This window comes from Mesorhizobium australafricanum, assembly GCF_033977265.1.
Lineage (GTDB): Bacteria > Pseudomonadota > Alphaproteobacteria > Rhizobiales > Rhizobiaceae > Mesorhizobium > Mesorhizobium australafricanum.
In genome coordinates, this window is sequence record NZ_JAVIIT010000020.1 from 1 (window position 1) to 55,775 (window position 55,775).

Genomic DNA, 55,775 nt, shown 5'->3' on the forward strand with positions numbered 1-55,775 from the left:
GGACGGAGACCTCGCAGACGAGGGCGTGGAGGACTGCATCTGCGTGGTGAGCCAATCCCAAGCCCCCTCGAACGGGGTAACTGGAGCTGAGGAAAACTCTTGAAACGAGCTGGCCTGCTGGGCGCCTGCGAAGGCCGAGGACGAGCTAGGCTGCGCAAGGTCTTTTTGAATGAGGTCTCGCAGCTGGTTCCAAGACGGGTCGGCTGGAGGCAGGGGGAAAGGCGACAAGGAAGCGGTTTGCGCCGCCGCTTTGTGTGCGCGGCCTTCATCCTGGCGCCAACCCGCCTGCCCGTTGGCGGCCAAGTGCAGGACCTCGTTTGCTGCGGACATCTGTCGAAATCTCTGAAAGAAGCTCCACGCGCTGCGGAACCCACGTGATTCGTTCTTCTTGTACTCTTCAACCGCACGGTTCAGCACCGCAGGTTCAATCCGGGCAACACCCTTACCAAAGTTCTCAGTGAGCCAATCATTGAAACGCAGCAAAACAGGTCGATAATTCCTAATCGTTCTCCCGTAATATCCTTTACTGGCGGCTTCGTTACAGGCAGCCTCAATCACTCTGGTGTCTTCGGTGACAGGACGATGGTCTTTGGTGACAGGACGATGGTCTTTAACTGTCACCCGCTGTTCGGCCTTGGTCTGCCGGAGCCTTCTCAACGCTGGTGTTATACGCCAGGCCTCGCGGCCCGCATAGGCTTTCGCCAGCGCGTCCAACTCCGGACTTTCAAGCCGGTCGGCGATTTGCGTCCGGTGGTTCTGCGCAAGCCATTTGCTGAACTTACGCAGCGCCACGATGTCGGTCTTCACCGTGTGTGAGTTTATTTTGTCGGCGGTAGCTTTTGCCTCGTAGGTGGCAAAGAGTTCCTCATCGTCCCTGCTACTAGGTTTCCGAGCGACGGTCATCCGCTCTCCGGCAGATGCTTGCCGGATTCTAATCAACGCAAGGTTGATGTGACGGAGTAGTATGGGATCGCTGCCCGCGAAGTCCCTAGCCAGGCTGTCCAATTGCCGATCCTGAATCCTGCCACTGATTTGGCTCTGGTGGTTCTTTGCAAGCCATGCGCTGAACTTACGCAGCGCCGCTAAGTCGGTCTTCACCGCGGTTACGTTGCCGGCTGTGGCCTTTGTGTGGTAGTCGGCGAAGACCTCGTCATCCTGCGTGACCGGTCGAGCGCCCCGAGCAACGGTCACCCGCTTTCCGGCAGATGCTTGCCGGAGTCTGGTCAACGCAAAGTTGATTTGACGCAGTAGTAGGGGATCGTTGCCCGCGTAGTCCCTAGCCAGGCTGTCCAATTGCTGATCCTGAATCCTGCCGCGGATTTGGCTCTGGTGGTTCTTTGCAAGCCATGCGCTGAACTTACGCAGCGTCGCCAAGTCGGTCTTCACCGTGGTTTCGCTCACTTTGTCGGTTGTGGCTTTTGTGTGGTAGTCAGCGAAGACCTCGTCATCCTCCGTGCTAGGTCGATTCCGGCCAACTATCACCTGCTCTTCGGCCTGGGCCTGTCGGAGCCTGCCCAATGCTGAGTTGATTTGACCAAGTAATTTGGTATCGCCGGCCGCGCAGAGCTTCACTAGGCTGTCCAGTTGCCGATCGTGAATCCGGCCGGCGATTTGGCTCTGGTGGTCCTTGGCAAGGCGCACACTGAACTTCCGCAACGCCGCTATGTCTTTCGAAATCCTGTTCTGGCTGATTCGATTTCCCTTGGCCGTAGCCAGCCTGCGGTAGGTGTTAAAAAGCAGCTCGTCTGGGTGGCGGCGTTCTCGCTTACGCAGCAGCGCAGTTCGCTGCAGGAGGACAGCTTGGTAGCGCGCCTCGGTCGGCTCTGTGGGAGGTTCGCTGATTGGACCGCCCGGTTGATTGGCCGGAGGCTGCCCTAAACCTGCCCGGGGAGCGCGAGGTAGGGGGCTGTGGGGAGCGCTTCTCAAAGGGACGCTTGGGAGGTTGACCGGCGGTGGCAGGGAAGCCAAATCTTGCAGGCAAGCACCTCCAATCGCTGGGTCGCCTGCAGACACCGACACAGCATGGCCGCCGGACTGCGGAAGCTCCTCCTGATCGACGTTTGGGGCAGGCGAGTTGGTCACGCCATCAATTCCCTGCCAAAACTTCGCCGAAGCGAAACTTTCAGCCGGTAAGCGGGCACCGCGATCGGCGGCTGCAAGAATCTCGTCGTGGTAGACACTTGGCGCAGGCGAGTGGAGCGGTGGACCCGAGGTTGGATTGACCTGCCGAGGCACGCTTCCTTGTAACTCGTTCAGGCGCTGCTCAAAACTCCTCTGCTCGACCTGGTGCTGTTGCAACCCTGGCTCATCTCTTCGGGCGGGATCTGAGGCGGGGGACGCACCGATATTGTCGAAGAGATCCATCCTACTTCCTTTGCAAGTTCCGAGCACTTCAAGCGGTTCTATCTCTACGGTGCTTGGCTTTCGACAATCTGACGGAGGCAGCAATGCAGTGGAAGCCATCGTCATTCGGGCGCACGAGTTTTGAGATGGACCGTGGCGGGACTTTTCATGAAACGAGAGGGAGGTGCGGACGAATTGTTGGACTAACAGGAGATAGTTCATGTATTCGTACGAAGACCGCATGAGAGCTGTGCAGCTCTATATCAAGCTCGGCAAGAGGGTGAATGTCACCATCCGTCAGTTGGGCTATCCGACGAAGAATGCGCTTAAGCATTGGTATCGCGAATTCGCACGTGGTCACGACTTGTCGGCAGGTTATGTACGCACCAAACGACGGTATTCGGATGAGCAAAAGAGGACTGCTGTCGACCACTATCTGGACCACGGCCGTTGCCTAGCATGGACTATTAAGGCGCTTGGCTACCCTTGCCGTGGAAAGCTTTCGGCTTGGATCGATGAGGATGAGCCCGGTGGCAGGCGACGAGTTCTCACCGGCAACTCAAACAGCACGAGATCGGAGCAGCAGAAGCGAACGGCCGTGATCGATTTGTGCTCTCGGCGTGAGAGTGCCCGCTCGGTGGCTCAGAAGGTAGGCGTGAGCCGGCAGACGTTGTACGACTGGAAGAACCAGCAACTTGGTCGTGAGGTTCCTGCATCCATGACACGCCATCGCGAATTACCACCGACTGCCAGCCGAGACGAACTTGAGCGTGAACTCGAGGCACTGCGCAGCGATGTGAAGCGCCTTCAACTCGAACACGACCTGCTTACGAAAGCTAACGAACTCATAAAAAAAGAGCTGGGCATCGATCTGCGGCTCCTGGGAAATCGGGAAAAGACACTGCTGGTTGATGCCCTGCGACAGACATATGCATTACCTGAACTCCTCACGCGGCTTGGGTTCGCCCGCAGCTCCTATTTTTATCATCGATCTCTGCTTTCTCTCGAGGACCGATACGCAGAGCTTCGGCAGAACATTGTGACGCTCTTCGAAACCAACCGTAACTGCTATGGCTACAGACGCATTCATGCGGCATTGGTCAGAGGCGGAGAACTGGTCTCCGAAAAGGTGGTCCGCCGCTTGATGAAACAGGAGCGGCTCATCGTGACCACTGCTAGGCGGCGTCGGTACACGTCTTACCAGGGCGAATTAGACCCTGCGCCGGAAAATTTGGTCAATCGCGATTTCCACGCTGCGAGGCCGAACGAGAAATGGCTTACCGATATCACCGAATTCCAACTGCCGGCTGGTAAAGTGTATCTGTCGCCCATAATCGATTGCTTCGACGGCCTTGTAGTCAGTTGGTCTGTGAGCACGCGTCCAGACGCAGAACTCGTGAACACGATGCTTGATGCCGCGATCGAAACGATCGCCGACAGTTCGGAGCGTCCTGTGGTGCACTCTGATCGGGGTGCCCATTATCGCTGGCCTGGCTGGTTGTCACGCATGCAAAGTGCTCAGCTGGCCCGCTCCATGTCGCGCAAAGGGTGCTCACCGGATAACTCAGCCTGCGAGGGCTTCTTTGGACGGCTGAAAAACGAGATGTACTATAATCGCACCTGGATCAATACGACCCTTCACGACTTCATGCAGCAGCTGAATTCCTATATCCGGTGGTACAATCAGCACCGTATAAAAATCTCACTGGGCGGCGTCAGCCCTACGGAATACCGCCGGAATCTCGGAATTGCAGCATAGGCAGTCCAACAATTCGTCCGCACCTCCGAGGAGTCAATTTCTCATTTCGCCCGACACCTCCGGTTCGATCGGAGACATTTGCGCATGTTGTTTTTTGAGACAATTGCAAGATGCGCCGGCTGTCGCTGGCCCACGGAGGTCGATCGGTCGATCATGGCGATCTGCCGACGGCAGCCACGCCAGGAACCAGCGCTGTGCAATTTGTACCGCAACTGTCTCGGCCTCTGCCCAGAGTACCGCGTTCCGCAATGGCTCGCCATCTCCGCATAGGTTCTGTTGAGACCGGGGTCGCAGCGATCGGGGTTGGTGACGGCGGCCTTGAGATTGTCGCACTTTCGTGTCCCGAACGGTTATGTGCCCTGGGAGGCATAATATAACCAGGGACCAGGAACTTCGGCACGCCACCCAGAAGAGGTTCGTGTGCACGCCGATCCGGTCAGGCTCTCGCTCGGGCAACGCTTCGGAAGACAGTGTAGTTTGAGGCGTCCATCGCTGCTACGAGCAGCGAGTGGCGGTGGCGCGGTGGATCTTGAGGTGACCGAGCATGCGCTCGATCCGGTTACACTGTTTGGCCGGATCGATTTTTTCCGCAGGTAGACAGGTGATCAGAAAGCAGCGAATGGCGCGTATCAACACACACGCAAGGCAAGTGGCACATGACTTGTGACGGCGGACCAAGCGCGCTGAGTAGTAGCGGGAGTCGCGATGGTAGCGAACATTGTGATAATTCTCCAAAACATGTGAGGTTGGCCGGCCACATAGACGATTCTGGCTTGCCTATGGTCCATAGCGGCGTCGCCTGCGCAATCACAGAGAACCGATTTTGTATACTCGTCTAGACTAACCCAGCGGCATGGAGTGCTCTCGCAACTGGCTCGAAATACTGCATAGGAACAGGTTTTCCTAACTTGGTCGTTTGGATGAGCTGACGCGTCAGGCCATCATCGTCGACAATACTTAGACGTAGCGCCTGCGCCGCTCCGAAGATAGGTGAAACGGCCTCGCCCTCGCCGCGGCAAACCAAGACCGGCACCCCAGTCTCGCCCCTCACGTAACGCAGACCGACCAATATCGCCCGCCCTCTCAAGATCAATGTGGCGTGATGCACGCCAAGCGGAGGTTCGCTAGCCATCTCTTGACGTAGGCGACGTTGTTCATGCTTCAACTCTGGCGTACCTTCTTGTTCCTTCCTTTCGCGCTTGACCTCGGTCTCAGTCATGCGCATGTCGCGCAAAAACAACCAGCGTTGGAGCAGGAGATCGATCAAGCCGCCGACCAGAAGTGCACCGGCACCAATCCCGACCAGCAGTTTCACCTCCGTAAAGACGAAGCCGAGGCACGAAACGCCGCAGACCGGCAGATAGACCATCGTTTTCCACATGCCCAGAATAGAAAAAAGAAAGATAGCGCCGAGGATTAATAGCTTCACCAGCGCCTTGCCAAGGTCGGTTAAGGAGCGCACCGTCACGATGCGCTTCAATCCCTGAAAAGGATTGATTTTTTCAAACTTGGGCGCCATCGGCTCGAACGAGAAGAGTAGTCCACCGTTAGAGATGAATGCGGCCGAGACCGCCGCGGCGGCTACAGTTCCAAGCAGCGGGCCGACTGTCGTCACGGTGAGTTCGGTCAAGAGAATTAGCGCTTGCCCGACAGCGATATTGAAAGGCAGATCCTGCAGCTTATCGGTCAATAATACCGCCTCGATGCATTTGTCTTCGATCGCGCTAGCTCTCAACCACAGATAGCCGAGACCGGCGCAGGTGCCGACGGCGCGGACGAAATCGGTGTTGCGCGCAATCTGCCCCTTCTTGCGTGCTTCGCTTAGCTTCTTGTGACTGCCCGGGTGTTTCTTCTCTTCGCTCGTGCTCATTTCAGCATCTTTTCGAACGCCTCGAGCCCGCCTTTGGCCTGTGCGATATCTGACGCCATGGCGTCGATGAGATACGCAGTGTAGGTGACCATAATGATCGGAAAGCCGATATTTTTGATTGTCGGGGAAAGACGGTTCGACTTGAGTTGCGGGGCAAAGCGGGTAAGGATCATTATCGAAATGTCAACTAGCAACAGAAAGGCCACGACAGGCCCGGAGACTAGTAAACTCGTCACCATAATCCGGTCGAGGAGGGCGATTAATTCCATTGCCCCTTGTGAGGTCAGCGTGGGGTAAAATTGATATACGGGCCAGATTGAGTAGCTGCCATAAAGGCTGCCGATCATGATCTCCAGACCTTCCGATGCGACGAAGATCGTGATCGCTGTGATTCCGAGAAAAAGTCCCATCGCGGATGCCTGAGTGTTCGTCGCGGGGTCTACCGGACCGACTTGGCTGGTGATGCCGCGCTGGGTGTCGACAAGCTCACCGGCCGCCTGGAGGCTCCATATCGGGATTCCGAGCGGAATCCCAAGTAGCAGCCCGACAAAAATCTCCTTCAAACCGAGCAGTGTCACTTGGATGAAACGGGTATCAGTATCGAGCAGCTGTAACCCGTCTCTGATGGGTGCCAAGCACGGTAGCCCGAACGCGACAGCAAGGCATGTTCTGATCAGCCCGCCAATTTGAGACCGCGTAAATACTGGCAGGACCAGCATAATGCCGACAGCGCGAGCCGCAGCAAGACCGGCGGCGATGATGAGTTCGATGGCCGCATGGATGAGCATTTGGGCGTCGGTGAGTGACGAACCAGACATCATGAAGGCTAGTAACTCGGTATAATCGCGGGAAACTGGGAGAACACGTAATCGGCTTGCTCGATGAGCGGAGCGCTTAGCACAGGAGCAAACAGAACAATGATCGCAACAACGACCAATAGTTTCACTGTCAGGTGCAAGGTTTCGTCCTGAATCTGTGTTGCCGCCTGGATAATGCCGATGCCCAGGCCGACAACCACAGCGGCAATGAGTGGCGGCAGAACCCAAATCATGAAAACGATTAAGGTTTGGCTCATTTGGGCTACAATGCTGGCCTCATCCATGCTCAACCTCCCGGTGTTGTATAACTCAACACAAGCCCGTGCATTAGTCGGGACCAGCCATCAATAGTAACAAATAGAAATAGTTTGAAAGGGACAGCTATCATTGTGGGTGATACCATTGACATGCCCATCGCCATCAAAATCGTGGTTACGATGAGATCGATGCAGATAAACGGAAGATAAAGAAGAAAGCCAATTTCGAAGGCACGCTTGAGTTCTGAAATTAGAAAGGATGGTACGAGAATGGCGAAATCATCAGGTGTCGTCCTGGCGCGCATTTCCTCTGGCCAGACTTGTTTGGTCGACGATAGGAAAAATCGACGCTGCTCTTCGCTTGTGAACTTCTTGAGATAGCCACGCAAAGGCTCTCGTCCCTCTTCAGCAGCGGTAACCCAGTCGTCGAAGGTCTGATAGTGGAGTTTCGGGTCCGTGACGCGCGCATAGGTCTGCTCGATAACAGGCGCGCTAACGAAAACGGTGAGAATTAATGCCGTCGCGTAAAGAACTATATTGGGGGGTATCGTCTGCGTCCCGAGCGCGTTGCGGACGAGGAAGAGAACCACAGATATCTTTATAAAGGCCGTGGTTGTGACGACTGTGAGCAGCAGCAGACCCAGCCCAGCCGTAACCGCAAGAAGCGCCAGAATCCCGGGTTGGACCTCACTCATTGCATGCCAACCCGCCACGTAGCCTGATGCCAAGCTCGTCGCCGATGCGCACGATGTCGCCACGGCCGATACGCCGGCCGTTGGCAACTATATCGATCGGACCGTCGACCGGCCGACCAAGTTCGAAGATATGCCCTTCGCCGGCACTCCTCAGTTCCCCTAGCGGCATCAGCCAGCGGCCGCATTCAAAAACCAGAGTGATTTCGATATCGTCGAGCTCGGCATCCGATGGCCCTTGCTGCAATTCCGGTTCTGTCATGATGTGCGCACTCTCCAAGGGGCATGGTTGCGGGCGGAAAGGCCCCCGCTGGATCAGGCGGTCGTCCGCAACATCTGCCACGGCCCAGAGCCGGCCCGCAGAGAGGATGATCTGATCGCGGTGGAACGGTAATACGTCTGGTATCAAAGCATCACCGGCAGATGTTTTGCGAATAAGCGCCGCCGGAACGCAAAGCGAGCCGATCTTTCCTGCAACCAGGACCGGGAGCTCTGCGGGTAATTCGCACGGTTGTCGCGGCAACTGTCGAAGCAGATCTCCCAGGGCGTGGAACGCGAACGGCACCGGGCCATCTAGAGGCGAGAATAGGCACAGACGAGCTTTGCCGTTGATCGGGCCGCAGGCGACGTCATATTCGAGATAGGGAGGTGGCATGGTGGTTTCGCGCAGCTGAGCCAGTTGCACGTCCTGCCGTGTCTGAGCCTCGAGTCGAGCGAGAAGCGGCTCAAGTGCGAGTTCGAGAACCATTGAACCGGTTGGCTCGGAAGGCAAGCCAATGCCGCTCTGCACGGTCGAGATGAGCCTCTCTATCAGTGCACGGGAGATCGACAAGACGATCGTCTCATCTCCGAGCCGCCAAATGCACTCGAGCATCGGAATGGGAAGCGATTCCGGCTGCCAGACAAGCCGTCCTATTCGCACCGATAGCGGCTCGTCGCCAAGTCGGCACTGAAAAGGCGTGCGGGGGTGTGCGCACTCGTTGAGCCACGAGACGACGTCGTGGGACAGACTTAGCTTTGGCTTCAGTGAATCGTGTGTGCTCAAAGTGTTTTCGGCTCTACAAGACGGCACCATTGCGACACGACAAGAATGCTAGCGGTCATCAGATTGACTTGCCCGCCACATCGGTGAGCGAGACACTCGCGTACCGAAGCAGGATCTCATCCTCGGCCTCCGTCTCGGCTGCGGTCTGAGAGTGGATATCGACGCCGCGCCGGACGTCGTCCTCAATTTGTTGCCACTTGTGCCTTGCCGCCGAACAGCTGATCCAGTGCGACCTTGCCTCAGACGCCGCTGTCTCGGTCTGTTCCTGAGCGATGCAGGCGTTATCAAGCGTCTTGCGCCTCGAGGCGACCTCAGCCTCAAGGCGCTCTATGTGGAGATGGCCTTGGTCGAGCGTCTGGATGGACAAGGCATCAAGCGATGCAAACCGTTGGTAAAGCTCCATTTCCGCCCTTGCGCAGTGTTGTTGTGCGATTGCAAGCTCGCGGGAAGCATGCTGTGCGGCCTCGGCCGCTAGGTGGGCCTTAGCTTCCTTTTTGGACAGCTCACGAAGGGCGCTACGCTCTCGCATATCCTTCAAAAGCCGCAAGCTCGTAGCGTGGAGACAATTCATGCGGTCAGCTGCAACATCCATGCGAAGGTTTCCTCAAAGTCGCTCGCCTCGTCTTCTCCCTGACGCAAAAATTCCTGCAGGTCGCCGATCGAGTCGATAGCCCTGTCAGTAAGCGGATCGTTGCCTTGCTTGTATTCGCCGACCTTGACCAAAAACTCGGACTCGGCATAGCGCGAGAGGAGATCACGGAACGTCGATGCCGCCTTGCGATGTGCCATAGACACGACCGCATCCATTACGCGGCTGCGACTTTGCAGCACATCGATCGCGGGGAAATGGGATCGCGCAGCGATCGTGCGTGAGAGGACGACATGGCCATCGAGAATGCCGCGCGATTCTTCTGCGATGGGATCCCCCACGCCGTCACCTTCGACAAGCACTGTATAGAAGGCCGTAATTGAGCCACGCTCGCCCATGCCCGCGCGCTCCAGCAGGCCTGGCAGCATGGCAAACACGGAAGGCGGAAAGCCTCGCCGGGTCGGCGGCTCGCCCGCAGCAAGTCCGATTTCGCGCATGGCCCGGCAAAAGCGCGTCAAGGAATCCATCATCAGAACGACGCGTTGTCCTTGTTCGCGAAAATGTTCGGCAAGTGCGCTTGCCATGTGAGCACATTGCGCCCGCTCCATTGCCGAGCGGTCGGATGTTTCGACCACAACGATCGTACGACGAAGAGCCGCTTCCCCAAGGTGTCGCTCAACGAATTCGCGCACTTCCCGCCCGCGCTCGCCAATGAGGGCAACTATGTTAACGTCGGCGGCCGCGCCCTTTATGATCTGCGATAGTAACGTTGACTTGCCGCAACCAGGCTCTCCATAGATCCCGATCCGCTGGCCTTCGCCGCATGTCAGGAGACCATCCAAGGCGCGGATGCCAAGTGGGAATGGTCGCTCGATCATGCGCCTTGTCATGGGGTTGGGCGCCTTGCCCCGAAGCGGGCGCGTTTGGCCGGCTTTGAGAGCGCCTTTGCCGTCGAGGGGACGGCCAAAGCTGTCGATCACGCGGCCAAGCAAATCGGGGCCGACTGGCACTTCATGCATTCGACCGCTAGCAACCACTTCTGCGCGACTGGACAGGCCCACCATGTCACCGATCGGGGTGAGCAGCACGCCATTTTGAAGGAAACCGATCACCTCGGCTTCGAGAGAGCGTCCGGTGCGCGGATCCTGCAACAGACAAAGTTCCCCAATTCGAGCATCCGGCAACACGGCATGGAGCACCGTACCGACGGCCCTAGTTAGGCGTCCGCGCACGACACGCGTGTCGATATGCTTTGCGGTCGATCTCAGAGACGAGAGCGCCGCATCCATTGTCCTGTCTACAGCCGGACTGCCGCGTTGTGGTAGCAGTTCGGTCATAGCTCGCCTTGTTCAGCATGCAATCCAAAGCCGAGGCGCAGCGCCCGCAATTGCGCATCAAGTCCAAGATCGACATTGCCATAGTCGCTCCACAGCACGCATTGCTGCGGCGACAGCGCCGGATCCGGATCAACTCGAACTTTCGGCCGGCCTTCCCGTCCATCGTACGCAGCGAACTCGCCTGCGACGGCATCGGCTTGCGTGGGACACACCTTAAGGCGGACTTCCGCGCCGCCTTTCCGTTCGATCGCGTGGCGAACGGCGCTCACCAACAGCTCACCGGGGTCAAAAGCGCCCAGCAGGTCGCTTACGATCTGCATGACGAGTTGTGGCAATTGCTGCTCCAGGGCTGCCCTTTGGCGTGCCGCTTCAGAGACGGACTGCGCAATTAGCCGTGCCATTTCCTCAGCGCCACGATTCATCCCCTCACTACGTCCGCGCTCCCGTTCCCGCTGATAAGCTATGCGGGCCCAGCGGCGAACCCGCAGCAGATACCGTTCCGCCGCCGCGCGCGCCTCAAAGGCATTGTGCCAGATTTCGAGCTCACTGGCCGGGACCAGCGGCCCGACGGGGCGCATCCGCGGAGCGACCGGCGCTACGATATCGTCGAGCGTCATATCGCCGGGACCTCCGTCCTCAGATACGACAGCACAAGCGAAAACAATTGGTCTGCGGCATCGCGGTGTTCGGTCGCAGGATTCTCGGCCGCGGTCCCGACGGGCAAGCGTAGGAACACCCGGTGGCGGTCGAGCAAAGAATGCTCATCGAGCCAAACCCCAAGACAGGCTAATCCATCGTGTTCAATCCGTTGGGCGAGTTTTTCCGGATCCGCGATCAAGCTGGTTGAGATCGCCTGCGCCTGGTGTCGGATGCCAAACGTATGCGCTTCAGCGCCGATACGTTCGATCAGAACGGCAAGTTCAGACTTGGAAACCAGCTTCAGCAGCGAACGGGCATGCCAGATACTACCGGCAAACACAGCAGCTTGGCGCGGATCATGCCCATGCAGAAGGTCCGGCCCCCAGCCGCTTCCATTCAGGTCCATTCCATCGTCGAGGAGTAATTTTGCCAGTCTTGGCTGCAGTCTTTGGTTGTTCTGCAACCGCACCAACGTCGCAGCCGACAAAGCCGGGTCAAGGCGTGCAGCAAGGCGGGTCGGATGAGTTGAAGCGGCAAGCTCGCCCAGGACCGTAAAAGGCAATTTGAAGGAGTCATCGTGTTTGAAGGTTTGCATCCGTATTTGCACTGGGAATACCTCCTATGTGGCATCGCCGATGGTGTTTTTACGAGCGGCCCCGATTGCTGAAACACCCGAGCGCCCCTCGATCCTGGCTCGTTGCGATGGCTGCCTCCGCCCATAGACAAGAGAACTGGCCAAGTAGGACAGCACCGCGAATACTGCCACGGCGAGACCCACAATGACCGCCAGAAGTGGCACCGGAATTGATTTAGCTGCCTGGGTCAAGGCAGGCCGTTGCTCAACTGCCGGCCGTTCCGCCGGCACGAACACGACCTCTACCTTGTCGTAGGATAAGCCTTGGATGCTGTTTGCAACGAGCATCTTTATCTGCGGCAGCAGAGCCGAGACATTTATGTTGGCATCGTGGCGGACGAATACCGAGGCCGAGGATGGTGTGGCGCGCTCCCGCAACAGGTCGTTGTCAGGCAAAACAACATGGACACGTGCTGAGAAAACGCCATCGATTTCGCTAATGGTATGCGACAATTCTTCGTTTAACGCATAGACGTAACGGGCGCGCTCCTCGGTCGGCGAGGCAATCAGGCCCGATCCTTGGAATATTTCGCCGAGATTCTTGAAAACCTGACGCGGCAGCCCCTTCGCATTCAACAGGTTGATTGAGAAGGCAACCTGCTCATTTTCGACCTGGATCGTGCTGGTCCCATCCTTGGCGGCGACGCGGACCGCATCCACGCCGTTGTCAAGCAAAAGCGCGAGCATCTCATTGGCATCGCGTTCCTGCAATTTTGTGTAGAGATCGTCCTTGCAACCGCTCAGAACCAAGAGCAGCGGCAAAACATAATGACACGATCGCCGACCAGCCGGGCGGCGATCAATGCCTTCGCCGTGCGGTGACGCGATCATGCGCCTCGTTCATCCTTGTTTTATTAGCGTATTCACGGATGACGTAGCGCCGCTGATACTCTTGGTGACAAGGGAAACCTCAGTGACGGCGCTGTATACTTCCCGCAGACCGGCAATCATCGCTTCGAAATTCTCCCTTCCTGGCGGAGCGCCTGACATGCGCATTCCCGACCCTGCTTGGGAAGGAGACTGCTCCACCGGCCCGAGTAGGACGTCCTTCACAAGGGGTACCTCTTGGTCGGGCGTGGCAGGTGCCACGGCGTTGTCCCTATACAGCGATGAAAGGGTCTGGAGCACGCGGTCGCCCAATGGGCTCGTCTCGCTTGTCGCGCGCGGAACCTCCAGGACTGGAGCAACAGGCCCCGCCCCCGCCGTCGCCGACGGGCCATCGTTTTTAATCGAGGCGACCGCCTCTACAAGTGCGCACTCAAACTGGGCCTGCTCGCCGCATGCTGACGTTGGCCCTACCCTAGACAGGTTGTCCGCAAAATTGGCAGAGATGGACGTAACACCAATTGTCATGCAAAGACTCAGTTGTTCTGTTTGAAGTGTGATGAGTTGATCGCTCATCACCCGCTATCGAGCTTCTCTCCTAGGGAGGCGAACTGACGACAAGCTGACGAACTGGCCACGAAGCGTCATTTAAAGGCCACGTTCGGCGTCCAGGTCAGCACGAATTTCAGCCTTCGATTGGGGACAAGATGCCGGGAAAGTTGATCCAGTCTACCATTCTCCACATTGGGATGAGAGTTCTCTTTCTCGGTGTTCTTCTCTCTACCGGCATTCATGCGACGCTGGCGGCCCCGCTGTCGCTGCCGTCAACGCCTTATAGGTATACAGTTCTGGATCAGGACCTGTCTGCCGCTTTGCGAGAATTCGGCAACAACCTCAATGTCGACGTCGACGTCAGCTCCGAGGTAAAGGGGCGCATCCGCGGGCGTATGCCGAGTATGTCGCCGCGCGCGTTTCTGGACCGCTTGACCGATCTCTACGATCTCCAATGGTATTATGATGGGCTTGTGCTCCACGTAACTGCTGCGAAAGAAGCGCAGACTCGTATGCTGGTTTTGACTTCGGTCCGCTTCGAGGTGTTCAAGGCGGCCCTTGATGAGCTTGGAATTTCCGACGAGCGCTACGTTGTGAGACCGGCACCGGGAAAGGGCCTGGTCATGGTTTCCGGCCCACCCCGCTTCATTGTGCTTGTGGAGCAGACATACAACGGTCTCGTAGCCGAGGCACAGGCGCGACCTCACGACAGCGGGACGCCTCCAAAGGAGACGGAACTGATGTTGTTTCGTGGCTCCTCGACCGTGGTCGTTCGCGATGGGCGACCGGAAGGCCCGTTCTCTTCCGAAGTGCCGCATCAGGACAGCGTCGTCCGTGAGCCTGCACAGAGCCAGAGATGACAATTGAGGATACACCGCAGCTTCCCGCACGAAGCAACACGGCCGCCATACCCTAGCAATCGCGCTTCCTTCCGCACTCGTCAGCTGTTCGACAGCTGAACCTTGTAACCGGTGTTGTCGCTGACGAGGAACTAAGAATCGGCAGCATTGATAGCCGCGCGTTAGTCATGCGGCCGTCGTTCGTCGGGAACGACAGTGGCACCAGGTGACGCAATTGTGGCGGCTTTTAATCTCAACTGTGAGGATGCACGATGTCGCTTAACCTTTTGACAGCAAATAGCTCCACCCCCGCCCCCTCCCCCCAGGCCTGGTCGGGCCCGGAACCTTCTCCACAAATTGTCGCCCAGACCGGGCAAGGCGCGTTTCTGCCCTTCCAGGCGATGCTGTCCAGTTGCTCGCCGCAGGAAAACGCTCCCGATTCCTTCGCGCAACTGGGCCTGCCGTCAGCGAATTTGAAGTCGGCCATGGACGAACTCCAGCAGCACCCGCTTGACGAACTGTCGCCAGATGTGAAGTCATCGCTGCAAGCCTTGCGACAGCACCCGCTCGAGCTCATGCCACCCGCTCTGAGGGAGGCATTGAAATCAATGGATCAAGCCCTCCCTGCAGTCGCTTCGCCTCCCATCGCGCCACCTCCCATCGCGCCGGCGCCGATAGCGGGCACGCGGATCACGTGGTGTGGCGGCAAGCTGACTGAGCCAGAGCTGCAGATTGTAGCGGTGCTGAACCGCCATAAGGACAAATGCCCGCTCAGTTGGGATTCGCTGAGCGAGCTAGCCAATGATCCGTCCACGCCGCCGGATCTTAAGGCTGCAATCGAAAGCTTGCAGCAGGACCCGGAGCTCTTTTATGCCATCGGCTCGCAGGGTGATGGCCGCTGCGGCGGCAAGATCAAGGCAAAGGATTTGTCCGGGTTCTCAGACCTTCACCCACAAGTCGCCGCCTTCCAGGACCAGCAGGCACGAAGCTACGAGCAGAACTACATCCCATCCGACGGATCTGGAAATGGTCAGCCGACGGTCATGACCTTGAACGATGCAGTGCGCGAGCTTTACCGGTACTCCGACAACCTACCCGAGAACCTGAGCTTGGCTGATTTCCGGCAGATCGTTGACGGCACAGCAAAAACCGGCAAATGCCCGCCCCAAGTCACTGCGGCCGCCCAATACTTCCTCACCCACCCGGATTCCTGGAAGCAGTTATACGGTGGCTCGATCGATAAGGTCCACAAATACGACTTCCTGCAAGTCGCTTCATCGTCGATGAGCCTCACGCAACCCGAGCTGAACACGCTCGATATGATTAACCGCAATCAGCAAGCCTTTTTTGGTAGCGGTGTCCTGACCCGGGACAAACTGGCGAAGATGGCGGACGACAAGAGTCTCAGTCCAAAGGTACGACAAGCGGCGTCGCAGCTACTGTCAGATCCCTTATTGTTCGGTTTGCTGAACAATTCAATTACGGGCTATAAGACCCATCATCGGTTCTTCGATTTTGGCGGCGGACATACTGTCGATTCTGGCAACATCAGCAACCGGGACTTCGCCAAATTTTATAACGATATGACCGTTGCGAACCGCACGGTTCAGCAGGCGAAGGCCCATGTTCCCAAGACCGCGGCAGATCAGGACGCGGTCGCGGATATGAAGATGGGTGTGGCGGACCAGCCCGACACCAAGTCTGCCAAGAAGAATGGCGGGGCTTTTATGCACACCATCGACGGCGTGCTCAAGGTGGGTTCCAAAGTTTTTGATTGGGCCGCGACGGCTGTAGGCCTCCTCAGCTTCGTTCCGGGCCTGGGCCAAATCGCCGATGCCGTTTCAATGGCGCTCGAGGGGGCGTCGCAAGCAGGGAAACTCATTCATACCGCTATTAGTGGAGGCAACATTAAGAAGGCATTGGCCGAGGCAGGGCTGGATCTCGCTGCTCAGGCTGTAGGCCTTGTCGCTGGCCCCGAGGTCAAACTCGCGATTCGCAACGGGCTCGCGAAGGCGGCGCTGGAAGAGGCCTTTACGGCCGGCGTCAACCTACCGGTCGAAGCCGCCAAATCCTACGCGGAGAATTATCTAGCCGATCTGAAGGCAAGCCTTGAGGCTGGCCCCATGCAAGCGGCAGGCGTTCCCGACTTTGTAGGTATGGCGACGCTGGCTCAACGCGTGGCCTGACAAAGCAATCCGCGTCTCCTTCGGCGCGGATTGGCCTATCCTGCCAATCAGCGGCTGTACAAACTTTGTCGCTTGATTGGTGGGCTAGGTGTGGAGCCTCAACAGGTTGTCCTGGTTAGAGCGAGGCGACTGATAGGTGTTTTGGACTTTAGGCTGCCATGTGGGCGATGCCAATTGTATCTGTGCAGCCAGACAGGCAGCTCGGCGGAACGGTGATCTGAAGTCGGATAGGCGATGGCATAGGCCCATTCGCGCAGCGCGGTCTGGATGAAGCGCTCGGCCTTGCCGTTGGTCTTGGGCGTGTAGGGTTTGGTGCGAATGTGCTTGAGGCCAAGCTTGCGGCAGCCTTGGCAAAGGCTTTCGACCTGTAGCAGGACCCGTAGTCGATCATGACGCGCTCGACCACGATGCCCAAGCTGGCGTAGTAGGCGACCGCCGCCTTCAGGAAGGCGATAGCGCTCTCCTTCCTCTGGTCCGGCAAGACCTGCGAGAAGGCGACGCGCGAGGCGTCGTCGATGCAGACATGGACGAACTCCCAGCCGACGCCGCGGCTGTTGGACTGGCCGACGCGATCGCCGGTGATGCGGTGGCCGACGCGCTCGAAGCGCCCGAGTTTCTTGATGTCGATGTGGATCATCTCGCCGGGCTTCTCGCGCTCGTAGCGGCGCACCGGTTCGGCCGGTTCGACATCCCTCAACCGCGACAGTCCGGCACGCTTGAGAACCCGGCTGACGGTAGCGGGCGAGACGCCGACCTCATGGGCGATGTGCTTGCCGGTTCAACGTTGCCGCCGCAGCGCCATGATGCGCTCGGCGATCGACGCAGTGGTGGCCTGTGGCATATGGGCGGGCCGCGAAGAACGGTCGATCATGCCGGCCCGTCCTTCGGCCTTGTAGCGCCCGACCCAGCGCGCCACGATCTTGGCTGACACGCCATAGATGCGCGCATGGGCTTTGGAAAAACCGCCCTCTATCACCGACAGCGCCATCTCCTCTCGACGCAGCGGCGTGAGACGGGCATTCTTGTGAATGTTCATTCGGACCCTCCGGTGAGTTCTGAAGCCTGGTAACTCCAGTCTCCTCGGTCCGGTCCGAATGGACAACCTCCTGAAAGCTCACAGCTAGGTGGCGACAGGGTGAACCCTTGGACGTGACAGATCGTGCATTGCATCGTCGGCGCGCCATCCAAAAACGATTTTCGTGAATCCTTCGGACAACAGTTCCGCGGGTCGATCGCCGACGCAGAGCGTAGCTCTACTCGATCCGGTGCCTGAGAGTAGCCTGGCAGGAAGGCGAAGTCTGTCCGACTGCGATAGCGCCCCCCAATGAATGCGCGGCTGTCTTTAGACTGATCTTCCCACGACCATTGCCATTTGCAGGCGTGGGTGACGAGGAGGAGTTGTCGAACAACGCGCGAACTCCTCGAGCGTCAGAGCCGGAGCACCATAGTTATCCCGATCACCTTCTGCACGTGGTACAGGCGGATCGAAAATGTGAAACAGGACAGGAGGTATTTCACGGCGGCGGCGTGAGAAGTCGATCAGTAATTCCAACGAATGCTTCATCCCAGGGCAACCCAGGCAACATTCTGACAACGCTCTGAAGGGCTTTTGGGGAGAGGTTCCTCAAGTCCGATCGCCTAAATTTAATCGCCGCCCGGCATAGCCCGTTGCGTAATGCCTCCATCGATACCCGCGGCACCCAGCGACCATTCCTGCCCTTGCGCAACCGCCGTCATGCGTTGCCTGGCGGCGTATGTGCCATGGCCCCAATTGCTGCTACTTTCCCTGTTCTGCGCTGCTGGTCTTGCCCGTCTCGAAGGTCCTGTATTTGGCAACCGGGATAGCCGCGCGATCACCGAGACTTGGCCTGACAGCGTTGTTGTCGATCAAGTCGCGCGGATCGTTGACCATGACCGCCAAATTGCGGCGAGTCGAACAGCCAAGCGTCCGGTCGAAGGAACTGTCATTGGCTAAAGGGCCGGAAAATGGCGGACAGTCAGGAGGGAGGCTGTCGTAGACAATCGCCTCTATTCGCGCTGCAGAACGGTGGTGCTGTTCAAAGAGGCGGATGTTGTAGCCGTCAACTCCCATCTCCATCACCTGACTGGCGATCTGTGCGCCGAGCCAGGGCGGGCCGCTGATAAAAAGATGGACGGCATCGCTCCGGCCACGGCTGGCACTCGCAATGAAATTACGCAAACGCTGCCGTTCGACAGCGCGAAGGCTCTGCAAGAACAAGACCTTGTTCTCCTGCCGGACAATGATTTCGGTCGATGACTCAACCGGCGAGGAGCTTGTGCAGCCACTCACGCTTGCGCTCAGAGCGACCAGGAGGCTTGTGATCCGCATCATCATTGGGCGTTACTATTCGATGATGAAGCCGTCCAGGGCGCCTGAGCCGCCGGTAGCGTGGTCTTGCGGCGGGCTTTCCGATGAATTCATCGGAGTGGCCTCCACGTCGGAAGCTGAGCCGAGTCGATCGGTGGGTGCGCTCATCTGCTTGGGATTTGATCCAGGCCTCACGATGTAAGGTGTGACTATGATAACCAGTTCCGTCTCCTCCTTTTGAAATGATGACGAACGGAACAGCGCGCCGAGGATCGGCAAGTCGCCCAGCCAAGGGAAGGCGCGAATATCAGTATTGACGCTACGCCTGATCAGCCCACCGATTGCAAAACTTTGACCGCTGCCGAGCTCAACAGCGGTCTCGGCACGCCGCGTGGAGATGGCAGGCACGGAAATACCGTTGATTTGGACGGCACCTTGCGTCGATAGTTCACTGGCTTCCGACTTCACGCGAATATTGATCTGCTCGTTGTTGAGAACGGTTGGCACGAACTCCAGGCCGACGCCGAAGTGACGGAATTCAACCGAGACTTGCCCACTCCCCTGCACGACCGGAATGGGAAATTCACCGCCCGCCAGGAAGTTGGCGGATTCACCGGACATCGCGGTGAGATTCGGCTCAGCTAAGACAGAAGCGACATGCTCCTTTGCAAGCGCGTCGAGAACCGCGCCAAGGCTGACATTGCCATCATTGTACGCGACGCCGGCCGTACCGCCGCCGCTCGCCGCACCAGAACCGGCACCTTTGCCGCTGGCCAAACCCACTGTCAGATTGCCGATCTTGCCGAAAGCGGACAGGTTGATACCGAGTTCCTTCATGGCGCTACGGGAGACCTCAGCTACGCGCACACTCAGATTGACCTGCAACGACCCAGCGACTTGAATCTCATTGACGACCTGCGCACCGTCACCGAGAAATTGCTCAGTGACTTTCGTTGCGGTGTCGACGACTTGGGCATTGGGCGCTGTCCCGCTAAGGATCGCGCCGCGCGGCGTATAGCTGACGTGGATTGGATAGTCGCCGACCCGAGTCCTCAACATGGCGCGCAGATCCTCGATCGGTTCAGTGACAACAATATGCAATTGCGCGAGAGCCTCCCCGTTGGCGTCCAAAGCGAATAGGCTGGTCCGCCCGGATTTCTTGCCAAAAACGAAGACAGTCTTATTCGAGGGTGCCTGAAAATCTGCGATCGTCGGATCGGCAATAAAAATGCTGGCGGCTGGCGCGGACAAATGAATTGTCTTGCCAAGTGAAGAGGAAAGCTTCAGCGTGCCGTTGATGCTATTGGCAGCGGCACGCGGTTCGCCTTCGTACCGCTTGTTTTGGGCCGTAGCAGAAAATGGGAAGAACAGAATGAGCGCGCAAAAAAGATAGGCCGAGCAAGGAGAAACCATACTTCTCAAACCGCCAACGACGGTCGACCGACGATTGGTGGCAGGATGGTCATTAGGAACGACTTTCAAGGCAACCTTCGCTTTCAAATGCGACCAGCTTAGGCAGATGGCGCGTCAGTCAATTCAAGGATGTAGCCAATGCCACGCGCTGTGTTGATTCGCAGCGTAGCCCCTGACTGACTCAGATTTTTGCGCAAACGATAGATGCCGACTTCGAGTGCGTTGGCCGAAACTTCATCGTCGAACGCATAGAGGCTATCTTCTAGCTGCGCGCGTGGAACAGTGCGACCTGCGCGGTTGAGTAGATGCTCGAGAATACACAGTTCGCGGCGTGCTATCTTTATTGGCTGGCCCTCAACGAAAACTTGTCGGCCGATCGGATCGAATTGCAGGTTGCCAAATGCAACGGTGGGGTCGGTAATTTGTGTTGAACGCCGCAGAATGGCTCGCATTCTGGCGATGAGCTCTTCGGTGCAGAAGGGCTTACGCAGGAAATCATCCGCACCACCGTTGAAAATCGCGATACGTTTTTCGAGATCGTCGACACTGCTCATGATGAGGGCAGGAACCGAATGCCCGTTGCTCCTTAACTGTGCCAGCCAGGGCAAGCTATCACCGTCCGGCATGACCAACTCCAACAGGAGAATGTGATAGCTCGCGCAACAAAATGCAGTGGATGCCTCGTCCAGGGAACGAGCCACGTCAACGGCGAAACCGCAATCCTCGAGCGCCCCCTGTATCGTGCGTGTAAGGTGGGCATGATGGTCAATGAGCAGCGTTCGCATTTCATCACCAATCAAGCACGTCAAAACATGGGTCCCGAATAGTGCGCGGTTTGTCGTGGCCGTCGGGTAGAGGGTAGTCAACGCCCTCTTGTCCGAAGATCTGGTCTCTCCTTGCGCCGTAAATGACCTCACCGGACGGGATGGACTCGTGGCCGCCGCGACCGTCGATCCAGTCAACGCCCTGAGGCTGCTCGATCAGATCGTCGCTCTCACTGCTGAAGAAGGTATCGGGTCCGGTCATGCCGCGAAGAGCGTTTGCCATCGGACATACTCCTGATAATGGTCCCCATCGCTCCCTTAACACTTTACTTTGGGTTCTTGAAAATCGATTGCTTGGATATTGTTCATCCACGTGGCGGATGGATCACATTTCGCCCGTCTACTTTGAGACCTCGCCGACGGGGGGCGCCAAGTGCGGCCCGCCTGACAGTCCTCCGGTATGGCCTCCCTACCCCTAGGCTGTCTCGCGCCTCACTTACCGCTGCTACGCCAGTTAGCTGCCGTAGTTCTTCGTGACTGAGCGCAGTCCAATTTGCGCCAGGTATTCGTCGAGCCGGATGTGACTCAGCAGGTTTAGTCGCAATTTCCCTGGAGCCCGCTAAGAACGCTGTGTTGTCGGAACCGACAAGTCCTTCTGCGGTCTCCAAGCTGCCTTTTCGTCTCCAACGCCACATGAAGGCCGGCCGCACCGCGGCTGAGGGCCTGATGGGCGTCGATTCCGGTGACGGTGAACCCACCATCGTCGAGGTCGATTCCGCGACCAACTCCCAAGCGGGCAATGATGCCTTCCAGGAATTCGTTGGGCGTTATCGTGAAGCCCTGTTCTATGGTGACCGGTCACTGCGGAGCTTCGCCCTTGGATCGTCCTCATTATGAAGGAGCTGGCGCGCGTTCTTTGCCGACAGCGCTGTTGAGCAGGCGCTGCACCTCGGCTTCGACGCGGTTGAGCGAGAGGCCGGCCACGCCGAACCTGTCATAAAGGGATGCGAGCAATGGCGTCAGGAATTCGGCCAGCCGCTCCTCGATGGCATCTACGGGGAGTCTTGTCTCCAGGACCGCTTCATCGCTTCGCGCGGAGCGGCCCTGGACAAGGAGGTCATTCAGCGGGTTTGCCCATGAGCGCAGGACGCGGCCGGCAAGCCCCGCAAACATGGCGCGGAAATGGACCACCACGGAATCATCCGGATCCTTGCGCAGCAGCAACCCAAGACTCTTCGCATGCAAGAAGACCTCGCTCATGCGCCACAAGGGCAGCGTCGTGTCGAGGATGGTTCCGGCGGGAAAGGTTCCTCATCACGACCACTTCGTTCGAATTGAGGTCGGCGGTCGTCAGGTGCACTTCGAGAAGGTCAAATACGAGTCAAGCCGGGCTTGCGGGATTGAGCGCGACGCAGGCTACATCTACTTCATGGATCGCATAATTGTCGCGTAGCTGGTTAGTCACGCTCAGGGCTTACGCTGCTTGGCAACTTGACGTCTAAATTCGCTGTTATCGACGACTGCGGTAGTCAGCCGACTGCCGCCTACGACGGCATAAACCATGCATGATCCCCGTTCACTGCAAGGGATCCGGGCGGAGCATGGGCGCCTTCTGCTCCTTCGGAGCAAGAGTCTCCGTGATCGGGCTTCTGGGATCGAACTCCTCCTGCTCGTGCACAAGACCACTCGCGGTGAGGAAATCCGCCAAGGCGGCGACCGCGCTCGCGTGCCTGTCAGCGACAGGACCGGCCACGCCCGGTGCGGGTTTCCCGAAGCGCCGGAGCAGTTCAGTGTCCATCATATGGGGACGCAGCGGAATGTCGAAGCCGGCAAGATGTCTTTCGAGGTGCTGGAATATGCGGACACCTCCGGCGTCCATGTCTCCCCAGTGAAATGTCGGCACTTGCGCTTGGGCTGCCAGCCTTGTGATCGTCGCGAGCGCCGGTCGTGAAGGGAAGCCACCCGAATAGATGACGAGGGCCTGTTCGGACCGTGCGACCTCCCGGACGTGCCGAACGAATGAAGTGAAGTTCTCGATCGTCAGGACGTAGTCGGGCTTCGTCAGAAGACCTATCCCGCCGGCGCAGTCAGTGGGTATTCCGACATAGGGCATCGCCGGAAAAGACCGTCCGTCCAGCGATACGTCACCGTGCAGCAGGATTGGTTGCGGCAGGCGTCTGAGACCGGCGCTAGCAAGCAGCTCCTCCGGATTGAGGCGAGTCTGCTCGTCCATGCCCGCGAAGATCTTCGTCATCGCTGCTGCGACCTGCCGGACATTCTTCTCTAGCACCTTACTGTTGCCGACCGTGAGCCGCGAGAACGTCCGGAAGTCCTGATCCTCCTGCGGATCGCCCGACATGCGATCGCGTACTGCGATGGCGAGGCCTATCACGTCTGCAAGCGTTCGCCCTTCCCCCTTCCGGATTCCGATGTGGGACACGCCCCGCGACCAAGCTGCGACGACGTCGTCGATCAAGCTGGTGGCGCCGGCGGGCAGCCCCGGCTGCGACCGCAGTTCTGAAACAGCTTGGTACGCTAGTTCGCCAGCCGGTCGCCGTTCGACCTTTCGGTAGAGCACCCTAGCATCCCTTAGCCTTACACCGGTTACCCGACGCTCCGTCCTGGGGCCGGTTTGGATCAGCTCGATTCCGCCCGCTCGTTCCAGCACTGCGAGTTCCTCATCGAAGGTGTCTCGCAAGTCCATGTTGGCGAAGCCGTCATTGTCGATCGCGGCGATCAGGTTTCGCGCGGCGGGATTGCGTTCATGTCGCGCGAGCAGATTGTCGATAAGTGAAATGATAGTCGAAAACCCACGCCGGCTCATTCGGCAGCACTTGCCTTTAGACCGAGGCGTTCCGCGAGTTCGTCGTCCGTCGCGTGCTGCGGATTGGCAGCGCGCATCTCTTCGCGGGCGCGATCCTTGATTCGGATGGATTCGGCGAGGGAAACGTCGCCGCTGCGGAATACATCTATTATATAGTCGAGGTTCTCGTAGACGACCGCGCGTTTCTCGGTCGGCGCGGCAATGACGACCTGAAGGCCGATCGCGCGGTAGAAGTCGAGCAGCGTCCGCTGGTTGGGGCCATCCATCTTGCTAAAGGCCTCGTCGAACACGGCAAGTCCTATCCCGAGATCGCTCGGCGCGGTCGCCTGGCGGACGCCGTGGTAAGCGCTGGCGAGGGCTGCTCCGATCACGACGTAGAACGGCACCTGGCGTTCCGCACCGCTGGCCACGCCGCGTCGGCGATCGAAACTCGTCGTCCGTCCGGTGGTGACGTCCCGCATCCTGAGGTCATAGGTGAAATAGCTGCGGTAGTCCTGAAAGACCGTAAAGTCGAAGGACTCGTCAGCGAGGAGCTGTTCTATCTGCCTGAGCGCCCGCGCGTGCCGCTCGTCGCGAGGCTCGGCCCGGCCGAACAGAGCATCCAGCACGCGCTCGTCGGCCTCGCTGTCCTTAGCGAGATGATAAAGGTCGTCGAACTCCGGTTTAACGAGCTCCGCCAGGCGATAGATCTCGCCGTGAAGGGGGCGTGTACGGAGCGCTGCCGACACCTTCTCCATCTCCGAATGAAGTTGCCCGAAGCGGCTGTTCAGCTCATGAATGAAGGTTGTTTTGAAAAGACGTGAAACCCGATCCGCCGCCTCGTCCGCTTGCTCGCGGTACCGGATGAGCTCGTTATCTTCCAGCATCGCAATGCCGTCCGACACCCATGGTGCCGATGATCGGTACGTCCGCATAGCCCTGGAGCGCGTCGGGGAAGTCGATCGCATACCTCCCAAGAGATGTCCTGATCTCGTGACCGAGTTCCCGATACCCCTGCTTCGCTTCGTCCGCAGCCTTCTGCATGTCAGAAGCAATCCTGGCCGGATTTTTAGCCGGATGCGCTCTATATCGCTCGCGGAGCGATTGTATTTGTGCTGTGGAGGTCACGACACTGCGGAACTGCCGGCGGCGAAGGGCAAGACATAGATAAGAACCGACGCTTTGGTCGCCGGCGCCTAGCCTCGCCTTGACCTGCTCGATCTGCGTTTTGAGCGTCTCGCGGCTACCGATCAGTTCATCGCGATTTAAGTTGAGGCTCTTCAATAAGGCCTGCGACCGCGTTTCGGCGTCGAGTAGTTCGGGATCGACGTGGGCCGATATCCGATCCAGCCTGTGCCGCGCGTCGATGCGCCTGTCGGCAAGATCCCCCAGCGCGAATGCAAGCGCCTCCAACCTGTCCTTTTCGGCGACCAGCCTGCTGCAATCCTCGAGCCGCCGGATCGCATCCTCGAAGAAGCGCTTCTTCTCGAGATGAATCCTCAGAAGCTGCGAGCGCTGTTCGATCCGCTCTCGCAGCGTGGCCTCCATCAGCGGCGCCGCAGCCCGGCCAATCTTGAGGCCGTCCGGCCGGCGCATCTCGGTGATTAGGCCGTCGTAATAAGCTCCGTCAGCCATGATGGCGCGACCACCGGACAGAAGTTCGTCCTGGCTCTGCGCAAGCCGGACATTGCCTATCCTGAAGACAACGAACGCCATGGCCAGCCTGTCGTCACTGTGGATCATCGAGGCCAACGTGCCGCCTTCAGGAACGGTGGTCCTTGACTGGAGCTTGCGGGTGTTGGCTACGCGGCATCCCGGATAGGCGTCGCGTCCATGCCGCAGGATCTCGGTGGCAAGGTAGGCATGTTCCGGATCGACAATAATGGCTTCGCGGTCGCGGGTTAGCAGCGCCTCAAGCGCATTGCGCCACCGTTCGTCTACGACGTCGGCGACCTCACACAGTGTGCGCGGCGTCATGCCCTCGCGGCGCAGGGCCTCCATAAGTTTGGAGGTCGCTGCGCTAAGGGTGATCTGTCCCTGCCTGGCACTAGCAAGTTGTTTGCTATCCTCGGCTGCCTCGGCCTCAAGCTGCTTGACCCAGACGATGGCCTCATCTCGCTGATCGGTCGCCTTTTCCATCCGGGCGATCGCCGCTTCGGAGACCGCTTCCAGCAGATCGTCCATCTTCGCCGGATCGCGTGGCCAATCGGGCGGCGCGAGCCCGCGGCTGGCCTCCTCGACGCGCTCGAGCGCGCGGAACAATTCGCCCGGGTTTATGACGCTCAGCTTGTCGCGCAACTCCAGGAGTTGGATCGCGCGCGCCGCGCTGAGGTGTCGAGCCAGCAGACGTTCCATGATGCCGGCATGGTCCCGCTCCAGCCCCTTGATCTCCTGCTCGACGATGGCGCGCTGCCCCTGCGCGCCGGTCGCGGCAAGCTGTCGCCGGATGGATGCGAGCGCCTCGTTTTCGTGCTCTATCTCCTCCTCCACCCGCGCGAACTCCTCCGTGACTGCATGAAGTTCGTGCGACTTCGACCTTTGTTCACTGATATTCGCCAACAGCCGGGAGAATCCTTCGACCAGCATGGCGGTCTTCTCGATCGCGCGGCAGGTGAGCTCCTCGGCGAGAAGCCGGTCGAACTCCTCCACTTGAGCACGAATCGCGCGAAGCGCCTCCAGCCTTCTGTTGAGATCGGCGATCGTCTTCTGGATCTCGCGGTAGCGGCGGATGGAGTCGCGCAGCTCGGCAATGTCGATCGGCTTGGGTTCGAGTAGGTAGCGATGCACGAACTGCTCGACAGACGAGATGTCCGTGAAGGAGAGCGCGGCCACGAAAGTGCGGACGAACCGCTCGGGATCCGACGTGCGACGACCTGTGAACAGCGCACGCATGTATTCGCGGATGAACGTCTTAGCGTCGTCCAGCGTGAGGAGCTGACCACCCGCTTCGCCGCAGGCCTGGTCGAGCCGCCGGCGGACGACGGGCCACGCGGTCGGCCGGGACGCATCTTCGCTGGTATCCAGCAGCATCGAGCTATCGACGCCAATACCCTCGGCGACAAAGCGCCCCGCAACCTCCGTCTGCTGGCCGCGTGCGGCCTCGATGGACAGCCCGATACTCACCGGCTTCCGTCGCCTCTCCGGATCCTCGAAGACAAGCGCGATGTGGCTCCTCGCCTGGGGTCTGAGGAACGTATCTTCGTTGAGCTGGCCGAGGCAGTACCCTCCTAGCGTGCGGTCCGAGCGGCCGCCGCTCTCGCCCGCCGAACGGTTGAACCGGTATAGACGGGACGAACCGCCCGCCATGATCGCCTGTATCAGATCGATGATCGTGGACTTGCCGGATCGGTTCTGTCCGAGGATGGCCGCATCGCCGGCAAGATCGAGGTCGGCCTGCACCATCATGTGCCAGTTCACGAGGACGATACGCCGCAGTTCCATCATGCCTGGCCTCCCGCCGTGGCCTCATCGTCCGCATCGGGCCTCGAGGCGACCGGACGCGACAGGATCTGCTCGAGCGACGCAACGAAGTCGTCGCCGGCGACGCTCGTGACGAGCGCGCGAATGTCGAGATCCATATCCTGCGCGTCTACGTCGAACTCATCGAGGCGAACGATCGCCTTGCGTTCGAGCATCCGGAGCACGTCGCGGAACTCGTTCGGCGCAAGCGCCGCACGCCGGGTGCCGGCGACTATGCCCTGATAGGCCGCATACGCCTCGTTGAGGGTCGTGCGGACAGTTCCGTTGGTGTAGATTTCGCCGAGTTGGAGCGCCTCTTCCCATAGCCGTCGCATGACGAGTAGGGCGATCGTCTCATCGATGCGCATCCGCGGCAGCGACGTGCGCTCCGGATCGGGCAGGATCCCAGCCCAGCCTTCGGTCTCCCGATGGACGAGACGGTAGCCGGCGACGTCAAAGTAAGCCGAGACGAGTTTCGCGAGTTCCGGACGGTGCAGCGTTTCGAGCAGCGTCGCGGCCCCACGGTCCTCCACGTGGGCGAACTGGTTCCGCATCAGATGTGCGATGAGCTGCGTGACCCGCAGGAAGCCGCGGGGGTTCGAGCTTTCGAGGGCGTTGAACTCAAGCAGCATACCCGACCTCGAGGGTGATGCTGTCGTCGAGGCGCTTCACGTGAAAGCCGCCGCAATCCAGCCACTCGTTCGACACTGTCTCACCGCAGGCTACGAGTTCGAATCGGCCTTCGAGCGCCTTCGCGAGCCGCGAGTCCGCGTCGGCACCGAGGCCGCCGGCGACCATCAATCGGATGGCTTCGAAAGCCAGGAAATCATCGACGGTTTCGATCCTCATGGAGGCCGCTGTGGTCTCGCCAAAGGGCGGTACCCGTCGTTCGAGGAAACGGCTGACCTTTGCCGGCGAGACAGTCAGGCGATCCAAGTACTCCCGCTCAAGATGACGCCTAAACTCGCGTATCGGATCGGGCGGCGGAAGGGCCAGGTCGGCGTCGGCGATTTCCGGCCGGGCACCGCGCGGCTTCGCGAGAAGCTCGGGCGCGACAACGGTCATGCGAGGCTCAATCAATCCTCGCACCGTAAGATCGTCAACGCCCCGCGAAAGAGCGTCGTCGAGACTCTGGATCACGTGCTCGCTGCGCTGAAGGAAATTGGTCCGGCGCCCCGCATATCGGACCACGTTGCGCAGTCGCGTTTCGAGCCTGGACCGATGCTGCTGGATCGCCTCGAAGGATTCCTCGATCCGCTCGAACACGCGGCGGATTCGGAACAGGTCCTCTTGTACCAGGTCGCGCGCCGCTTGCCCATCGGGAACGAGCCGGGCTTCAAGATACGCGTCGGCAACCGCTGCCAAGTCAATCTCGGAATCTTCCAACTCGTCGAGGGAGGTGAGAATAGTTCGCCGATGTCGATATGGATGCGCCGTGGTCGAGATGGACGTGTAGTCGCGCAGGAGCACCCGCTCGACGAAGTCCTCGAAATAGTGCCGCAGCCGCTCGGCAAGCGTCTCTGAGGAAAGCACTTGCCGATCAACTTCCCGCAGGGCCGCGAGCACGCTTCTTAGGTACCGTCCGAAACGCGCCGAGTCTTGGGCGGCCTTGTTGAGGCCGAGAGCGTTCTCGGCCGGCTTCTCGCGCACCGCACGGATCGCGTTCCTCACCTCCACCACCAGGCCGCCGAGTTGCTCGGCCCCGCCATCCTTCAGGGAGCACAGGAATTCGGCGAGACGCATCGCGCCGGACGGCATTTCCACGGTTGTCTTGAGGCCATAGCTCGCCTCGTCCAGCCAGCCCGTCTGCAGCATCCGGTTGTAGATGTGCCGGGACCGGCTGATCGCGGTCCCGGTGGCCTGATCGTCTACACCTGCGACGCGTCGACGCCTGACTCGTCGGCCGGTCCGCGTGACGAGGCGGTCGAGATCGACGGCGGCTTCGTCCTCGGCCCAAAGGCCGGGCTCCCGCGTAATGCAGTTGTAAATCACGCCGACTACCTCCGCCTCCGTCGGGAATAGAAGGTCGGACCGGTAAAGGTCGTCGTAGACGGCGAGGATCGCACGCTCATAGAGCAGCCGGTTGCCGCCAGAGAACACCGTAAAGATGTCCGGGCCGAGTTGACCGAAAATTTGCGGACGCGAAGCATCCGACACTGAAGATACTACGGAACTTGCCAAGATTCCCCCCCAATGAGGAAATTGGCGGGGGCTGGTCTGAAGGTCAAGCGATTAAGGACGACGCCTGCCCTGTTAGGCACCGAAAGATAGCTCAACCGGCTTCGGACAACATATTTCTAAGCGGCTCCTTTACGTGAGCGCCCACCCAAGGCTTTTTATGGGGAGCTTTGGTTGCCCCTAACGTCACTGCCGGGATAAACTTCTCAGAGAGACTTGACTGCCAGCCGCTCGTTTGGTTTGCGCCAGAAGTCTCGCAACGACCTTAACAGCTCTTTGCGCCAAACCTCCTTCAAGATTTCTTGATCTGGCGAGGGTTTATTCGCTCGCGTCTAAGAAATCATATCCAAAATTTCAGGTATTTTTAAAAAGATCGACTGTTTGGATCACGTTCGATATCAGAGAGAACGTCCCCGCTAGCAGAGCCATCAGTTCTAATGATAATTCATACATCCATACAAGCTAACAGATTGCCCGAAATGACGCAACAATTAGCGGCGATCGCTGCTTCGGCCGCCCTCCTACTAAACGAAATTCAAAAATAGCTCAGTTGCGACGGCCGCTTTGCGCCTGACTATGGTCGTTTGCTGTCTGCGTGGCCGATCCCGAATGCGGTCGTTCGTTCCCCCGGGAGAGCTTCTACTCCTGCCACGACCGTGAGGGCAAATGCCCGGGTTATTCAAGTTGTCGGCAATTTCCTTGGCCGGCTGAGCGCTCAACGCGCCTCGATCCTCAGTGCGGTCAGCGTTTCGGGGGTAATGGTGCCGGTTACCTTTAGCCCGTAGTCTGTCTGCATACGCTGAAGCCCTGCCCTCAGTTCGGGATTCATCTCGCCGTCTATCTCCCCACTGTAGTAGCCGAACGCGAGCAAAGCGAACTCGACTTGTTGCACAATTTCCTTGAATCGGTAAGCGTTGCCTGGAAGCGTCTTAAGCGGTGTGGGCGCAGGCGCGACAGCGGGCGCCTGGTAGGTCGGTGCCGGCGCCGCTGGCGCACTGTAGAGCGGGGCGGGATCGCTGGGTGCCGGCGGGATGTAGGTGTAACCGCCCGTCGACGACCGATGGCTCGAATGCGAGACGTGACTGCTGTGCGAGCTGTGGCTGCTATGTCCGGCCAAGGTGTATATGTGGTCAAGCTTGAAGATATCGAACAGCGATCTTCTCTTGCCGAGGTCGCCATCCAATGTTGGCTTGATTAGATAAGCCTGTGCATTGACCGGCAGGAACCCCGCCGCGAGCAGAGATGGAATCGCGAAAAGCCGCTTCTTCATTGGAGAGCTCCGAACTTGCTGAATCCGTGATTGCGCGGATGCCACTCGAAAAATCCGCCGCACTGCGGCTTCAAAGCGCATCCGTAGCATTCTTCCCGATACGCACGTTTCCAGTCGGAGATCGTGGCGGGTGCCAGATGGTGGTATGGTTCCGGTACGGTGCAAAGCGGGAAATTATAAAGCCGGGCGTTGATGCCGCGGGTTCTGACGAAATCGATGGATTGTCCGACTACGTCGAAGCCCTCTGAACTGTCGTAGAACAGGATTTTCCAATTCATGCGGCCAAAGCCGATGTTCTCCATCTGCATGAGTGCCCATATCCGAATGAACGGAAGAGCAGTCGCAATAAATCTTGCCAGCTGAGGCAGCCCATAAGCATTCGGGCGCATCAAAACGGTGCGAAGTTCGATCGACGCACCGAGGCCGCATAGGAGAGCGAGGTTCTCCATGAGCTGCGTGTGCGCGCCTGTCTTGCCAACGATCTCGTCGTGTACGGCCGGGTCGCTCGAATACAGGGGAATCCCCCAAAGCACCCTACCCTGATCGATACGGTTCATCGGCCCCCAATCATCCTGATCGAAATGCTGGCCGTTCGTCAGCACATGGAAAGAAAGATCCGGGCGTGCCTCAAGCAGCTTCTCCAGAAACCCGAAGAGTTGGGCCTTGAAAAGCGTTGGCTCCCCGCCGGAAATGCCGATCGTTGCGCCTTCCGGAGCAAGCAACGCCGCAGCCTCGAAATATGGGAACAGGTCCACATGGTGCTGCTTAGGGGGCTGCGAGCACATCAGGCAAACCTGGTCACATCGCTCGGTCACCAGAAAGGTGTTGTGCTGCGAGGAGCTGCGGATGAGGCGATCCGCGGTTCCGCGCCTGGGATTAACCAACAACACGTCCCCGTCTATCTTGGAAGGATCAATCCCCAGGACTCGGATCGAGCCGCCCTCGCCTACGTAGTCAGCTCCTTCCGAGCTGACGCGCTCCAAGGTCACGTCGAAGGGGTTCAATTGCTCAGCCCTTTGCTGCCAGGCCCCCGCTTCAAACGAGCGCATACGCACGACAAAGGGCCGATCAGCGTTTGCCTCGACCTTGATGCGCAGTGGAATCATGAATGCACCGGGGCCATGCTGTCGTCCCACGTATTCACGCCGAGCCACGCGGCTACCGAGGCACGGGCCGGCGCGTCCTTGCGGTAGAGCACCTCGAACACTTTGTCGAAGAGTGACAAATGCCGGCCGCAGAACCACGTGTCGGGCCTGGGAAGGTCGATCCGGCCGTAGCGGGAAATGTCATCGATGACGTCGGTGCCGCAGAACGGCTGATAGGCGCAATGGATGCAATCCGGATCGAAGTGATTGAATGCTCCGGAATCGAGAAGGTTGACCGTTGCCCGGTCGATCCCCGTCCTGACGTCGCCAATGCTTAGATCTATGCGGCCGATCCTGGACAGCATCCGGGCTTCGTCTGTCGGATAGAAGCGGCCGTCATGATCTATGACTATATAGTCGGAGGCGAAGAAGTTGGGGTTGCGTATGTCCACGTGATTGTCGGCATCCAAGCGGAGCACACGCTTCAGGCACTGGCTGAAATAGTGCTCCTCCATGAAGCGGCCGGTCCGGTGATTGCGAGCGATCAACAGGTCGATGAATTCGGAATGGAGACGATTCCAGCGCGTCAGCACGTTGTTGCCCTGATCGAGCTTCCGGGCAAATCCCTGGTGGTTTATCGGGCGCAGGTAGACGGATCGAATTCCGTATCGCTCATAGTTGTCGAGAAGTCCTTCAAGGTCGGGCGGGTTGGCAATGTCGACCGTCGGCAGCGTCGAAATCTTCCCCTCGGGATAGCGAGAAACAGCTGTCTCGAGGTTTCGGAAAAAAGTGTCAGTAACCTTGTTGTCGTGGGTGCGCTGACGCTCATGTGTCATCCGATCTCCATCCAGCGAGGTGCTGATGAGGGTGTCTTCGGCGTCCAGGAAAGCCCATGCGCGTGCGTCCAACGTTTGCAGGTTCGTGCAGACGATGAACTGCGGTCGCGCAAATTTTTCGCGGCAAAAGTTCCGAACAGCTTCAAGCAAGTCGATCCGCAGCAAGGGCTCGCCACCCTGAAATTCGATCTTGATGTCCGGGCCTTGCAAGCCGTCGACGAAGGAAAGGACGCCTTCGAGGGTTTCGTGTGACCAGTCGAAGCCACGGGCATTCTCAGGCGCGCGCGAGACTTGGCAGTAGCCGCAGGTGAGATTGCACCTGAGCGTCGGAACCAGAATGACGTAGTTCATTTCTTGCGGTTTGGACTGCCGCCGCGCCCACCTGTAGGCGAACGATGTCCAGTGAACATCCAGCTCTCGGTCGAAGCCATGACCTCCTTCTTTGAGGAACGCCAGATCGGCGGCAGACAGCTCGTCGGCGGCATACCGGTCCAGAAAGCCGTGATCGGCTTTGAAGAAACCGCCAGCGTCGTCGCAAAAGAGCATCGAACCGTCCGACGTCTCGCGAAACTTCAGCGGCCAGAAGTTCATCGGCCAGTTACCGCCCTGAACAGCGCCTGACGCATCGACAGAGTTTCCGCATAGATTTTCTCGCGGTAGAGGGTATGGAGAACAGCCCTGCGAAGCTGATCCTCGGCAAGACTGCCCGACGAACCTATGGATATCGCACCGTCAATCGTTGCGAGACGGCAGGTAGGATAGAGAGATTGGAGCCGAAGCATCGCCGAATCGACGTATTTGTCGAACTGTCGTGGAACCTGCACCACGACTTCGAATTGAGCAGCGTTCGGTAATTTTGTCATAGCCCACCCCCAGCGCGATAATGCGCGGTGAGGTCCGAACAATCAATGAGATATTTGGCTTGGCATTAATGGAATCCACGACGTTCAGAGGATTTCGTCATTGAGAAAGCGATCTCGACAATGTACCTGCACAAACTGCACAAATGGGGGTGTGCTGTAACTGATGGACCTCAAAGGGAAGCACCATGACCGAATCCGCTGAGCAGCAAGACAACAGCGATCTGATAGCACTCGCCGCCGACATAGTTTCCGCATACGTGTCTAACAATCCGGTACCGGTGCCGGAACTCCCGAAGCTGATCGGGGATATTTACGCTGCCTTACAGTGGGTTGGTACGTCTGAGACGGAGACCGCCACTAAGCAGGAGCCGGCGATTTCGATAAAGAGATCGGTGACACCGGATTATATCGTCTGCCTTGAGGACGGAAAGAAATTCAAGTCGCTGCGGCGCCATCTGAATGTCCACTACAATTTCACGCCGGATGACTATAGGCAGAAATGGAAATTACCTGCCGATTATCCAATGGTGGCACCCAACTACGCTGCCGCCCGCTCTGCACTGGCGAAAGCAGCCGGTCTTGGCCGAAAGCCGTCAGAGCCGATCGCAGAGCCCAAGCAGAAGCGGGCAACTCGTACCGCCGCCGCGACAACCAAGTCAGCGGTAGCAAAGTCGCGAGCAAAAAAATCGCGAACGTAGCGGTTGCCCTCTGATCGAGACTAATGTCGAGCTTCTCTGCGGCCGCGTCGCCGAGCACCCGGCTGCAGGGTGCGCTTGCCTCGTTTTTGTGGCCAGCTATCTGGCTGTATCTAATATAACGGGCAGCGCACAAATGGCGACGCCTGGAGTAGCCGTGGATGCAGCCGGGCGTTCTCGCCCGTGGCGACGCTGTAAACTCATCGCCGCCCGGCTGGCGCGCGCCCAGACGACCCTGAGCGCTGCGCAGTTCGCTTTTCCATGGATGAACAGCGCCCAGCCGCGGCTATTCTTGTCCGCAGATTGGATCCGATTTCTGCTTGTAGACGGGATTCCAGTGCAGATTGATAGTGCAATGGTAGTTATATTCAGCATGGTCCCTTAACAAGCCGGTTCGTCTCCTTTCCTCTGACGACTTAATATCGGTGACGTCATGTGGTTTGTCGCCCAGGCTGCGACTGTTGAGAACAGCGTTGATAAAATCGGTGCAATACGCCTCGGGATTATAACCGCCTCCGCGCCAGCCGGTGGCCCCAGTCAGTTTTGCTTCATCTTCCCAGTGATCAAGCCCAAAAGCCTGATTCGAACGTACCTTCCAGTGCGGCGCCTTGGTGCAGACTTGATTGATGGCGAGTGTTGCCATCTGCGTCCCGCATTGACGTACGTTGATGAGCTCGCCAGCCAACTGTTCCTGAAGGACGTTTTCGAAGTCGTTCGTTTGAATATCGACTCCCACATCCCCGCCGAGTTGCCCAAGTGCCTTTGCGATCAGTCCCTTGGCGGCAGCTGTCAAATCGCCTTTGCCCGTGATCAGGGTGGACTTTCCCGTTTGCTTGACTTCACCGCAAATGCGCTCTGCAAAATCACCCGCCTCCGCAAGGCATTGTGCTTCGGCCAAACAAGGACAAGTGATCGCTATAAATGTAGCCAATACCGTTAGCCGGTTCATCGCCCAACCCCTCCACCGGAGTTGAATATCCCGAATGCCTATTACTGTATCATGACACTTCAAGCTATGAACCGCAGCCGCGCTTTCGATGCAAATAGTCCCCACGGCAGCTTCGATGCCTTCTGCGCGTTTGAAACCCCAGAACCCAGCCGTGGAAGGCTTACAGGCAAGAGTGTCGGCTAGCATCAGGATTGCCCTGAGCGGCGGCCGGAATCTCAGTTATTTGGTGCGAGCCACCTGTTAAGCTCGGCCGGGGCGAATACCGACCAAAAATCTTCTTCAGACACACATGCGTCCCCGAGGACAAGTTCGCCGTCGGGGCCGAGAACCAAAGGAGGGTATGTCATCCGGTTCATGATCAAAGCGATCTCTTCACGAGCCAAGCGCGGAACAAGCGAGTCAATGCGATGGAAATCATAGATGGGAAGGATGGATCGGGGCTCCCCGATCAAAATGCCAATCCTCAGGCCGATTTCTCCAATAATTCGCTGTTGGTTGCGGTATACTGATTGTGTGTCATGGCAAAGCAAAGCTACTTTGCGCCCTGCTCGACTTGCAGCGTTGGCTGCCCAGCGTGCGAGCTCTGCTCCGCCCGTAAGATCAAAGATCCGGTCTTCGATGCACAGCAGCTTCGCTGACGTGCACAACAGAACCGACCTTAGGCTCTGGTTCAGAAATATCGTTGGGCTTGCAGGTTTTGAGCTCAACGCACCGCTTTTTCTATACGTACTTTGCGTGTCCTTTCGCTCCACAGCCGAGCGGCGCACGAGCAAAGCTTGCGCGCCGGTTTGGCAGTCAGGCCAATCATCCGCGCCGCACGTCGCTGGTTCCCATAGGAATGCGCATCTGCGGCCGAGAAGCTGAAGACCGCGGCCGAACAGCGCCACGGGGTCGCGATCGTCGCGCGGGTTGGGCTCACCTTCAACGTGCACAAAGATCACATCGAAATGCGCTGCCTGCGTTCGAGCTCCGATCGGCGGATTGCTTGAGGTGACAACCCTTATCTAGCTGGTTGGTGGCGAGACCATCGCTCTTTGCTGCCTCTCGGTTGCTCCGAGCTCGCGTGGATCGGCTGAATTCGTCCCGACAACGTCTACCCCGAACCCAAAGTCCCGAGCAAGATGACAGCTGTCGGCATTGAGCCGGCTCATCATTCCTTTACTGTTCGGCTCACCCAACTGAGCAGTTTGTCCAGCAATTATAAGTTGAATGCAATCGAATAGTTATTATGTACATTGACTCAATGTAAGCTCAATAATACGGTTCCATCGCTTTGGTACGAACGTAGCAAGAGCTGCTTCGATTTCACCTCGCTCGAATAGAGTTGTGTAGCATAATGCTTTATTTGGAGGGAGCACTTGCTGAAGTCAGGCGGACGGCTTGGTTTCCCAATAAGCATGCGCAATTATAGTTAGCCGACTTGAAAATTACCGCCGACCAAACAGTTTGCTGCGTTGTCATAATGTCGTGAATGTTTGCCAGGCAAAATCATCAGCGGGGAGAGGGGCAATGAGCATAGAGCTGATCGTTCATCCTGGTGTCGACAGCGCGCTGTTGGCGTGGCGCAGCCCGTTCATCGATCAGTGCAGAGGCTTTGCGCTGCGCCGGAAAATCAAACGTGCGCCTGGAAGCGCTCATAGTCCAAACACGATAGCGCCCGCTGACTCCGACGGTTTCGTTGAGGAAATCGTAGCAAGCTGGGTCGGATTTGCCGGAGGACCTGACGTTCCCGAAGGAACGCGCAAACCCACAACGGAGTGGCCAATTCAGAAGTATCTTTGGGCCGATTTTGCTGTGAACCCAGGCGACGTCGTTGGCTATCGTGTGTCAGCAATGATCAGACAGGCTGACAAGTTACAGGAATCCAAGGAATTTGTTTCCGCCTGGAGTGAGAATGCAGAGATCGGCGCCGAAACCGACGGGCGCGCAAGCTGCTTCTTCAACCGCGGCATCGTTGCCAGCCAATGGCTCGCCCGGGCCTTGCCTGAGCAAGCACCGACGACGAAGCTAAAGAAGGCAATTGCGGATCCCCACGACCAGATTCGCCGCTTCCTGGCCGGGCCGATCCGCGACAAGCTTGTATCGCTGCTTCAGTCCGCCAAAGCAGGCAAAGCGCACGTCTACGCCGCCCTCTTCGAACTTGACGACCCGGAGCTCATCCCCCTCCTTCAGGACCTCAAAAAGCGGGCCCACATCGTGCTCGGCAACGGAAGCGTGAAGAAAAAAGGCGAGGATGAAAACGAAGCGGCGCGATCGGCTCTGTCGGGTTGCGACGTCAGAAACCGCATGAGCGCTCCCCGTGCGCTCGCGCACAATAAGTTCCTGGTCATCTGCGATGCCGACAAGACGCCTCAGTCAGTGTGGACCGGCAGCACGAACTGGACCATGACCGGCCTTTGCACGCAGGCAAACAATGCCCTGCTGATCGAAAATCCAGCGGTCGCCCAATTCTATTTCGACCAATGGAAAGTAGTCGCCGGAGATGGCGATGAGTCGCCCACTTCGCTCTACGAGAGCAATTCAAAGCCGCGAACAACGCCGAAGTCGAAGGGAGCCACCGTCTGGTTCACACCAATGCACGACGGATCCGATCTTGAACAGGGCGGAGAGCTGATCAAGTCAGCCCGGCAAGGTATCCTTTTTGCGATGTTCAACCCTGGCCCGAGAGGCACCCTCCTCAACGACATCATTGAGCTTGCCTCTCCTTCGAGCCCGTCGTTCAAACCGGACCTCTACATTCAGGGAGTGCTTAATCAGAATCCGGGCACAGCCAAGAACCCCGTCGTGCTGTTCAATCGCGGCGAGCGGATCGATGCAAATTCCGATGTAGTGCTGCCCGCCGAGATACCCGGTCGCTTTGCCTACTGGGCGAAAGAGACCCTGAAGCTCCCGACAGCCCATGCCATGGTGCACAGTAAGGTGATCGTGATCGATCCCTACGGCGACAACTCGGTCGTGATTACCGGCTCCCACAACCTTGGGCCAAAGGCAAGCGGCGTGAACGACGAAAACATGGTGATCGTCACGGGTAACAGCGCCTTGGCAAGTCAGTATGCCGGCAAGATCATGGAGATCTACGCCCAATACCGTTGGCGGCAGTCTGTACAGCAGCAGAACGGCAAGCCGAAATGGACTGGCCTTGCCGATAACGGCGACTGGCAAATCAAGTCACCGGCAGGACCGTACGACCAGCGGCGCATCCGGGAACTCGACTTCTGGTTTGGGGCTCCACCAACCTAGCTTGAGCCCTTGGCACCATTTCGCCTGAAGGCGACCTGCAGCCTGCAAATGGCCCCCTAGCGGCCTAGTAGCCCGAAGTGAGGCCACCTTGGCGCCGCATTCAAAAGAAAGAGCATCCGTCCCATGTCCCTCAGCTACGGTTTCGTGAAAGCAAAAATCAACGGCGCGCCGGTTCTCAAGGCAAAGCCCCTCGGTCACGAAACTCAGTATCATTTGCATGTGCCCCTGGATGTTGCCGGGGCGGCGTGGGACGTTGCGATAGTCCAGGCGCTCCAGGCGACGCAAGCGGGCCGGTGTGATTTAATCGACAAGAACGCGCTTCCGGCGCTGGACTTCACACGGTCCGACGTTCTGGCGGAAACCGGCCGTGGCGCCTGAGCGATCCGATGGACGGGAGCCTGCATCCCGAGCCGGTAGCATCGTGAGCCGCCTCTTGCAGCAAGCAGGTCAAGCTGCGTGGGATGTCTATGTGTTCGGGCGGTTCTACTCAGAGGGCGCCGGCATCCACGACACCAATATGAACCAGGGATCGACGGGAAAGCAGTTCGCCTACCGCGAAGGGACGACCACAACGACCAATGACACCTGGCAAGATGGCGCTGTCTTTTTCGCAAGTTCGGACGACCGGTGGGCTGCCTACTTCGCCGCCTTTGAACATCAATTGGTGCCGACCGACCTGCTCGGAAATCCGACTCCGGAACGCAAACCTGTGGGGTAGAAGCATGGTTGACAAACTGATCATGATCATCCGGCATGCGGAAAAGCCCCTTCCTGGCAACCCGGCACTCGGCGTCGACGAATTCGGCCAGGAGGATGACAAGTCGCTGACGGTTCGTGGCTGGCAACGTGCCGGCGCGCTGGCCAGCCTGTTCTTTTCTCCGCCGGCATCACTACGGGTTCCGAAGGCGATCGTGGCCTCTGGCGTTATCAAAAAGGATGGGACAGGCAGTCGAAGCCGGCGGCCGCTTCAGACGGTCACGCCGCTTGCGCAACGCCTGTTAATCGAGCCGGATACACGCAACTCAAAGGGGCAGGAGAGCGAGGCAGCTGAGGATATCATCAAGCAGTCTGCCCCCGTTCTTGTCTGCTGGCAGCACGAATCGATACCTGCCCTAGCGCGCTCGATCGTCGGGTACGCTCAAATCACACCGGATGGCTGGGATGACGAAGACTACTCCAGCATATGGTTGCTCAGTCTGTCGGACGAGAGCCAGAAGTGGTCCTTTGAAGCGGCCCAAGAGTTTCTTCTTCCGGGAGATCATCCATGACGAAGGAAGCTCACCCAAAGCCGGCGGAGCCAGATTCCGCAGGCACGAAAAGCTGTCCCAAGTGCGGCAGCACAATTCCCCAGCTTGCCGTGGTTTGTCCTGTCTGCAGATCCGACATCGGCGAGAAGACGGCCGGAGAAATACGCCGGGATCGACTTCTAAAGGTCGCCGCGTTTTTGAAAGACTGGATCAGTTTCCCAGCTGCAGCCTTCACGGCAATCGCGGCTTTCATACTGGCCGCTGAAACCAATGTTTTGCAGATACTTAGGCTGGATACAGCCAGCGTAACCATGCAATTTTTGCGACAGGATTTGATCAACGTGGGGGCTGACGACACGTCGGCATCGCGCCAAGGCGACGAGATCTTCGTTCATGTGCCGTTTCTGCGTTCCGTTCTTGTGAACGAAGGAGCATCCGTCGCCACCGTGCGACCTGAGTTTATGTGCTCCCAGATGGACAGCAATTCCAAGACAATTACCGGACATTTCTATTTCATAGACATCCAGACTCAGAAGAAGGTTCTGGACGACATTGAGGTCGATCCGAAGAAGCCTTCGTTTGTAAACGTGGCGCTGCGGGATATGGGGTCGAAGGATGACGGTTACGGCGCCACGAAAGAGCCAAATACTTGCATGCTGAATTACTCAGACAAGTACGGAGCCAAGATCGCAACGATAGCGTACACTGCTGGCGACACCTCTCCGATGGAGATAGGCGGGGTCGACGACACTAGAGTGGCCAGAAGGGATATGTACTGTGCCGGCATGGCGAAAGGTTTGAGCCTGGGAGGAGAGCCCATAGACTGCCTCAGCGACAGAAACCTGATCGCAATCGAACCGGTCTACCTGTGGGAGCATGCACTGGAACGTGCTCTTAAGCAGTCGGGTGAGTTCCGGCAGTTTACGCAAGGAACTGCGACGCGCATTCCTGGGCTCATTCTACAGGACTGCGCTGAGGGAAGTTGCGAGCAGAATGTCCAGGAGATGACGAATGCGCTCCGTCATTTCACGCCGAATGTGACGGTTTGGCTGTGCCCACCAGCAAAGACGGAATTGAGCAAATGTACGAAAACCGAATTTCCCGTTGCTGCGCCCTAACGAGATGCGCGTAGCGAAGCGTGCGAATTTCATCGGGTCAACTGGAGGCTGACCATTAACCTAAAGGTTGGAAAAAAGGTTGATGTACGGCGCATAGAAGTAGCGCCTGTTACGGGCCTGCCCAGTGATCTCCACTAGCATGCCGGCCTCAACAAATTTGTCAATTAAAGCGCTTGCATTTGGAAAACTGATTCCGAGCACGTCGCGAACGTTATTTATGCTAACAGTCGGGCGACGGTATAAGTGCTCCAAGACCTTGTTCGCTTTGCCAGCAGAATTTCCGAATTGATCAGATATTATTGACCTATGGCCCTCTCGGAGGCTTACTATTTCGCGGGCCGTTTCCGTAGCCTGTTCTGCGACGTCCCCCACACCTTTCAGAAAGAATTTTATCCACCCCTCCCAATCTCCTTCAACGCGCGTCTTTTGGAGGCGATCATAATACTCCTGCCGATTCTGCTTGAAGTAGTGGGAAAGGTAGAGGACCGGCCGCATCAATAGCCGTCGTTCGAAAAGGAAAAACGCTATGAGCAATCGGCCGACCCTTCCATTCCCGTCGAGAAATGGATGTATCGTTTCAAATTGGGCGTGGCTTAAACCGATTTTGATGAGCGGCGGAATGTGATCTTCAGCGTGAAGGAATTTCTCGAGGTCGCTTAACGCCTCAGCAGCAACCTCATGGGGCGGCGGAATGAAACTAGCAGAATTCAAATTGCTTCCGCCGGGTCCGATCCAGTTCTGGCTTTGCCGAAGCTCCCCTGGCTGGAGCTTGTGACCGCGGACCCCATGCAAGAGCTTCTCGTGGATTTCCTTAATCAAGCGAACCGACAAAGGCAGTTCGTCAAGGCGAGCAATGCCATGGTTCATCGCGGAAAGGTAGTTGACTACTTCGTCAACATCCTTTGGCATCTGTTGGTCATAAATGTCGGCTTCGGCCTTCAGGAGATCATTGATAGAAGCTTGGGTGCCTTCTATCTGACTGGATAGGACCGCCTCCTTTCTGACGTACATCATCACGAACAGATCAGGGTTCGGAAGCGTTTGTATGGAGCCGTCCAGTCGGCCCAAAGCTCGATCGGCCCTGGAGAGGAGATTCTGAAGCTCGGCGTCGATGGTGAGTTGGGGATTGGGCGGCAACGGAGAAGGTATGAAAGCTCGGTAGCCTGGGGGCTGTCTCACATACCGTCCGCTTCTTCCCTCCGCAGCCATCCCGGCGCTCCTTATTAATGATAAACGTTAACAAGGAGCATAATATGCATCTTGCCAACGTCAACCGTTAATATGAGCTGCAAAATTTCCACTTACTAATGCCCGCCAACAATGTGAGGCTGGTTGCGCGACCTTGTTATCGCGTGGGGATGATACCGCGGCTGCCAATTTCCATATTAACGTCTAACGAGAGCAGGACGTGAAAGCGGAGGCTCCAAAGCCGCCAAATTGTCATTGGAGCCGCCTCCGAAATGTTGTCTGGAGCTTCGCGCAACTGGAGACTTTTCGGCTCTAGAAATCCTGACGCCCGTCCGCGCCCGGTTCCGGCTCGCTCCTTGTCGTCTGTCCGCTTGAGGTCTGGCCACAGTGGTCGAGGCGGGCGGTTGTTTGTGACAGTCTTATGACGCACGATGGGGTGGGTCGCCTCGATTGCCGTGAGCGACGCCGAGAGCATCATGCAGGAAACGGAACTGAAGCTCGAGCTTTTGCAATCGGGTGCGCGGTCGCTCCTGAAGAAGAATCCGTTCGGATCCCCGCCCATCATTCTTCAGCAGACATCCATCTATTTCGACACTCCCGGATGGGATCTGTCCAAGCGCGGCCTGTCGCTTCGCATCCGGCAATCGGGAAATGAACGCATACAAACCGTCAAAGCCGGTGATGGTGTCGCAGCCGGATCGTTCACACGCGAGGAGTGGGAACGGCCGGTCGCCGGCGACACACCGATACTTGATGATCCGCAGATCCGAGATCTGCTCGCAGATGCTGGCCCAAAGCTCGCCGCGTTGTTCGAGGTCCATGTCAAACGGCATCGTTGGAATGTGTCGGATCAGGACGCCACGATCGAAGTTGCGTTGGATCTTGGCAAGGTCGTTGCAGCCGATCGCGAGGCGCCACTCTGCGAGATCGAGTTCGAAAAGAAGGCGGGCTCGCCGAAAGCGCTGTTCGCGCTCGCCAGGAAAGTCGACCTCATCACACCGACACATGTCGGAGTGCTGAGCAAAGCTGAACGGGGCTATCATCTGCTGGGCACAGCTCCCGGCGCTGTGAAAGCGGCTTCGACCCCGCTCACGTCCGAGATGAGCGCGGCAACGGCTTTCGCGCACATCGCGGCGGCCTGTCTCAAACAGTTTCGTCTCAATGAAACGGTGCTGGGCTGGTCCCGCGATGCCGAGGCCCTGCATCAGGCTCGCGTGTCGCTGCGCCGGCTGCGCTCGCTTTGCTCGATCTGCAAGTCGCTGTTCCATGACAGCCGTTTTGACCACCTGCGGGAAGAATTGAAATGGCTCGCCTCGGAATTTGGCGATGCTCGCAATATCGACGTGATGATCGACCGTGCTTCGAGCGAGGCTCTTTCAAGCCGTCTTCACAATGCGCGCGACGATGCCTATGCGGCAGTCGAAACATCGCTTTCCTCGGTGCGCGCCCGCTCCTTGATGATCGATGCCACCGAGTGGATCTCCATCAGGGACTGGCGGACCGACCAATCGAGCGACACGCTGCACGGGCAGTCGGCAAGGGATTTCGCCTCCGGTGTATTTGATAAATTTTGGAAAAAGGTGGTGAAGGGCGGCAACAGTCTCATCGATGCCGATGACGAGACCCGCCATAAATTGCGCATCGCCGCAAAGAAGCTACGCTATGCGGCTGAGTTCTTCGAGCCGCTCTACAAGAGCAAGGCGGAAGCCAAACGCCATCGACGGTTCATAGAGGCGATGGAAGACCTGCAGGACCAGCTCGGCAGTCTCAACGATCTCGCCACCGCCCCTGATATGCTGGCAGCGCTGTGGCTTTCGGACGTTGCTAGTGCAAAGGACCTCTATAGCGCCGAGGACAAGTCCAAGCTTCTCAAGGACGCCGCGGAGGCACACGACGCCTTGGTCAACACAAGACGCTTCTGGCGCTGAGGCATGCAGAAGGAGCGACGAGGCTGTCTCCAAGCGGCCGGTCTTCGTCAGCTAGGAGGGATTAGCTGCCGAACTCTGAAGCAGCGACTTTGATCGCGACTCGTCACATAGCTGTGACAAACTGCGTAACAGGCGCCGGGACGAGTTCGACCGAAGGCGTGGTTGGCCGGGCTGGGAGGTCTTTGGACCAGGAGCAGAACCCTCTCTAGACCGCGATGCAGTGGATATAACCGGGCTTGATCGGCCCCGACTGCGCGGTGAGAACGACCTACGACATGCATCTTTGCACGACTTCCGGGAGGAAGGAACCTAATGGCAACAGCCAGCTTGACTTGAATGAGCAAACGCGGCGCCGATTTCCTTCGGAAATGGTTGGCGAACAACATTCCTACGGCCAGGGGTTCGGACATTTTGTCGGTCGCCGAGCTAACGCAGCAGCTATTTGCTGACGCAAAGTCTCTCAAGATATCCAGTACGCAAATCGACGAAGAGGTTGGCAGCGTTTATGAGGCGATACTCATTGCGATTAAAAAATAGAACGCCCCTAGTGGGGACGCTGCTTCACCGTGAGAGACGCTTTCTGTTCGCCCTGATTTTCCCGCCGTAAAATTGATCGAGCTTGTCGGGGCGGATGTTCCCATGGTGAGCATCGTTCCGGCGCGGCCGGCTGCCTCGATTTTTTCACTGACCATCAGCAGGGACTCGCGTTCCGCTGTCTTGCCGCCTTGCGCGATCCGCAGACCCCGGAGCCAGATGACTTGTTGCGCCTCCATCATCGTAAGGCACAGATCCACCCAAGGGTTGAACATTGCAGCACTCCTGATCGGCGCAGGAGAACGGCAGCCTTAGTTGTCCGGTTCCCTGGTAAGCGGGAGGACGGAGTAGGAATTTGCCTAAATAAGGATTGTTGGCGCGTAGCCGTCGGCTTCCGGCGACGATCGTCTGGCTCGCCTGGCGGGCCAGGTAGCTGTGTAACAAACTGTGTAACATGCGGCGCGAAAAGATAAATGTTTTCAATGCTATAGGCGCCAAATCGAAAGACGCTCTCTCCGCCAATCAAACTGGCACTGTAATTGATGATTGACCTGACGCTTTTCAGTGCCTTGCCATCTTAATCTCAAAACATCGCTAGCTTCTTCATTTTCTGGGCGGGAGATAGGCCAGCTGCTGCCCACCAGGCGCTGAACGCCTGACGAAGCTATCAGCCCTGCGGATGGACCTGCGGCAGAGCCGTGTCGAGCGAGCGCTCGAATGCATCGACCAGCATGTCGATCTGCGCCTCGGTGATGATCAGCGGCGGGCAGAAGGCAATCGCGTCGCCCATGTTGCGCGAGATGACGCCGTTCTGTTGCAGGAAGCCGTTGACCAGTGCGCCGAGCGCCGCTGGCTTGCCCCAAGGCGCCTTGGTTGCCTTGTCTGCGACGAACTCGACCGCCGCGATGAGGCCGACACCGCGCACTTCACCCACCAGCGGATGCGAGGCGAGTTTGCGCAGCCTTGCCTGCAGATGCGCGCCGACCTTGCGCGCATTGCCGACAAGGTCACGCTCCTCGATCAGCTTGATGTTCTCAAGCGCGACGGCCGCGGCGACCGGATGACCGCCGCCCGTGAAGCCGTGGCCGAAAGTGCCGATGCGGTCGCTCTCGTCGGCGATCGGCTCGAACACACGATCGTTGATCAGCAGCGCCGAGATCGGCAGGTAGGAGGAGGAAATCTGCTTCGACAGCACCATGATGTCGGGCTTCATGCCGAAGGTCTGCGAGCCGAACATCTCACCGGTCCGGCCAAAACCGCAGATGACCTCGTCGGCCACAAGCAAGATGCCGTATTTCGACAGCACCGCCTGGATCTTTTCCCAATAGCCGGCGGGCGGGACGACGACACCGCCGGCGCCCATGATCGGCTCGCCGATGAAGGCCGCAACCGTTTCAGCCCCCTCGGCGAGGATCAGCTTTTCCAGATCGTCGGCAAGCCGCGCGGAGAATTGTTCCTCGCTCTCGCCGGGCTCAGCGTCGCGCCAGTGATGCGGCGTCGACGTGTGCAGGATGTTGGCGATCGGCAGGTCGAAGGAAAGATGGTTGTTGGGCAGGCCGGTCAGGCTCGCCGAGGCGATGGTGACGCCATGATAGCCCCGCTTGCGGCTGATGATCTTCTTGCGCGCCGGCTGGCCGAGCGCGTTCGAGCGATACCAGATCATCTTGATCGCGGTATCGTTGGCCTCGGAGCCGGAATTGGTGAAATAGGCCTTGCTCATCGGCACCGGCGCCATCTGCACCAGCTTCTCGGCCAGGTCGATCAGCGGTGAATGCGCCTTCGAGCCGAAGTCGTGATAGAAGGGCAGCTTCGACATCTGTCTTGTCGCAGCGTCCACCAGCCGCTTTTCCGAGAAGCCGACGGCAACGCTCCACAAGCCCGCCATCGCCTCGATATAGCGGTTGCCGGCGATGTCCTCGACATAGACGCCGTCGCCCTTTTCGATGACCAGCGGACCGGTTTCCTGGTGCTTGCGGGCGTTGGTATAGGCATGCAGGTGGTAGCGGATATCGCGGGCTTCGGGCGAATTCGGTCTGACGTCCATCATAGTGGCTCCTGTTTGCGGCGTCCAAAGCGGAAATAGGACGGGGCGTCCTCGTTGAGAAATCCGAAAGTTCCGCCTTGCATTGTGGCGGTTGATGCCTCATCGCGCAGGCTGATCGCAAGGGCCGCGATGTCGAGATCGATAGCGCCAACAAGCCTCGACTGTCGCGGCAACGATGGTGCAGCAGGATCAGAGCATGGAACAAGTCGATTGCATCATCGCGGGCGCTGGCGTGACTGGTCTGGCCATTGCGCGCAGATTGGCCGCGCAGGGCCTCGATACCCTGATCCTCGAAGCGGCGGACGCCATCGGCACCGAAACGAGTTCGCGCAATTCCGAAGTCATCCACGCCGGCATCTATTACCCGCAAGCCTCGCTGAAGGCCCGTCTGTGCGTGGCGGGACGCGACATGCTCTACCGCTACTGCGGCGACCGGTCGATCCCCCACCGCCGCTGCGGCAAGCTAATCGTCGCGACCGACGAGACACACGAGCCGGTGCTGGCCACCATTCGCGCCAACGCCGCGGCCTGCGGTGTCGGGGACTTGCGATCCCTCTGCGCCATGGAGGCGCAGATATTGGAACCGGCGCTGCATTGCACCGCGGCGCTGCTCTCGCCCTCGACCGGCATTGTCGACAGCCACGGTCTGATGCTTGCCCTGCTTGGCGATGCCGAGGAGAGCGGCGCGATGCTGTCGCTCAACACCCGCATCGTCTCGGGTCGTGTCGAGGCGGGCAGGATCGTGCTACGGACCATAGACACGGCGAGCGGCGAGCAGTTCGAGATTGCCGCATCGCGCCTCATCAACGCGGCCGGCCTCGGCGCTATCGCCTTGGCAGGCTCGCTCGAAGGGTTTGGCCGGCAGTTTCTGCCGACGCTTCGCTACGCCAAGGGCAATTATTTCTCGGTTGCCGGGCGCGCGCCCTTTTCACATCTCGTCTATCCTGTGCCCGAGCCCGGCGGGCTCGGCGTCCATCTGACCCTCGACCTTGCCGGCACCGCCCGTTTCGGACCGGACGTCGAGTGGACGGACACTCTCGACTATCGCGTCGATCCGGCGCGCGGCGAGCGCTTCTATGCCGCGATCCGCAAATACTGGCCCGATCTGGCCGACGACAGCCTGCAGGCGGCCTATAGCGGCATCCGGCCGAAACTCTCCGGCCCTGGCGACGCCAACAGCGACTTCGTGATCCAGGATGCCGCGACGCACGGCATCGACGGCCTGGTCAACCTGTTCGGCATCGAAAGCCCCGGCCTGACCTCCAGCCTGGCGATTGCCGATCAAGTGGCGCGCATCCTCACGCCGGCGACGCGTTGAAGGACAGCCAGAGGCAGGCAAGCTTCGATGCCTTGGCGCTCTACGACGATCTTCCATGCTCAACCAGATGATATCTGAAATGATCGCGCACGAATTCGTTGAAGAATTGCCCTTTTGAGAAAGCCGCCTTGAAAGCCATGTAGGTCTCGGGTCCGACATCCTCATAGTCGTAACGGTCGCCGCTTGGGACGAACCACACAGAAAGGATCCGCCTCGACGGATCGTAACGGATATTCTGGATCGCGGTGGAAGGCATATCCGGTGTCCTGCTTTCCAACCCCTAATCCTTCGCGCAGCGCCAAGTTCCGCCATGCCGGGGACTGACCTTGCACAAGGGCTCCGATTGCCTATCTGAGCCGCATGTCACCAGCCAAACGCCAAACAGCAGAGAGCGCCTTCCAGGGCGATCTCTTCGGTGCGCCCGCAGGCCTGCCGCCCACAAGCATGCCCGAAGGCTTCTCCTACCGACCGGACCTGATTAGCCAGGACGAAGAGCGCGAACTGGTCCGTCATATCCAGGGCTTGTCTTTCCAACCGTTCGATTTTCACGGTCACCTTGCCAACAGGCAGATCGTCGGCTTCGGCTTGCGCTACGACTATGAACGCCGGCAGGTCGTGGAGGCCCCGTCCATACCGGACTTCCTGCTGCCGGTTCGCGCCAAGGTCGCCGAGTTCGCGGGCGTTCCTGCCGCCGCGTTCGGGCAAGCGCTGATCAACGAATATCGCCCGGGCGCCGGCATAGGCTGGCACCGGGACAAGCCGCATTTCGAGCTGGTTGCCGGCGTCTCGCTGCTGGCGCCCTGCAGCTTCCGGCTGCGCCGCAAGAAAGGCGCGGCGTGGGATCGCGAAACGATCGACGTAGAGCCCAGGTCCGTTTATCTCATGGCCGGCCCGGCGCGAAACGAGTGGGAACACAGCATCCCGCCGGTCGAACGACACCGCTATTCCGTCACCTTCCGCACAATACGCGTCTCTTGAGTTGCCGCATCGACGTCTATGCGGGAACCATCGTCCGGCTCGGGGGGTTGTGTCGTCAGATTTCCAGATGGAAAGGAAAGACGATGCGCACCTTGACCATGGTCCTGACGCTGTCGGCATTGGCACTGGCGCAGCCCGCTTCTGCTCAACTCGCCGATCCGCAGCCGCAGGTCCCGCCGCCGGCCCAGGAGCCCGTCCCCGATCAGGCCCAGCCCGGTCAGGATAACGCCGACCAGAGCGTTACCAACATTGTCGTGGTGGCGATCGAGGACCTGCCTTCGGAGGTGAAGGCGCAGGCCGAAGCCGTAGTCACCAGGACGACTGCCAACGAGCTGGCCAAGCTGCAGAGCTCGGTCGATGCCTCACCCGAGGCAACGTCGGTCCTGCGCGCCAACGGCCTCAACTCGACACAGGTCGTTGCCGCCAACATTGACGGTGACGGCACACTGACGTTGATCATCCAGATGACCGCATGACCGGCCGCGTGCGACCCATCTGTTCAGGTTATGGCGGTCTCCACAAGAGTGACGCCGAAATTTCGGGCCGCAGCCCGCGCACAGCAAAAAGGGAGTGCGGAGAACCAGTCAGGTCTCCGTCGCTCCCATCAAGATCTCGAACCGGTGCGGTCCCGTGCATTGTGACACGGCTAATACATGAACACCGCCCTCAGCCAGGCAAGAATGCCTGCGCCCGGAGAGATCGCCGCGCGCACCCGCGACGCCGCCCAGCGTGCCGGCATGTTGGCGCCGACATGGCAATGGCAGACGACCTCATGCAGCTGCCAGTCGCTCATTTCGAAGAAGCGCTTGGCTTCGCCGTATGTGTCGTCCTGCAAGCCTTGCGCGCGGAAGATCGGATCCGCGAAAGCGACGGCGATCGCCGATCCGTCGGTGCGCATTCTTTCACGCATGTCGGGTGAGGTGTATTCGGTGCCTGCGAGCGCCGTGAGGCGGCTCGGACTTTGTTCGAGAAGTTGCGCCCAGCGCTCGAGGCGCTGACCGCGATTGGCGATGAGAGCCGGTGCTTCGGCTTGAACGTCGGCAACGGCGTTGATTTGGTCAAGGGTTTGGTGCTTCACGGCCGTCTCCTGTCTCGACAGATGATCACCCGCCCGCAATGGGAACTAAGGCGCCGACCGACGCCGGCAAGAGCCGAAACAGGCGCGCAGAATCATTTGATCGCTACTTGTCGCCGGCGCGCGGCCAGATCGTGTTGGAACCATCCGCGGGCGCGACCGTTCTGCCAGCTTGCGCCGCCGATCGCTCCCGACGAAGCGTCTGAATGCGGCGATCACCTCCATCATTTCAGGTCGAGCATCATTTCAGGTCGGGCAGCACATCCCGCATGTTGGGATCGCAGCAGAGCTTGCCGAGACACCGAGCGGAAGGAAAACGCGATGGCCATTCTCCCCAATCCGGACCCGTCTCCGACGCCGGTGCCCACGCCGCCGCCCATCCCCGAACCGAAGCCGATGCGCGAGCCGGATCCGGATCGGCTGCCCGACGAGGAGCCGATCCCAAATCCCGATGAGAATGACGCGCCGCCCAAGCATTCCGCAACAATGCAGCGCTGGCTCTGAACGGCTTATGGGAGGCGCCGCGGCGCCTCCCATTAAGCCTAATCACTCTCCGCGCATCGTCGCCTGGAAGGTGGGCAGATGCTTTTTCTGCGCCTCGATCATGCGTTCGCGGTAGACGCCGTAGATGACGTCGGTGTCGTGCAGCGTGACGCCCGCGATCGTCGGCGAAGCAAAGACCGGCAGCTCGATGCCGCGCTTCGACAATTGCTCGGCCGTGCGCGCGAGCAGCTCGTGCGCCATGATCATCGCCAGCACCGTCGACGAGCCCGACACCGGTCGGCTCCAGCCGTCGATCGGCACAACCGCGTCCTCGATCGGCGAGCAGGTGTCGATGACGAGGTCGGCGGCGTCCGCCAGCCGCTTGCCGGAGGAATGCGTGGCCGGCTTGTCGAGATTGTTCTTGCTGGTGACCGCAACGACGAAGATGCCTCGCTTCTTGGCGTAGAGCGCGGTGTCGATGCCGGAGGAATTGCGGCCGCTATGGCCGAAGATGATGATGGAATCGCCCTTGTTCAGCGGCTGATGGTCAAGGAACTTCTCCGCATATTTCTCGGTCCGCTCCAGCCACAAAAGCTCGCGCACGCCGCCCGCGCCGAGCACGTTGTGCCACATCACGCGCGGGTCGGTCAGCGGATTGAAGCCGACGAAGCTGCCATAGCGCGGGAACATCTCCTGCGCCGGCAGTACCGAGTGGCCCGAGCCGTAGAGATGGACCAGTCCGCCATTCTCAAGCGTGTCGGCGAAGCGGCTCGCCGCCTGGCCGAACGCTTCCGAATTGGCCTTCGATGCCTGTTCGATGAGGGCGACGAGACGGGGAATGTAGAGATCGGACACTTCGGTACTCCTGTTAATCGTGTCAGCTTCTGGTGTTTGGGAGGCGGCCGGCGCGCAGCGTCGAACGGATCTCGTAGCGGTCGCCGCGCATCACGGAGACGGTGAATTCGAACGGGCCGCGCTCGTCGATGGTGATGCGCTCGACGACGAAGGCGGGACTGCCTGCGGTCAGGTCGAGCAATTCGGCGTCCGCCGCGCTCACGGCGCCGACGCGATAGTTCTCGCGCGCCTCGACCGGCACGATGCCGTACTGGCGCCCCAGCGCCTCGTAGAGCGAGCCCTTGAGCAGGCCGGCATCGAGGAAGCCCGGTACGCGCGCGGCTGCCAGTTGCGCCGTCTGGATGCCGATCGGCTCGTTGTTGCCGAGCCGCAGCCGCCTGATCCGCACCACCGGGTCGCCCTCCTCGATCTCGAGCGCGCCGGCGGCGGCGGCACTCGCCGTCGTCAGGCTGCAGTCGAGCAGGCGCGAGCCGGCCACCACGCCGATATTGCCCATCTCCTGGGTGAAGGAGGTGAGCTCGCGCGTGCCGGCAACCAGCGTGGTCGAGCGAACGAATGTGCCCCGGCCATGCTCGCGCCTGAGCAGCCCGCTTTCCTCAAGATTGCGCAGCGCGTGGCGCAAGGTGATGCGGCTGACGCCGAACAGCGCGCAGAGCCGGTCCTCGGCCGGGATCTGATCGCCGGTCGCCCACTCGCCGCTCTTGACGATGGCGCGGATCGCCTCCTCGACCTGATACCAGAGCGGCTCCGGACGCCTGCGGTCCGGCTGCTGAAAGCTTGCTTCGCTCATCGGACCTGCCTCCACCCACTTCCCGCCTGCCCGGCAAGGGCGGCGCCGATCAGGCCGGCGCGGGAGCCGAATAGTCCAGGCTTGAGTTCGATGCCGCGCAGATGCGGCGGCAGTTGACGCCGAAGCGCCGCAAGCAATGGCGGCGCAATTACGTCCAGCGCATCCGCCAGGCCGCCGGACACCAGGATAACGCCCGGATCGAGCAGGCCCACGGCGCCGGCGAGCGCGATGCCCAGCCGTAGCGCTGCCTGCTCGACGACGGCAAGCGCGGCCGATCGCCCGGCTCGTGCGGCCTCGATCAACTCGCCGCCATTCGCCAGCCCAACCTGGGCGGCAAGCGCATCGAGCGCGCGGCCCGAGGCGACGCGCTCCAGCCAGCCACTGCGTTCGTCGCCCTGGTCTTCGATATCGGCGCAGGCCCAGCCGAACGAGCAGGCGCCGCCTTGGGCGCCGGCGACGATGCGGCCATTGGCCAGCACCGCCGAGCCGATACCGGTGCCGATCGCAAGCAGGATCGCGTCGGAAACGCCCCTAGCCGCGCCCTCAGCCGCTTCCGCCAGAAGCGCGATCTGCGCGTCGTTACCGACCGCGACGCTGATGTCGGGAAACAAAGCCGCGATGTCGATACCGTCCAGCCAGGCCAGGTTCGGGATCCAGCGGCAGACGGAACCGTCGACCAGACCCGGTACCGCAAGCCCGAGCGCCTTGGCTTCGCCCGTGGCCGCAAGCGCGCTGACGCGCGTCACGAACGCGTCGAGGCTCTCCGGCGCCGGCTCGCGGACCTGCTGCGTCAGGTCAGCGATATCGCCCGTATGGATGGCGGCGCGCAGGTTGGTGCCGCCGAGATCGATGGCGAGAACCCGCGTCATGTCTTCCGGCTCCGATCGGCGGGCGGCGCGAACAGCCCGCTGCCGGCATTCCAGGAATGCGAGGCTGCAGCGAAGGCCTGCGCATGGCGGGTGCCGCGCAGGCAACCGCGCAGCCTGTAGAGCGCGCTGTAATAGTCGACGTAGGGAAAGCTGCTTAAGCCCCGCGCCAGCTCATATTCCATGACAGCCTCGTGCCAGGCGTCGAAGCCGTCGCTGACATCGACAAGATGCTCGGGGCGAAAGCCTTCGTCGTCCTCCCAATTCTCGCCGAAGAGCAGGAACTGCGGCGTATGCGCGGGATGGGCGCGCTTCAGCGTCGGCAACGCCGAAAAGAAGACGCCGGTCTGGGTGAGATGCGCCGCAGCGCGATGGTCCTTGTGCCAGCTGCCGTGCCAGTGGGTGATGACGACCTCCGGTCGCACCTCGCGGATGACGTCGCAGACCTGCAAGGCGGTCGCGTTGTCGTTGGGCAGAAAAGCGTCGCGCAGCTTCATGTTGCGCATTTCAACGCCGAGCCGCGCCGCCGCCTTCGCCGCCTCGTCCTCCTTCTGTCCCGAATAATGCTCCGGGATCAGGCAGGGATGGCCCTGCTCACCCATCGAGAGATGCAGGAAGGTGACCTGGGCTCCATTCTTGGCGGCAGCCGCCGCCAGCGGCCCGGCGATGACCTCGGCGTCGAACGCATGCGCCCCGACGACCAGGATCGAGCGCGCGGCATAGACCTTGTCCTCGATCATTTCATGCCTCCCCCGGCGCCGACGCCCTCGCGAATCTGGCGCGCCAGCAAACAATACATGATCAGGATCGGCGCCATGGAGATCGCCAGCGAAGCGAACACCAGGCCCCAATCGGTGCGGAACTGTCCGACGAACACGCTGATCGCCAGCGGCACCGTCTTGTAGCGGTCGTCGAAGATGAAGATCAGCGGGAAGAAGAAGTCGTTCCACACCGCGATCGCCGTGAAGATGGCGACGATCGACACGGCCGGCTTCACCATCGGCAGCACGATCTGGAACAGGATGCGCGTCTCGCCGGCGCCGTCCATGCGCGCCGCTTCATCAAGTTCGGACGGCAGGACCCGCATGAAATTGGCGAAGATGAAGACGGCGAACGGAATGCGGATCGCCGAATAGACCAGGATCAGCCCGGTGAGCGAATCGAGCAGGCCGAGGCTTCGCATTAGCGTGAACAGCTCCACCGAGGCGAGCCGGATCGGCAGCATGATGCCGGAGAGGAAAAGGCCGAGCATGATGCCGTTCCAGCCGAGCCTGTAGCGGCTGAGCGGATAGGCGGCCATCGCCGAGACGACGATGGTGAGGATCACCGCGCCGCCGGTGACGATCAGGCTGTTGATGAAATTGTGGCCGAGATCGGCGCGCGTCCAGGCGCGGACGAAATTGTCGAAGCCCCAGCTCTGCGGCAAGCCGAGCCGGTTGTCGTAGATTTGCGCCGTCGTCTTGAAGCAGGAAACGACCAGGATATAGAGCGGCAGCAGCACCGCCGCCGTCCAGATCAGCAGGATGATCCAGCCCGGCACTCGCGCCAGTCGCTGCGGAAGTGCCAATGTTTGCTGAAAGGACGGCGTGCTCATAGCTCGACCGTCCGCTTGTCGAAGAAGCGCAGCATCAAAAGCGTGCCGATGCTGAGGATGAGGAACAGCATCGTGCCCAGCGCAAGCGCCAGCCCGATGTCGGTGATGCCGACCGCGCCCTCGGCGCCGAAGGCGAGCCGATAGAAATAGGTGACGAGCGTGTCAGTGGCATAGCTTGGATTGCCCTGCACGCCCTGCATCACATAGACGATGTCGAACTGGTTGAAGGTGTTGATGAAGGAGAGCGTCGTCAGCGTGCCGAGCGCCGGCATCAGCAGCGGCAGCGCGACGGAATAAAGCATGCGCGCATTGCCGGCGCCGTCGAGCTTCGCCGCCTCGAACACCTGCGGCGAGATTTGCCTCAAGCCCGCCGTGTAGATCAGCACCGGCAGGCCCATCCAGTTCCAGGCATCTACGGCGATCAGCATGCCAAGCGCGGTGTGGCTGTTGCCGAGCGCGGTCAGGCTGCCCTGGTGCAGGCCAAGCCCGTTGAGCGCCCATTCGACGATGCCGCCCGGCGCCAACAGCAGACGCCACAGCGCGCCGACGATGACGGGGCTGAGCACCGCCGGGAAGAAGAATACCGACTGGAAGAAGGCAGCGCCCCTGCTACGCAGGAAAAGCAGCCAGGCGAACAACAGGCCGAGCCCATTCTGCAGCACCATGATGCCGAAGAACCACGCGATGTTGTGCCACAGCGCCCCATAGAGCCGCGCGCCGCTTGGGAACACGAACAGGCGCGAGAAGTTCGCGAGGCCCGCGAACTCCTGCATGCGCAGCCCCTTCCAGGTGAAGAAACTGCCCCACAGCGACAGGAACAGCGGATAGAGCACGAACAGCCCGTAGACGGCGAGCGCCGGCAGGATGAACAGCACCGCCATGCGCTGCTGTGTGCGCTGGAGGCTGGTCGTGCGGCGGGGCTTGATCATGCGTTGCTCTGTAGGGGTGAAGATGCCGGCCGACTGGAGCATGATGCCGAAAAATGTGAAGCGGTTTTCGGACGACATCATGCTCCATCGCTTTTATTAGAGCAGCCGGCACTCCTTACTGCTTGGGCTTGAACCAGGTGGCGACGGCCGCTTGCATGTCGGCCGCCAGCTTCTCCGGCGTGACGTTGCCTTCGACCATGTCGATGATCTCGGACTGCATCACCGAAGATGCGGTCGGCGCCTGCCAGCGGAAGCCGACGAGGGTCAGGTACGGCGTCGAGTTCTTCGACATCTCCATCATCTTGGAAAGCACCGGGTCCTTGACGGTGACGTCGGTACGGGCCGGCGGCCAGCCGAGCTCGTCGGCGAAGGCCTGCGCGAACTCGGCCGAGGCCATGTAGTTCAGCACCTTGGTCGCCGCTTCCTTGTTCTGGCTTTCCGAGACGAGACCATAGGAGCCGTCGGAGAAGGCCGAGGTGTAGAGCTTGGTCGAGGCGTCATCGGCCGGGAACGGGAAGATCGAGAATTTCAGCTTCGGGTTCTGCGACTTGAAGCTGCC

At 59.4% G+C, this 55,775-nt stretch carries 56 protein-coding genes and 2 pseudogenes (1 of these 58 running past the window's edge); 16 read left to right on the plus strand and 42 right to left on the minus strand.

Annotation, left to right across the window (positions count from 1 at the left end):
* Positions 1–2,364 (minus strand): hypothetical protein (locus RFM98_RS27050; RefSeq protein ID WP_320311665.1); only part of this gene is annotated, 2,364 nt, incomplete at its 3' end.
* Positions 2,365–2,563: 199 nt separating this feature from the next.
* Between RFM98_RS27050 and RFM98_RS27055 the strand changes: the two genes are divergently transcribed.
* A complete protein-coding gene (locus RFM98_RS27055) occupies positions 2,564–4,102 on the plus strand; it encodes an IS3 family transposase (protein ID WP_320311666.1) in 1,539 nt (512 codons plus the stop codon).
* A 171-nt stretch (positions 4,103–4,273) separates the two neighbouring features.
* Here RFM98_RS27055 and RFM98_RS27060 read toward each other — a convergent pair.
* The 12 genes and pseudogenes from RFM98_RS27060 to RFM98_RS27115 all read right to left on the minus strand — a co-directional run.
* Positions 4,274–4,607: pseudogene (locus RFM98_RS27060) on the minus strand (hypothetical protein); the annotation flags it as partial.
* 330 nt (positions 4,608–4,937) lie between these two features.
* Positions 4,938–5,972 carry an EscU/YscU/HrcU family type III secretion system export apparatus switch protein gene (locus RFM98_RS27065; RefSeq protein ID WP_320256446.1) on the minus strand — a complete coding sequence of 345 codons (1,035 nt, stop codon included), beginning with the start codon at positions 5,970–5,972 and terminating at the stop codon, positions 4,938–4,940.
* Entirely contained in the window at positions 5,969–6,790 is an 822-nt protein-coding gene (sctT, locus tag RFM98_RS27070; RefSeq protein ID WP_320256449.1) for a type III secretion system export apparatus subunit SctT, read from the minus strand. The genes RFM98_RS27065 and sctT overlap by 4 nt, the downstream gene beginning before the upstream one ends.
* Positions 6,791–6,798: 8 nt before the next feature.
* A complete protein-coding gene (locus tag RFM98_RS27075) occupies positions 6,799–7,074 on the minus strand; it encodes an EscS/YscS/HrcS family type III secretion system export apparatus protein (protein ID WP_320216873.1) in 276 nt (91 codons plus the stop codon).
* Between the two features lie 2 nt (positions 7,075–7,076).
* Complete coding sequence (gene sctR / locus RFM98_RS27080) at positions 7,077–7,742, minus strand: type III secretion system export apparatus subunit SctR (RefSeq protein ID WP_320311717.1); 666 nt, start codon at positions 7,740–7,742, stop codon at positions 7,077–7,079.
* Positions 7,735–8,784, minus strand: coding sequence for a type III secretion system cytoplasmic ring protein SctQ (sctQ, locus tag RFM98_RS27085; protein WP_320236371.1), 1,050 nt, complete (start codon positions 8,782–8,784; stop codon positions 7,735–7,737). The genes sctR and sctQ overlap by 8 nt, the downstream gene beginning before the upstream one ends.
* A gap of 58 nt (positions 8,785–8,842) precedes the next feature.
* Positions 8,843–9,376 carry a hypothetical protein gene (locus RFM98_RS27090; protein WP_320216876.1) on the minus strand — a complete coding sequence of 178 codons (534 nt, stop codon included), beginning with the start codon at positions 9,374–9,376 and terminating at the stop codon, positions 8,843–8,845.
* Positions 9,352–10,710, minus strand: a complete 1,359-nt coding sequence (gene sctN / locus RFM98_RS27095; protein WP_320223462.1) for a type III secretion system ATPase SctN — start codon at positions 10,708–10,710, stop codon at positions 9,352–9,354. The genes RFM98_RS27090 and sctN overlap by 25 nt, the downstream gene beginning before the upstream one ends.
* Entirely contained in the window at positions 10,707–11,327 is a 621-nt protein-coding gene (sctL, locus tag RFM98_RS27100; protein WP_320223461.1) for a type III secretion system stator protein SctL, read from the minus strand. The genes sctN and sctL overlap by 4 nt, the downstream gene beginning before the upstream one ends.
* Positions 11,324–11,944, minus strand: a complete 621-nt coding sequence (locus tag RFM98_RS27105; protein ID WP_320223460.1) for a nodulation protein NolU — start codon at positions 11,942–11,944, stop codon at positions 11,324–11,326. The genes sctL and RFM98_RS27105 overlap by 4 nt, the downstream gene beginning before the upstream one ends.
* 24 nt (positions 11,945–11,968) lie before the next feature.
* Positions 11,969–12,814 carry a type III secretion system inner membrane ring lipoprotein SctJ gene (sctJ, locus tag RFM98_RS27110; protein WP_320223459.1) on the minus strand — a complete coding sequence of 282 codons (846 nt, stop codon included), beginning with the start codon at positions 12,812–12,814 and terminating at the stop codon, positions 11,969–11,971.
* 9 nt (positions 12,815–12,823) lie between these two features.
* Positions 12,824–13,384, minus strand: coding sequence for a nodulation protein NolB (locus RFM98_RS27115; RefSeq protein WP_320261565.1), 561 nt, complete (start codon positions 13,382–13,384; stop codon positions 12,824–12,826).
* 131 nt (positions 13,385–13,515) lie between these two features.
* Between RFM98_RS27115 and RFM98_RS27120 the strand changes: the two genes are divergently transcribed.
* Both RFM98_RS27120 and RFM98_RS27125 read left to right on the plus strand, forming a co-directional pair.
* Positions 13,516–14,220: a nodulation protein NolW gene (locus RFM98_RS27120; RefSeq protein ID WP_320223458.1), complete on the plus strand. Its 705-nt coding sequence runs from the start codon at positions 13,516–13,518 to the stop codon at positions 14,218–14,220.
* A gap of 251 nt (positions 14,221–14,471) precedes the next feature.
* Positions 14,472–16,385: an HrpF/NolX family T3SS translocon protein gene (locus RFM98_RS27125; RefSeq protein WP_320223457.1), complete on the plus strand. Its 1,914-nt coding sequence runs from the start codon at positions 14,472–14,474 to the stop codon at positions 16,383–16,385.
* 84 nt (positions 16,386–16,469) lie between these two features.
* On the opposite strand, the pseudogene RFM98_RS27130 reads toward RFM98_RS27125, so the two are convergent.
* From RFM98_RS27130 to RFM98_RS27150, 5 genes and pseudogenes are all read right to left on the minus strand, one after another.
* A pseudogene (locus RFM98_RS27130) lies at positions 16,470–17,421 on the minus strand (IS481 family transposase).
* A gap of 741 nt (positions 17,422–18,162) precedes the next feature.
* Positions 18,163–18,741 (minus strand): CpaD family pilus assembly lipoprotein, encoded by a 579-nt coding sequence (locus tag RFM98_RS27135; protein ID WP_320223456.1) that lies wholly within the window; start codon positions 18,739–18,741, stop codon positions 18,163–18,165.
* Positions 18,742–18,750: 9 nt separating this feature from the next.
* On the minus strand, positions 18,751–20,196 hold the full coding sequence (locus tag RFM98_RS27140) for a type II and III secretion system protein family protein (RefSeq protein ID WP_430682354.1): 1,446 nt from the start codon (positions 20,194–20,196) through the stop codon (positions 18,751–18,753).
* A gap of 29 nt (positions 20,197–20,225) precedes the next feature.
* Positions 20,226–20,912 carry a winged helix-turn-helix domain-containing protein gene (locus tag RFM98_RS27145; RefSeq protein ID WP_320223455.1) on the minus strand — a complete coding sequence of 229 codons (687 nt, stop codon included), beginning with the start codon at positions 20,910–20,912 and terminating at the stop codon, positions 20,226–20,228.
* 4 nt (positions 20,913–20,916) lie between these two features.
* A complete protein-coding gene (locus RFM98_RS27150; protein ID WP_320223454.1) occupies positions 20,917–21,174 on the minus strand; it encodes a hypothetical protein in 258 nt (85 codons plus the stop codon).
* A gap of 410 nt (positions 21,175–21,584) precedes the next feature.
* On the opposite strand from RFM98_RS27150, the gene RFM98_RS27155 reads away from it, so the two are divergent.
* Positions 21,585–21,788, plus strand: coding sequence for a hypothetical protein (locus tag RFM98_RS27155; RefSeq protein WP_320311667.1), 204 nt, complete (start codon positions 21,585–21,587; stop codon positions 21,786–21,788).
* Here RFM98_RS27155 and RFM98_RS27160 read toward each other — a convergent pair.
* On the minus strand, positions 21,783–22,151 hold the full coding sequence (locus RFM98_RS27160) for a hypothetical protein (protein WP_320223452.1): 369 nt from the start codon (positions 22,149–22,151) through the stop codon (positions 21,783–21,785). The genes RFM98_RS27155 and RFM98_RS27160 overlap by 6 nt on opposite strands.
* Here RFM98_RS27160 and RFM98_RS27165 point away from each other — a divergent pair.
* On the plus strand, positions 22,150–22,344 hold the full coding sequence (locus RFM98_RS27165) for a hypothetical protein (protein WP_320223451.1): 195 nt from the start codon (positions 22,150–22,152) through the stop codon (positions 22,342–22,344). The two genes, RFM98_RS27160 and RFM98_RS27165, sit on opposite strands and share 2 nt — an antisense overlap.
* 123 nt (positions 22,345–22,467) lie before the next feature.
* Here RFM98_RS27165 and RFM98_RS27170 read toward each other — a convergent pair whose 3' ends face one another.
* From RFM98_RS27170 to RFM98_RS27210, 9 genes are all read right to left on the minus strand, one after another.
* Positions 22,468–23,715: a Wadjet anti-phage system protein JetD domain-containing protein gene (locus tag RFM98_RS27170; protein WP_320223450.1), complete on the minus strand. Its 1,248-nt coding sequence runs from the start codon at positions 23,713–23,715 to the stop codon at positions 22,468–22,470.
* Positions 23,712–24,581 (minus strand): SbcC/MukB-like Walker B domain-containing protein, encoded by an 870-nt coding sequence (locus tag RFM98_RS27175; RefSeq protein ID WP_320311668.1) that lies wholly within the window; start codon positions 24,579–24,581, stop codon positions 23,712–23,714. The genes RFM98_RS27170 and RFM98_RS27175 overlap by 4 nt, the downstream gene beginning before the upstream one ends.
* Positions 24,568–27,138, minus strand: coding sequence for an ATP-binding protein (locus tag RFM98_RS27180; protein WP_320311669.1), 2,571 nt, complete (start codon positions 27,136–27,138; stop codon positions 24,568–24,570). The genes RFM98_RS27175 and RFM98_RS27180 overlap by 14 nt, the downstream gene beginning before the upstream one ends.
* Positions 27,135–27,785, minus strand: a complete 651-nt coding sequence (locus RFM98_RS27185; protein WP_320223448.1) for a DUF4194 domain-containing protein — start codon at positions 27,783–27,785, stop codon at positions 27,135–27,137. The genes RFM98_RS27180 and RFM98_RS27185 overlap by 4 nt, the downstream gene beginning before the upstream one ends.
* Positions 27,775–29,334: a Wadjet anti-phage system protein JetA family protein gene (locus RFM98_RS27190; RefSeq protein WP_320228519.1), complete on the minus strand. Its 1,560-nt coding sequence runs from the start codon at positions 29,332–29,334 to the stop codon at positions 27,775–27,777. Before RFM98_RS27190 ends, RFM98_RS27185 begins: the two co-directional genes overlap by 11 nt.
* Before the next feature lie 712 nt (positions 29,335–30,046).
* Positions 30,047–30,601, minus strand: coding sequence for a His-Xaa-Ser repeat protein HxsA (gene hxsA, locus RFM98_RS27195; protein WP_320223446.1), 555 nt, complete (start codon positions 30,599–30,601; stop codon positions 30,047–30,049).
* A complete protein-coding gene (gene hxsC / locus RFM98_RS27200) occupies positions 30,598–31,707 on the minus strand; it encodes a His-Xaa-Ser system radical SAM maturase HxsC (protein WP_320311670.1) in 1,110 nt (369 codons plus the stop codon). The genes hxsA and hxsC overlap by 4 nt, the downstream gene beginning before the upstream one ends.
* On the minus strand, positions 31,704–33,113 hold the full coding sequence (gene hxsB, locus RFM98_RS27205; protein WP_320223444.1) for a His-Xaa-Ser system radical SAM maturase HxsB: 1,410 nt from the start codon (positions 33,111–33,113) through the stop codon (positions 31,704–31,706). The genes hxsC and hxsB overlap by 4 nt, the downstream gene beginning before the upstream one ends.
* Positions 33,110–33,385 (minus strand): hypothetical protein, encoded by a 276-nt coding sequence (locus tag RFM98_RS27210; protein WP_320223443.1) that lies wholly within the window; start codon positions 33,383–33,385, stop codon positions 33,110–33,112. Before RFM98_RS27210 ends, hxsB begins: the two co-directional genes overlap by 4 nt.
* A 185-nt stretch (positions 33,386–33,570) precedes the next feature.
* Here RFM98_RS27210 and RFM98_RS27215 point away from each other — a divergent pair, with 185 nt between their 5' ends.
* On the plus strand, positions 33,571–34,083 hold the full coding sequence (locus RFM98_RS27215) for a Ros/MucR family transcriptional regulator (RefSeq protein WP_320223442.1): 513 nt from the start codon (positions 33,571–33,573) through the stop codon (positions 34,081–34,083).
* 283 nt (positions 34,084–34,366) lie between these two features.
* Here the strand turns inward: RFM98_RS27215 and RFM98_RS27220 are convergent, their stop codons facing one another.
* Together RFM98_RS27220 and RFM98_RS27225 are read right to left on the minus strand one after the other, a co-directional pair.
* The gene (locus RFM98_RS27220; RefSeq protein ID WP_320311671.1) at positions 34,367–35,029 is read right to left on the minus strand and encodes a hypothetical protein; all 663 of its coding nucleotides are present in this window, start codon (positions 35,027–35,029) and stop codon (positions 34,367–34,369) included.
* A gap of 215 nt (positions 35,030–35,244) precedes the next feature.
* A complete protein-coding gene (locus tag RFM98_RS27225) occupies positions 35,245–35,970 on the minus strand; it encodes a hypothetical protein (RefSeq protein WP_320223440.1) in 726 nt (241 codons plus the stop codon).
* Positions 35,971–36,538: 568 nt separating this feature from the next.
* Here RFM98_RS27225 and RFM98_RS27230 point away from each other — a divergent pair.
* The 5 genes from RFM98_RS27230 (at position 36,539) to RFM98_RS27250 (ending at position 40,634) form a co-directional block, all read left to right on the plus strand.
* On the plus strand, positions 36,539–38,269 hold the full coding sequence (locus RFM98_RS27230) for a phospholipase D-like domain-containing protein (RefSeq protein WP_320311672.1): 1,731 nt from the start codon (positions 36,539–36,541) through the stop codon (positions 38,267–38,269).
* Positions 38,270–38,392: 123 nt separating this feature from the next.
* Positions 38,393–38,647 carry a hypothetical protein gene (locus RFM98_RS27235; RefSeq protein WP_320223438.1) on the plus strand — a complete coding sequence of 85 codons (255 nt, stop codon included), beginning with the start codon at positions 38,393–38,395 and terminating at the stop codon, positions 38,645–38,647.
* A gap of 43 nt (positions 38,648–38,690) precedes the next feature.
* Positions 38,691–38,987, plus strand: coding sequence for a DUF2278 family protein (locus RFM98_RS27240; protein WP_320311673.1), 297 nt, complete (start codon positions 38,691–38,693; stop codon positions 38,985–38,987).
* A 4-nt stretch (positions 38,988–38,991) separates the two neighbouring features.
* Positions 38,992–39,537: a hypothetical protein gene (locus RFM98_RS27245; protein ID WP_320223436.1), complete on the plus strand. Its 546-nt coding sequence runs from the start codon at positions 38,992–38,994 to the stop codon at positions 39,535–39,537.
* The gene (locus RFM98_RS27250) at positions 39,534–40,634 is read left to right on the plus strand and encodes a hypothetical protein (RefSeq protein WP_320228512.1); all 1,101 of its coding nucleotides are present in this window, start codon (positions 39,534–39,536) and stop codon (positions 40,632–40,634) included. Before RFM98_RS27245 ends, RFM98_RS27250 begins: the two co-directional genes overlap by 4 nt.
* Positions 40,635–40,694: 60 nt before the next feature.
* Here RFM98_RS27250 and RFM98_RS27255 read toward each other — a convergent pair whose 3' ends face one another.
* Positions 40,695–41,843, minus strand: a complete 1,149-nt coding sequence (locus RFM98_RS27255; RefSeq protein WP_320223434.1) for a Fic family protein — start codon at positions 41,841–41,843, stop codon at positions 40,695–40,697.
* 455 nt (positions 41,844–42,298) lie between these two features.
* On the opposite strand from RFM98_RS27255, the gene RFM98_RS27260 reads away from it, so the two are divergent.
* The gene (locus RFM98_RS27260; protein ID WP_320311674.1) at positions 42,299–43,750 is read left to right on the plus strand and encodes a CYTH and CHAD domain-containing protein; all 1,452 of its coding nucleotides are present in this window, start codon (positions 42,299–42,301) and stop codon (positions 43,748–43,750) included.
* 503 nt (positions 43,751–44,253) lie between these two features.
* Here the strand turns inward: RFM98_RS27260 and RFM98_RS27265 are convergent.
* Positions 44,254–44,559, minus strand: a complete 306-nt coding sequence (locus RFM98_RS27265) for a hypothetical protein (protein WP_320223432.1) — start codon at positions 44,557–44,559, stop codon at positions 44,254–44,256.
* Between the two features lie 392 nt (positions 44,560–44,951).
* On the minus strand, positions 44,952–46,328 hold the full coding sequence (locus tag RFM98_RS27270; protein ID WP_320311675.1) for an aspartate aminotransferase family protein: 1,377 nt from the start codon (positions 46,326–46,328) through the stop codon (positions 44,952–44,954).
* A gap of 196 nt (positions 46,329–46,524) precedes the next feature.
* Between RFM98_RS27270 and RFM98_RS27275 the strand changes: the two genes are divergently transcribed.
* The gene (locus RFM98_RS27275; protein WP_320311676.1) at positions 46,525–47,646 is read left to right on the plus strand and encodes an NAD(P)/FAD-dependent oxidoreductase; all 1,122 of its coding nucleotides are present in this window, start codon (positions 46,525–46,527) and stop codon (positions 47,644–47,646) included.
* Between the two features lie 40 nt (positions 47,647–47,686).
* Here RFM98_RS27275 and RFM98_RS27280 read toward each other — a convergent pair whose 3' ends face one another.
* Positions 47,687–47,902, minus strand: a complete 216-nt coding sequence (locus RFM98_RS27280) for a KTSC domain-containing protein (RefSeq protein ID WP_320311677.1) — start codon at positions 47,900–47,902, stop codon at positions 47,687–47,689.
* Positions 47,903–48,090: 188 nt separating this feature from the next.
* Between RFM98_RS27280 and RFM98_RS27285 the strand changes: the two genes are divergently transcribed.
* The gene (locus RFM98_RS27285; protein ID WP_320311678.1) at positions 48,091–48,624 is read left to right on the plus strand and encodes an alpha-ketoglutarate-dependent dioxygenase AlkB; all 534 of its coding nucleotides are present in this window, start codon (positions 48,091–48,093) and stop codon (positions 48,622–48,624) included.
* Between the two features lie 83 nt (positions 48,625–48,707).
* Positions 48,708–49,100, plus strand: a complete 393-nt coding sequence (locus tag RFM98_RS27290; protein WP_320311679.1) for a hypothetical protein — start codon at positions 48,708–48,710, stop codon at positions 49,098–49,100.
* A 170-nt stretch (positions 49,101–49,270) separates the two neighbouring features.
* On the opposite strand, the gene RFM98_RS27295 is transcribed toward RFM98_RS27290, so the two are convergent.
* Entirely contained in the window at positions 49,271–49,702 is a 432-nt protein-coding gene (locus tag RFM98_RS27295) for a hypothetical protein (RefSeq protein WP_320214775.1), read from the minus strand.
* A gap of 318 nt (positions 49,703–50,020) precedes the next feature.
* On the opposite strand from RFM98_RS27295, the gene RFM98_RS27300 reads away from it, so the two are divergent.
* Complete coding sequence (locus tag RFM98_RS27300; protein WP_320311680.1) at positions 50,021–50,203, plus strand: hypothetical protein; 183 nt, start codon at positions 50,021–50,023, stop codon at positions 50,201–50,203.
* 42 nt (positions 50,204–50,245) lie between these two features.
* Here the strand turns inward: RFM98_RS27300 and RFM98_RS27305 are convergent, their stop codons facing one another.
* The 7 genes in view from RFM98_RS27305 to RFM98_RS27335 are tightly spaced (at most 34 nt apart) and all read right to left on the minus strand, a layout consistent with a single transcriptional unit that may run on beyond the window.
* Positions 50,246–51,037, minus strand: a complete 792-nt coding sequence (locus tag RFM98_RS27305) for a sugar isomerase domain-containing protein (protein ID WP_320311681.1) — start codon at positions 51,035–51,037, stop codon at positions 50,246–50,248.
* 22 nt (positions 51,038–51,059) lie between these two features.
* Entirely contained in the window at positions 51,060–51,827 is a 768-nt protein-coding gene (locus tag RFM98_RS27310; RefSeq protein ID WP_320311682.1) for a GntR family transcriptional regulator, read from the minus strand.
* Complete coding sequence (locus RFM98_RS27315; protein WP_320311683.1) at positions 51,824–52,696, minus strand: ROK family protein; 873 nt, start codon at positions 52,694–52,696, stop codon at positions 51,824–51,826. Before RFM98_RS27315 ends, RFM98_RS27310 begins: the two co-directional genes overlap by 4 nt.
* Positions 52,693–53,433 (minus strand): PIG-L deacetylase family protein, encoded by a 741-nt coding sequence (locus RFM98_RS27320; protein ID WP_320311684.1) that lies wholly within the window; start codon positions 53,431–53,433, stop codon positions 52,693–52,695. Before RFM98_RS27320 ends, RFM98_RS27315 begins: the two co-directional genes overlap by 4 nt.
* Positions 53,430–54,287 carry a carbohydrate ABC transporter permease gene (locus RFM98_RS27325; RefSeq protein WP_320311685.1) on the minus strand — a complete coding sequence of 286 codons (858 nt, stop codon included), beginning with the start codon at positions 54,285–54,287 and terminating at the stop codon, positions 53,430–53,432. Before RFM98_RS27325 ends, RFM98_RS27320 begins: the two co-directional genes overlap by 4 nt.
* Positions 54,284–55,297 carry a carbohydrate ABC transporter permease gene (locus tag RFM98_RS27330; protein ID WP_320311686.1) on the minus strand — a complete coding sequence of 338 codons (1,014 nt, stop codon included), beginning with the start codon at positions 55,295–55,297 and terminating at the stop codon, positions 54,284–54,286. The genes RFM98_RS27325 and RFM98_RS27330 overlap by 4 nt, the downstream gene beginning before the upstream one ends.
* A gap of 34 nt (positions 55,298–55,331) precedes the next feature.
* On the minus strand, positions 55,332–55,775 hold the 3' portion of the coding sequence (locus tag RFM98_RS27335; protein WP_320311687.1) for an extracellular solute-binding protein. It continues 828 nt past the right edge of the window; 444 of the gene's 1,272 nt are visible here — the last part of the coding sequence; its start codon lies off the right edge, out of view; its stop codon occupies positions 55,332–55,334.

What these genes read in the sequence shown, in the direction of transcription:
- RFM98_RS27135 (WP_320223456.1), bottom strand. Translation starts at nt 18,741, where the DNA reads ATGATGATGCGGATCACAAGCCTCCTGGTCGCTCTGAGCGCAAGCGTG.
- RFM98_RS27260 (WP_320311674.1), top strand. Translation starts at nt 42,299, where the DNA reads ATGCAGGAAACGGAACTGAAGCTCGAGCTTTTGCAATCGGGTGCGCGG.
- sctN (WP_320223462.1), bottom strand. Translation starts at nt 10,710, where the DNA reads ATGACCGAACTGCTACCACAACGCGGCAGTCCGGCTGTAGACAGGACA.
- RFM98_RS27115 (WP_320261565.1), bottom strand. Translation starts at nt 13,384, where the DNA reads ATGAGCGATCAACTCATCACACTTCAAACAGAACAACTGAGTCTTTGC.
- sctJ (WP_320223459.1), bottom strand. Translation starts at nt 12,814, where the DNA reads ATGATCGCGTCACCGCACGGCGAAGGCATTGATCGCCGCCCGGCTGGT.
- RFM98_RS27245 (WP_320223436.1), top strand. Translation starts at nt 38,992, where the DNA reads ATGGTTGACAAACTGATCATGATCATCCGGCATGCGGAAAAGCCCCTT.
- RFM98_RS27290 (WP_320311679.1), top strand. Translation starts at nt 48,708, where the DNA reads ATGCGCACCTTGACCATGGTCCTGACGCTGTCGGCATTGGCACTGGCG.
- RFM98_RS27220 (WP_320311671.1), bottom strand. Translation starts at nt 35,029, where the DNA reads ATGAACCGGCTAACGGTATTGGCTACATTTATAGCGATCACTTGTCCT.
- RFM98_RS27210 (WP_320223443.1), bottom strand. Translation starts at nt 33,385, where the DNA reads ATGACAAAATTACCGAACGCTGCTCAATTCGAAGTCGTGGTGCAGGTT.
- RFM98_RS27090 (WP_320216876.1), bottom strand. Translation starts at nt 9,376, where the DNA reads ATGGATGTTGCAGCTGACCGCATGAATTGTCTCCACGCTACGAGCTTG.
- hxsB (WP_320223444.1), bottom strand. Translation starts at nt 33,113, where the DNA reads ATGAACTTCTGGCCGCTGAAGTTTCGCGAGACGTCGGACGGTTCGATG.
- RFM98_RS27155 (WP_320311667.1), top strand. Translation starts at nt 21,585, where the DNA reads ATGAAGGCCGGCCGCACCGCGGCTGAGGGCCTGATGGGCGTCGATTCC.
- RFM98_RS27230 (WP_320311672.1), top strand. Translation starts at nt 36,539, where the DNA reads ATGAGCATAGAGCTGATCGTTCATCCTGGTGTCGACAGCGCGCTGTTG.
- RFM98_RS27170 (WP_320223450.1), bottom strand. Translation starts at nt 23,715, where the DNA reads ATGAGCCGGCGTGGGTTTTCGACTATCATTTCACTTATCGACAATCTG.
- RFM98_RS27255 (WP_320223434.1), bottom strand. Translation starts at nt 41,843, where the DNA reads ATGGCTGCGGAGGGAAGAAGCGGACGGTATGTGAGACAGCCCCCAGGC.
- sctT (WP_320256449.1), bottom strand. Translation starts at nt 6,790, where the DNA reads ATGTCTGGTTCGTCACTCACCGACGCCCAAATGCTCATCCATGCGGCC.
- RFM98_RS27235 (WP_320223438.1), top strand. Translation starts at nt 38,393, where the DNA reads ATGTCCCTCAGCTACGGTTTCGTGAAAGCAAAAATCAACGGCGCGCCG.
- RFM98_RS27125 (WP_320223457.1), top strand. Translation starts at nt 14,472, where the DNA reads ATGTCGCTTAACCTTTTGACAGCAAATAGCTCCACCCCCGCCCCCTCC.
- RFM98_RS27250 (WP_320228512.1), top strand. Translation starts at nt 39,534, where the DNA reads ATGACGAAGGAAGCTCACCCAAAGCCGGCGGAGCCAGATTCCGCAGGC.
- RFM98_RS27285 (WP_320311678.1), top strand. Translation starts at nt 48,091, where the DNA reads ATGCCCGAAGGCTTCTCCTACCGACCGGACCTGATTAGCCAGGACGAA.
- RFM98_RS27265 (WP_320223432.1), bottom strand. Translation starts at nt 44,559, where the DNA reads ATGTTCAACCCTTGGGTGGATCTGTGCCTTACGATGATGGAGGCGCAA.
- RFM98_RS27105 (WP_320223460.1), bottom strand. Translation starts at nt 11,944, where the DNA reads ATGCAAACCTTCAAACACGATGACTCCTTCAAATTGCCTTTTACGGTC.
- RFM98_RS27150 (WP_320223454.1), bottom strand. Translation starts at nt 21,174, where the DNA reads ATGGCAAACGCTCTTCGCGGCATGACCGGACCCGATACCTTCTTCAGC.
- RFM98_RS27215 (WP_320223442.1), top strand. Translation starts at nt 33,571, where the DNA reads ATGACCGAATCCGCTGAGCAGCAAGACAACAGCGATCTGATAGCACTC.
- RFM98_RS27185 (WP_320223448.1), bottom strand. Translation starts at nt 27,785, where the DNA reads ATGCTGCTTGAGTTCAACGCCCTCGAAAGCTCGAACCCCCGCGGCTTC.
- RFM98_RS27300 (WP_320311680.1), top strand. Translation starts at nt 50,021, where the DNA reads ATGGCCATTCTCCCCAATCCGGACCCGTCTCCGACGCCGGTGCCCACG.
- sctR (WP_320311717.1), bottom strand. Translation starts at nt 7,742, where the DNA reads ATGAGTGAGGTCCAACCCGGGATTCTGGCGCTTCTTGCGGTTACGGCT.
- RFM98_RS27145 (WP_320223455.1), bottom strand. Translation starts at nt 20,912, where the DNA reads ATGCGAACGCTGCTCATTGACCATCATGCCCACCTTACACGCACGATA.
- RFM98_RS27160 (WP_320223452.1), bottom strand. Translation starts at nt 22,151, where the DNA reads ATGAGCGAGGTCTTCTTGCATGCGAAGAGTCTTGGGTTGCTGCTGCGC.
- RFM98_RS27315 (WP_320311683.1), bottom strand. Translation starts at nt 52,696, where the DNA reads ATGACGCGGGTTCTCGCCATCGATCTCGGCGGCACCAACCTGCGCGCC.
- RFM98_RS27055 (WP_320311666.1), top strand. Translation starts at nt 2,564, where the DNA reads ATGTATTCGTACGAAGACCGCATGAGAGCTGTGCAGCTCTATATCAAG.
- RFM98_RS27270 (WP_320311675.1), bottom strand. Translation starts at nt 46,328, where the DNA reads ATGGACGTCAGACCGAATTCGCCCGAAGCCCGCGATATCCGCTACCAC.
- hxsC (WP_320311670.1), bottom strand. Translation starts at nt 31,707, where the DNA reads ATGATTCCACTGCGCATCAAGGTCGAGGCAAACGCTGATCGGCCCTTT.
- RFM98_RS27325 (WP_320311685.1), bottom strand. Translation starts at nt 54,287, where the DNA reads ATGAGCACGCCGTCCTTTCAGCAAACATTGGCACTTCCGCAGCGACTG.
- RFM98_RS27310 (WP_320311682.1), bottom strand. Translation starts at nt 51,827, where the DNA reads ATGAGCGAAGCAAGCTTTCAGCAGCCGGACCGCAGGCGTCCGGAGCCG.
- RFM98_RS27320 (WP_320311684.1), bottom strand. Translation starts at nt 53,433, where the DNA reads ATGATCGAGGACAAGGTCTATGCCGCGCGCTCGATCCTGGTCGTCGGG.
- RFM98_RS27120 (WP_320223458.1), top strand. Translation starts at nt 13,516, where the DNA reads ATGCCGGGAAAGTTGATCCAGTCTACCATTCTCCACATTGGGATGAGA.
- RFM98_RS27065 (WP_320256446.1), bottom strand. Translation starts at nt 5,972, where the DNA reads ATGAGCACGAGCGAAGAGAAGAAACACCCGGGCAGTCACAAGAAGCTA.
- RFM98_RS27180 (WP_320311669.1), bottom strand. Translation starts at nt 27,138, where the DNA reads ATGATGGAACTGCGGCGTATCGTCCTCGTGAACTGGCACATGATGGTG.
- hxsA (WP_320223446.1), bottom strand. Translation starts at nt 30,601, where the DNA reads ATGAAGAAGCGGCTTTTCGCGATTCCATCTCTGCTCGCGGCGGGGTTC.
- RFM98_RS27275 (WP_320311676.1), top strand. Translation starts at nt 46,525, where the DNA reads ATGGAACAAGTCGATTGCATCATCGCGGGCGCTGGCGTGACTGGTCTG.
- RFM98_RS27280 (WP_320311677.1), bottom strand. Translation starts at nt 47,902, where the DNA reads ATGCCTTCCACCGCGATCCAGAATATCCGTTACGATCCGTCGAGGCGG.
- sctL (WP_320223461.1), bottom strand. Translation starts at nt 11,327, where the DNA reads ATGACGCTCGACGATATCGTAGCGCCGGTCGCTCCGCGGATGCGCCCC.
- RFM98_RS27165 (WP_320223451.1), top strand. Translation starts at nt 22,150, where the DNA reads ATGCGCCACAAGGGCAGCGTCGTGTCGAGGATGGTTCCGGCGGGAAAG.
- RFM98_RS27175 (WP_320311668.1), bottom strand. Translation starts at nt 24,581, where the DNA reads ATGCTGGAAGATAACGAGCTCATCCGGTACCGCGAGCAAGCGGACGAG.
- RFM98_RS27075 (WP_320216873.1), bottom strand. Translation starts at nt 7,074, where the DNA reads ATGGATGAGGCCAGCATTGTAGCCCAAATGAGCCAAACCTTAATCGTT.
- RFM98_RS27330 (WP_320311686.1), bottom strand. Translation starts at nt 55,297, where the DNA reads ATGATGTCGTCCGAAAACCGCTTCACATTTTTCGGCATCATGCTCCAG.